Genomic DNA, 56,030 nt, shown 5'->3' on the forward strand with positions numbered 1-56,030 from the left:
GGCTATCGTGCAGCGTATTATCGATAACCACAACGGGATGCTGGAGCTGGATACCAGTGAACGCGGTGGGTTGCTGATACGTGCGTGGCTGCCGGTGCCGGGTGGGCGACCGCCAGCACCAACGAAAGAGAGCTAAAAAAACCGCTGGGGGAAACCCCGGCGGTTTTTGTTTATAGGGTGCGGTGTACCGTCCCGGCGACGCTTCGCTTGGCCGGGCTACTTGTATGGGCGCGCTAAATGGCGATCAACTGCTTAATGATAAATGGGTTGGCCTGAATCAGCAGCAGGAGTTTTCGCGGTGCCCCAGTTGGTTGTCGACGTTTTGTCTCCCAACTTTTTACCAGGTCGTGGCTCACGCCGACGGCGATGGCAAAATCTTGCTGGCGCAGCCCGGTGGCTTCGCGAATGGCTTTCACATCGATCTCGCTGAAGGTATGGATGTGCTCAGGCTTTGGTGTCTCATCGCCTTTTTCAATGCGTACCATTTCTTCTGCACTGGCCAGCAGATCGGCAAATAATTCATCTTTCATGGTTGCCTCATCGCATTGGATAACTGCTTCAAAACACTTTTCTGCTCTTCCGTTAAATCATCCTGTTCATTCTTAGGATAAATCAGCGCCAGATAAATCCTGCCTTTACTCGTTACGTTAAAGTAAATGGCCCGAACTCCACCTCGTTTTCCCATTCCGGGCCGATTCCAGCGTATTTTCCTGAAACCGCCTGTGCCTGAAATGGTTTCTCCTGCTTCCGGGTTCTCAATAAGAATCTCCTGGAAAGCGCGGAACTCATCGTCAGGCAATCAGACCTGACGCCGTTTACTGAATCCTTGTAGCTCGATGAAGGTGAACATTACGCTTCCTGCGTAGTTGATATCTCCATCAAGTATAAGTGTACTCGGTACACTTAAAAAGTGTTTGGATAAAAAAAAGCCCTTATCCCGAAGGGTAAGGGCTCAACTGTATGTCTACCCGTTACAGCTTCGGCCCTGCGCTCACCAGCGCGGCGCCTGCCGGGGTATCGGTGTATTTCTCGAAGTTCTCAATAAACAGCTTCGCCAGCGCTTGCGCTTTTTCCTGCCACTGCTCCGGCGAACCGTAGGTGCTGCGCGGGTCGAGGATGTGGGTGTCTACGCCCGGCAGTTCGGTTGGGATCTGCAGGTCGAACATAGGCAGGGTGAAGGTTTCTGCGTTGTCCAGCGAGCCGTCGAGGATGGCATCGATAATCGCGCGCGTATTCTGGATAGAGATACGTTTGCCGGTGCCGTTCCAGCCGGTGTTGACCAGGTAAGCCTGCGCGCCAGCGACTTGCATGCGTTTTACCAGCACTTCTGCGTACTGCGTCGGGTGCAGCGACAGGAAGGCTGCGCCGAAGCAGGCGGAGAAGGTTGGGGTTGGCTCGGTGACGCCGCGCTCGGTGCCCGCCAGCTTCGCGGTGAAGCCAGAGAGGAAGTGGTACTGCGTCTGATCGGCGGTGAGGCGCGATACCGGTGGCAGAACCCCGAATGCATCGGCGGTCAGGAAGATAACCTTGGTCGCATGGCCCGCTTTTGACACCGGCTTCACGATATTGTCGATGTGGTAAATCGGGTAGGAGACGCGGGTGTTCTCGGTTTTGGAACCGTCGTCGAAGTCGATAGTGCCATCGGCCAGTACGACCACGTTTTCCAGCAGCGCATCGCGGCGAATCGCGTGGTAGATATCAGGCTCAGCGGCTTCGGAGAGCTTGATGGTCTTCGCGTAGCAGCCGCCTTCAAAGTTAAACACGCCATCGTCGTCCCAACCGTGTTCGTCATCGCCAATCAGACGACGTTTCGGGTCGGTGGAGAGGGTGGTTTTACCGGTGCCTGAGAGGCCAAAGAAGACCGCCACGTCACCTTTTTCGCCGACGTTAGCCGAGCAGTGCATGGATGCGATGCCCTGCAGCGGCAGCAGGTAGTTCATGATAGAGAACATCCCTTTTTTCATTTCGCCGCCGTACCAGGTCCCGCCGATCAGCTGGATGCGCTCTGTCAGGTTAAACGCGACAAAGTTTTCCGAGTTGAGACCCTGCTCTTTCCACTGTGGGTTAGTGCATTTTGCGCCGTTCATCACGATAAAGTCTGGCTTGAAGGTCTTCAGCTCTTCATCGGTTGGACGGATAAACATGTTCTTCACGAAGTGCGCCTGCCAGGCGACTTCAGTAATAAAGCGGACGGACAGGCGGGTGTCTTCATTCGCGCCACAGTAGGCATCGATGATGAACAGGCGCTTGCCGGACAGCTGCTGGGAGACCAGGCCTTTAAGATGTTGCCAGATTTCAGGCGACAGCGGTTTGTTGTCATTTTTGCCGTTACCCTTATCAGACCACCATACCGTGTCGCGCGTCGTGTCGTCGCGAACGATATATTTGTCTTTCGGAGAACGGCCGGTAAAGATACCGGTATCGACAGAAATTGCGCCCAGGTTCGTTAAGATACCGCGCTCATAACCTTCCAGGTTAGGATCGAGTTCTTCTTGATACAATGTATCGTAATCGGGGTTGTAGACGATATCCTGTGCGTCGTTAATACCATAAGCCTTGAGGTCCTGCGGGGTTATACCGTTGCGCATTTCACTGCTCCTTAGCCAATATGTACTGCTATAAATTCTATGGGTATTTTAGGGGTGTTGACCGCGACCAGGCTCATAGATTTACGTATCCCGACAAACGTCTTACTTACGAAAACATTGTGACTCCTGTCACGAAGCGACAGGGATTATGACAGGAAAAGCCCCATAATTGGCACGAATGTTCTTAAATGGTTACAAAATGGTTTAATTGACAGCGTAAATGTGAAATTAATCGCATTTATGAAAGAAAATTACGTAATGCTTTCAGAGAAAAAATCGATTCACCACGCTGAGCGTAATTGAGTTTTGAGGCGCTAACCGGGACGCGAAACGCGTTTTTTCTTCACTTCTGGAATGGGAATATCGATATGGATGCTGTGACTCCTCTTTCATCCCCAACCCGCTGGGGTATGGTGCTAACCGGCGTCATACAAGGGATCTTGTGCTATTTACTGACGATGTATCTGATCCCTAAAAACAGCGGCTGGATGTTTTACGCCTTGCCGGGAAGCCTGGCATTATCTTCTGTGCTGCTGTTTACCGTGGTCTCCTTCAAACAGCGCGCGCTATGGTGCTGGCTGGCGGTGGTGCTGGTGGTGGTATTGGGGATGGGGGGCTGGCTTAAGTTCAACCTCAACGAGGAAGATCACTGGCGGCAGTACGATACGCTGTGGACCTACGGCTGGTGCCTACTGCTGATGGCGATGCTGGCGCTGCCATGGCTGCAGTATCGCCTTCAACCTGCACCCGGCGTGGCGCGCTATGCGCACTTTTATGCCCAGCAATGGCAGAACGCACTGACATTGCTGCTGATTGGTGTCGCCAACGGCCTGGTATGGCTGGTTCTGCTGCTCTGGAGCGGACTGTTTGAACTGGCCAATATTACTTTCTTTTCGCATCTGTTCTTCGACACGCAGTGGTTTGTCTTTATCTGCATTGGTCTGGTGACTTCACTGACGGTGATCCTTGCCCGCCAGAATGAACGACTGATTGCCGCCATCCACAAACTGCTGGCGCTGATTGCCACCGGGCTGCTACCGCTGGTATCGCTGCTGGCGCTACTGTTTCTGGCCACGCTGCCATTTGCTGGCGTGACGGCGATTTCCCAACGTTTTTCCGCCGCGGGGCTGCTCTCTGCGCTGGCCTTTGTGCAACTACTGCTGACGGCGATGGTCTGGGTACCGAACCAGGCGCGTCTGGCTTATCCACGGCCGCTGCGCGGTTTGATTCTGGCCGCAGTGATGCTCTCGCCGGTTTACGTTCTGATTGCCGCCTGGGCGCTGTGGGTGCGCATTGGACAGTATGGTTGGACGTCAGACCGTCTACACGGTGTGCTGGTGGTGGTGGTTCTGCTGGTCTGGTCGGTGGGCTATTTGCTGAGCCTGCTACGCCGCCGCGACGATCCCTCCTCTGCACTTGGAAAGGTGAATCTGGCGGTATCGCTGCTGGGTCTGGTGCTGCTGGCGCTGCTGTATACGCCGGTGCTGGACAGCTGGCGTATCAGCGTGAATAGCCATATGGCGCGGTACCACAGCGGGAAAATCAATGCTGATCAGGTCAGCCTGTACATGCTGTCGCACAGCGGTAAGCCGGGGCGTGCGGCGCTGCTTGAGTTACAGAAAGATAAAGAGTTCACCAAAGATGCGAAGCGTCAGCAGCAGCTTAAGCGCCTGTTGAGCGGCGACCTTAGCCCTACGGTAAAACTGACCGCCGCCGTGCTGGCGAAAAACGTGATGGTGTTGCCGGGGAGTACACCACCGGATGATGCGCTATGGACGGCGGTGATTGAACGCCGTTATCTGGTGGAGTCCTGTGGCGATGCCGATAGCTGCGTGCTGGTGAGTCAGGATCTCAACGGTGATGGTAAAGCGGAGCAGGTGCTGTATGCCTTTGGCGATCGTACCGTGCTGGTCTTTGGTCAGAGCGAGAAGGGCTGGGAGTACAAAGCGAGTGCGCCGCTGCCATCCGGCGTGAATAAAGCCAAGTTGCTGCAGGCTACGAAGGATGGGACGTTAGGTTCGAAACCGAAGGCGTGGAAAGATATTACGCTGAGGGATGAGACGGTAGTGCTGGAGTATCGGCGCTGATTTTCCCCGGCGGCGCTGCGCTTGTCCGGGCTACAAACGATCGTAGCCCGGTCGAACGAAGTGACGCCGGGAAAGGCTCAGAACTTAATGAACCTGCGGGTCAGACGGTGCCGCGTTGTTGCGAATTTCTGCAATATCCATCGCGTTGAACACATAGTGGCTACCGCAGTAGTCACAGTGCATATCAATTTCGCCTTCTTCTGCCAGGATGCTGTTCAGTTCTTCATCCGGCAGCGTTTTTAGCGCATCGCCGCAGCGTTCGCGCGAACAGGTGCATTTGAACTCTACGTCCTGCGGATCGTACAGGGTGACTTCTTCTTCGTGGTACAGACGCCACAGCACATCGTTAGCCGGCAGCGTGAACAGCTCTTCGGCTTTGATGGTGTCGGTCAGCGCCGCCAGGTGTTCAAAATCTTCCGGCTGCGCATTCTGTGCAGGCATCACCTGCAGCAGCATCCCGCCCGCCGCTGGCTTACCGTCGGACTCGCCGGTACGAATAATCAGACGGGTTGGTAGCTGCTCAGAGCGCTGGAAGTAATCTTCCAGACAGGCAGCCAGCGTATCGCCTTCCAGACCCACCACGCCCTGATAGCGCTCGCCTTCGGCAGGGGTAATGGTGATCACCAGATAGCCGTTGCCGATAAGCGTTTTCAGGTCGGCGTCTGCCGGAATATCGCCCTGCACGCGCGCGACGCCGCGCAGCTGCTGGTGGTTGTTACCGTTGATCACCGCCAGCGTCATTGGGCCATCGCCCTGCAGCTGCACGGTGATATCGCCATCAAATTTCAGCGTTGCGGTTAGCAGGCTGGTGGCGACCAGCAGCTCTGACAGCACGTTTTTAACCGGCTGCGGATAGTTATGGCCTGCCAGGATCTGTTCGAGCGTTTCGGATACGGTGACCAGTTCGCCACGCACGGCATAGTTTTCAAACAGATAGCGATGTAATTGATCGTGTTGAGTCATAATTTTCTCTCTTGGGGTGGCAGTTATTCACTGTCGCCGTATTTAAATCTCATCAGGTCGCGCCGCTCTTTTTTATCCGGCCGTCTGTCCGGATGCGGCATGGTCAGCGCATTTAACTTGCGCGCCAGGGCGACTTTTTCGCGCTTCTCGATACTTTCCGCCGTCTCTTCATAAAGCGAGACCGCCTCCGTCGCCGGACGCCGCTGCTCCGTGATGCCTTTCACCACCACGGTGCGCTCATCGTTTCCCTGGCGAAGCGTCAGTTGGGCGTTCAGTTCAACCACTTTGCTGGGCTTGCTGCGCTGCCCGTTGTAGTGAACCTTACCGCCTTCAATCATCTCTCGGGCCACGGCGCGCGTTTTATAAAACCGCGCGGCCCAGAGCCACTTATCAAGCCTGACGCCTTCGGTAGACTTCTCTTTCATGGTCGCTCCTTCACTGCAGTGAGGGGATCAGACGACGGTAATCGTTAAGCGCGGGATGACGCAGGTACTGCTTTTCCGCAAGGCCGGAGTCGGGGTTGGTTACTCCGAGGCAATAGCGGATCCCAAAGTGGGTGGCGGCATCCAGGATGGGTTCGCTATCGTCAATAAATAACGTGCGCTCGGCATCCAGACCCGTATGTTCCTCAACTGCCCGCCATAACCGCTGATCCTCTTTCGGATAACCAAATGTATGGGTGGAAAGTAATAAATCAAGGTGCTCACCGAGACCGGTGTGTTCCAGCTTCACCGCCAGGTTGTGCGGATGGGCGTTGGTCAGCAGAATGCGGCGCTTGCCGCTAGCTTTCAGCGCGTTCAGGAACGGAATCGTATCTTCACGCAGCACCGCGCGCGGCCCTTGTTCGCTGGTCATCGAACAGATATCGAGGCCTAAACGATCGCTCCAGTAATCCAGACAGTACCAGTTTAGCGTATGTTGCACCGCATGGTACTCCTGGCGAATGGCTTCCTGCGCCGCTTGCGGCGTGATCCCAAGCTTTGCGCCGTAGGTTTCCGGCACCAGCTTTTGCCAGAAATAGTTATCGAAAGCGAGGTCGAGCAGCGTGCCATCCATGTCCAGAAGAACGGTATCTACCTCGCGCCAGGCGATATCAAAATGCATGGTGGGTCTCCAGACGGAAGAAATGCGCGACAGATTAACATAACCTGTCGCGATGATGACTATGAGGTTTAGTGCGTTGGAAAATCGGACTTGAACTCTTCAGGGGCGGAAAGCAGCACGGGGTTGGTGCAGCTCTCATAATATTTCTGAATGTCAGCCAGACGTTCACGATGGCGATGATAGCGGCGCAGCGCTTGTATGCCGTTGTATACCGCACAAACCATCATTGCGAGCATCAGCAGCGTGGTGGCCAGATAGTGCCACAGCCCGCTGCTATCCGGCATCCGGTGCAGGTTAATGTGCTGCGTGCCGTTGGCGTCGGTATAGAGATTGGTGACGATCCCTTCGGCATGGAATGGCGTATGCATCAGCATGCCCGCCAGCCGCTGAAACTCTCCCCACTGCTCGCTAGCCGGGTAGTCATACAGCATGGTGGTGGGATAGGGCTGGCTGACAAAATCACTGCCTTCATCGCTGGTGATCAGGAAACCGCCCGGTGCCGGGCTATTCAGCGCCTGCGCCGCGCGTGCGGTTTCACGCAGAATAAACGGCGCGGTGGAGGTATCGACCAGGTTGTCCAGCGACTCGGCGCTGACCGGGCGCAGCAGAACGTTGACGCCGTCGAGCTTGCCGGAGTTGGCGCGCTTCACCAGCGCATCCCAGTCGCGGGTGTTGCCGAGGTTAACCAGCGCATTTTTCAGGCGCACGCAGTCATCGGCGGCAGAACAGAGATCTTTGGTTTTCAGCACGATATCGGCGAAGTCGTCCAGCAGCACCATACCGGATTTCTGAATAGCCGAACGCAGCGCGGGGCTAACGCGAGAATCATCATCCGCCGTTGGGTGTAACTGACGGTTGACAGCCTGCACCAGCGCGGTCGCTTTATTGACGGTTTCTGATTCCGGCAGCGGCAGGCGAGGGGCATCGTTCCAGATAATCTGTGAACAGTCGAACGGCAGGAACGGTGAACTCTCCTGTGCCGTCCAGGTTCCCGGCGAATGGATGTTACACATCCCCGTTCCGCTGATGTGCAGCGTATCGCCGACGCGGACGCCCGTCTGCTGCAGCTGGCGAACGTCTTTGGCCTCAATGGTTTGCGCACCTTTAAGCCAGGAAAGGGTAAATTTGAACGGCATGTTCAGCGGCACGCTGACCCACATCATGATGGCCACCAGCAGCGCGCCGCCGCCGATAACGACGCTGCGCAGCCAGTGCTGAAGCGGGAAGTTTTTGACTTCGTCATGCAGAGAAAGAAAACGCCCCTGGCGCACCACGTGTCTATCGAGATAGATATCAATATCCGTTTTCTGCCCCAGATCCTGGGCCACGAATGGCTGCCAATGGCGAGGGTAGATTAAGTCGATAATCCCAAGGGAGATGTTGTTGATCTGCTCCTGATCGTTCTCTCCAAACAGACCCCAGCGCTTTGGCGTACCGCGCAAGCAGTGGATCTCACGCAGCGATGACTTTGTCGGCGGCGCAAACAGCCCCCACAGTCCGGCGCACAGCAGCAGAACGGCGATGCCGAAAATCCACGGCGTAAACACTGCCGGGGCGATCAGCCCACAGTAGAAGAGAATGAAGGCGGCGACGATCAACAGCGCCTCTCGCAGGCCGTCAGGTCGGCTTAGTGCGTGCTCTTCATGGGTTTCCTGGCGAATGTTGAGCAGCTCAATCTGCTCGCTCTCTTCACCGCGGATAGAGGCCTGAGTCGAGGTGGATGACTCCAGGGCAAAGCTTTTATTTTCAGGCGAGTAGGTCTTGAGCGAATGGCCGTTCAGGCCAATAACCAGCGGCACGTCGTCGGTGGCGATAAGCTCAATACTGTTTTCATCGGTAATGTGTTGTTCCCAGAACGGCGGCAGATGCACTTCCACGGAGTCGAGGAAATAGCGCCACTTATTAGGATCATCGGTGGTGATACCGTAGCGGGTAATGGCGCGCGTCAGCGTAAAAACGGTGTTGCTCTGTGGCGTGAGCGTCAGCGCCGCAGGGGCGATAGTCGCACCGGACGCTGGCATCTGCTGAACCTGATTAAGATAGCTGAGGTAGTTTTCAACGCCCTGGCGCTCTTCATCGGTGAGTTTCCGCGTGGTGGCACCCGGAAATTGGTGCAGCCACGGCAGCTGAAGACGTTTCGTCCGTTTACGCAAGAGCCAACCGACCAGCATGGCGCAGATCAGTATCGCTACGGTAAAGATCATCAGTGTGCCCATGCTTTTCCCATCATACTTATTTTAGAGGTCTCTTCGTTGCCTGCTTTTCGTATAAACCATTGGCACGTATTACACATTCACAAAAAGAGTCTATAGACTCTCGCAAAACGTAAGCATAACAAACCCATCGGCTAGCGAGTATCAGTAAATTCTCAATTGTAATTCAAGCTCTTGACATTTATCCATAAATGAGAGATGAGAAGCAATAGGTTGCAACAATGTAAATAAAGCGCGTTTTGCATTGCTGGAACGGCACCGCTATCGCACAATGATAAAAGTCATTACAGCAAAGACCCCGGCCCAATGAGCAAATCATTACAGAAACCTACCATTCTCCATGTTGAAACCGTCGCGCAGTCACGCCTTTTTAACGTGGAAAGCGTTGATTTAGAGTTCAGCAATGGCGTACGTCGCGTTTATGAGCGTATGAAACCGTCCTCGCGCGAAGCGGTGATGATTGTGCCGATTGTCGACGACCACCTGATTTTAATCCGCGAGTACGCGGTAGGCACCGAGTCCTATGAACTCGGTTTCTCGAAAGGGCTTATCGACCCTGGCGAAACGGTGATGGAAGCAGCGAACCGCGAGCTGAAAGAAGAGGTGGGTTTCGGCGCGCATGAGCTGACCTTCCTGAAAAAGCTCGGCATGGCGCCGTCCTATTTCTCCAGCAAGATGAATATCGTCGTGGCGGAAAACCTCTACCCGGAATCGTTACCGGGTGATGAGCCAGAGCCGCTGCCGCAGGTCCGCTGGCCGCTGGCGAACCTGATGGCGCTGCTGGACGAACCTGATTTCAACGAAGCGCGCAACGTGAGCGCGCTGTTTCTGCTGCGCGAGTGGCTAAGAGAACAGGGCCGATTGCCATAAAAAAAGGCGCCATCGGCGCCTTTTTCTTAGAACAACTCGTGGGTTTCCCCGTTATCAATCACCTCGGTTCCCACCTCGTGAACCGCCTGCTGCGTAGGCTGCGTTCCGTCGATGAAGTACTCCTCACGGCTACTGCCCCCGTTGGCTAACTGCCCGGTGCTGCGGTCGATATTGACCGTGACCACGCCCGGCGGTGGGGTGAGCGGCTGCTCAGGAACGCCTGCCAGAACCTGCTTCATAAAGGCATCCCATGCAGGCTGCGCGCTCTTCGCGCCGCCTTCGTAGCCGGAGATCTGATCTTTGATAGCGCCGGATGCCGTCGTGCGTCCCAGGTCGCGACGATGATCGTCAAAACCAATCCACACTGACGTTACCACGCCCGGACCGTAACCGGAGAACCAGGCATCTTTCGAGCTGTTGGTGGTACCGGTTTTACCGCCGATATCACGACGGCCCAGGTCACGCCCAGCACGCCAGCCGGTACCCTGCCAGCCCGGTTCGCCGAAGATATTGGTGTTCAGTGCGCTTTTAATCAGGAACGACAGCGGCGTGTTGATCACGTGCGGTGCGTATTCCTGAGCGCCGGTCTGAGCAACCAACTGCTGATTAGCTTGTTCAAGCGCCGGCATCGGTACGGTGGAATTCTGCGGCATCTGGGAGACAGCGACATCTTCAACGTCGTTGTTTTCCAGCACGTTAGACTTCTGTGTATCGCCATAGATAACCGGGATATTGCAATCAGGGCAGGCAATTTTCGGTTTCGCTTCAAACAACACGCCGCCCTGGTCGTTTTCAATCTTGCTGATGTAGTACGGGTCGACCAGGAAGCCGCCGTTAGCCATTACCGCATAGCCGCGCGCGACCTGCAGCGGGGTAAAGGAGGCAGAACCCAGCGCCAGTGATTCGGTATGCACGATGTTATCCGCCGGGAAGCCGAAACGCTGCAGGTATTCTGCCGCGTAATCAACGCCCATCGCGCGCATTGCACGTACCATTACCACGTTCTTCGACTGCCCCAGACCCTGGCGCAGACGGATTGGACCCGCGTACTCCGCCGGGGAGTTTTTCGGCTGCCAGTCGGAACCCGCGCCGGCATCCCAACGGGAGATAGGCACGTCGTTAAGCATACTGGCGAGGGTTAAACCCTTGTCCATCGCGGCGGTGTAGAGGAACGGCTTAATGTTTGAGCCGACCTGACGCAGCGCCTGGGTGGCACGGTTAAACTTACTCTGGTTGAAATCGAAGCCGCCAACCAGCGCAATAATGGCACCGTTTTGCGGATTGATGGAGACCAGCGCGGAGTTTACGTCCGGCACCTGCGCCAGCCACCAGCTATCGCCGTTCTGACGAACCCAGATTTGCTGACCTGCCTGTACCACATCGGTCACTTTACGCGGCGTCGGGCCCTGCGCGGTGTCTGAACGGTACGGACGCGCCCAGCGCATCCCTTCCATGGCTAATGACACCGAGGTGCCATCAGCCAGTTGAACGGTCGCTTCCTGAGGATTGGCGGCGGTGACAACGGCAGGCACTAACGGGCCATAGGACGGCAGTGGACGCAGCGACGCGCGAATTTTTTGGCTATCCCACGGAGTTTCGCCCGCTTTCCACAGCACGTTTGATGGGCCGCGATAGCCGTGACGCATGTCGTAATCCATCACGTTATTGCGCAGCGCCTGCTGGGCCGCCTGCTGATTCTTGCGGGTGATAGTGGTGTACACGCGATAGCCGTCTTCATAGGCCTGCTCGCCATACTGCTTAACCATATCCTGACGCACCATCTCCGTTAAGTACGGGGCAGAGAAGGCAATCTCCGGGGCGTGATAGTCGGCGTCAATCGCTTCGTTACGCGCCTGGTCGTACTGTGCCTGGGTGATATAGCCTTCGCTCAGCATGCGCGACAGCACCACATTGCGGCGCGCGGTGGCGCGATCCAGCGAGTAGAGCGGGTTAAAGGTGGACGGTGCTTTCGGCAGACCGGCAATCACCGCCATCTCGCTCAGGGTGAGCTGATCGACGGGTTTCCCGAAATAGACCTGAGCGGCGGCACCCACGCCATACGCGCGGTAGCCGAGGTAAATCTTGTTCAGGTACAGCTCAAGAATCTCGTCCTTGCTCAGCATTTGCTCAATACGAATAGCGAGGAACGCTTCCTTCACTTTACGCATCAGCGTCTTTTCAGGGCTGAGGAAGAAATTACGCGCGAGCTGCTGAGTGATGGTACTTGCCCCCTGCGACGCATGGCCGGAGAACATCGCTACGCTTGCCGCACGGAAGATACCGATGGGGTCGATCCCGTGGTGCTCGTAGAAGCGGCTATCTTCAGTCGCAATAAACGCTTTCACCATTTCTGGTGGGATCTGGTTGAGGGTCATAGGAATACGGCGTTTTTCACCGTACTGCGCGATGAGTTCACCGTCCGCGCTATAGACCTGCATTGGCACCTGCAGGCGCACGTCTTTGAGCGTCGCCACGTCGGGCAACTGAGGCTCAATATATTTGTAGAGGCCGTAGATCGAGCCTGCTCCCAGCAGAATGCAACAGACTGCAAGGATGAATAAATACTTTACGAACTTCACCGGAGATTTCCCATTAAGTGTCATTTGGGCAGTTTATAAACAAACGCGCGGTAGTATAAAGGCAAGCCAGATGCATTGATATAGCCGTCACTGTGAGGTGACGTAAGGATGATCGTGAAATGGCTTTCAGATGCTGGCAAATGGGTCTTCATATTCAGCAGGATAACGTCTTTATCGTTGCGCTTCAGCGTACTCGCGGCGGCTGGTCCCTTCGCCGCTGGTGGCAACTGCCGCTATCGCCGTCTGCGCAGCAAGGCGACGACGCGCTGCTGGCGGTACTCAAACCGTGGCGGCAGGAGTTGCCCTGGCAGCACGCGGTATGCCTGGCCTTTCCGGCCAATAGAACGTTACAAAAAAACCTTCCTCTTGCGGCGATGTCGCTGCGCGAAAACGAACAAACGCAGTGGATTGCCAGCGCGATGTCGCAGCAGCTTGAGATGAATGCGGCATCGCTCTGCTTTGACTATCACCTGGCAGAGCCGCAGGGGCACTGGAACGTTACCGCGGCGCAGCAGCACGATATCGCCCGTCTACAGCAACTGGGGCAGGCGCTGCGTTTACAGATTGCGGCGATCACCCCCGATGCCTGCGCGCTCCAGACCTTGGTGCCCCACTTAGATTCGCAGGATGCCATGCTGGTCTGGCGGGATACCCAGCAATGGCTTTGGGCAAGCCGGGAAGGCTGGGGACACTGTGCATTTGACGATGCCCCCTCGCTGACGCAACTCGCCGTCCAACTGGGCGTCAACCCACAGCGCCTGGTGTGCTGTACTGCTCAGCCTGGCGAATATAAAGGCTTCGATCCCTGGAGTGCAGTGGTGCAAAAGTATCCACCGTTGCCTGCCAGAGGCGATGACTTTGCGGTGGCACTGGCGCTGGCTATGAGGGCGGCATCATGAACATCCCACTGGTGAATTTTCTTCCTTGGCGACAGCGTCGCTTGCGGCGATTGCTTCAGCGCTGGCTCGGGTGGACAGGTGTTGTCTGGCTGTTGTGCGGCGTGCTGGCGTTTATCGGGCGCGGGTACTGGCTACCGGTCGCGACGGTCAGCAATCTCCATGCCGAAGCAGAGCGACAACTGGTGCAGCAACTGGCGCAGCGGGAGCAAGCGCTCCAGGCGGGTTTACAGCAGCAGGTTGCCCTTAACAAACGACAGCACACTCGACAGCTAACCGAAGCCTGGTCACCCCGACTGCTGGCGCTGGCCGCGCATTTTCCCGCTTCGGCGTGGCTGAGCGGGCTTAGCTACCGTGACGGCGTGCTGTCGCTATCAGGCGGGTTGACGACGGTTTCCGCGCTGGCTGAGGTTGAGCAAACGCTGCGAGCTATCCCTGGGTTTCGCCTGGGGCAGGCCGGGAAAATTCAGCGCGATAGCGCCGGCCGCTGGCAGTTCCAGTACGCATTACGCGAGGAGGGTGGAAATGCGTTGCCTTGAACGCCTATGGCCGCTCTCTCCCAGGGCGAAGGTGGGGGCGGGAGCGCTACTGTTGATGCTGATAGCGATGTACGGCGGCTACCGGGTCGAACACCAGGCCTATGTTGAGGCGGAAAAAAGCCGCGAGGTATGGCGGAAACAGCACGAGCAGTACCTGGCGCGCTGGCATCGCGTCGCTCACCTCAACGCTGACGCGCGCTCCGCACCATGGCTGGAAGAACAGGATATCCCACCGTTCTCTCCGGTTGATTTTCAGCGGGCTGACGCCCGTCTGGCCCATTGGCAGCCTTCAGAGGCGGGCGGCGAAATCTCGCTGGATACGCTATGGCATGCCGTTCCTGGCACCTTTTTGCGGCTGGCCGAGCTCGGAATGCGGGTTGTGGGCTTTACTCTGGCAACGCACGACGACGTGCTCCGTTTTACCCTGCAACTGGTACGCGACGATGAATCCTGAACGCGTGCTTCTTTTATTACTCACCGTTCCGCTGCTATGCGGAATGCGGGATCCCTTTGCCCCAGTGATAGATGCCTGCCAGACAGCGCAGCTTGCTGACTGGCACTACCGGGGTGGAACGCAATCGGCATCACGGCTGATTGGCATGGCGCAGGAACGGGATGGACGCTGGCGGCGCGTGGAGGTCGGGCAGACGCTGAATGCCGGCTGGCGGGTTATGGCGATCACGCTGGATAGCCTGACCGTGGAAACCGGTGAGGGGTGCGAGCCCAGAATCTGGCAATGGAAAAGAGAAGGAATGCCGAATGATAAAAAGGATAGTGCTGTTGATGCTGGCGCTGGTGTCAGCGCTGGCTCCGGCGAAAAACGTCACGCTGGTGGTGGACGACGTGCCGGTCGCGCAGCTGCTCCAGAGCCTCGCTGACCTGGAGCAGAAGAACATGGTTATCTCCCCAGAAGTGCAGGGAACGCTTTCGCTCCAGCTGCGTAACCTGCCGTGGCAGCAGGCGGTGCAGACGGTAATCAACAGTATGGAACTGGTGCTCACACAGGAAAGGGGCGTCTATTACGTGCACTCGCAGCGCTGGCGCGAAGAGAAGCAGGCGAGAGTGCAGCAGGAAAAAGAGAAACGCCAGCAGACGCTGCCGCTGATGAATCGCAGCCTGGTGCTACACTATGCCGATGCCAGCGAGCTGGCGAAAGCTGGGGATAAATTACTGAGCGCTCGTGGTTCACTCACCGTCGATAAACGAACCAATCGCCTGATGGTGCGCGATGACCGTGAACACCTCCCGGCGCTGGAAGCGTGGGCAAAGGAGATGGATATCCCGGTTGGGCAAGTAGAGCTGGCGGCCCACATTGTCACTATCAACGAAACCAGCCTACGAGAATTAGGGGTGAAGTGGAATCTTGCTGACGCTGCCGGGACAACCGGTTCTGGCAAGATCACTACCTTAAACAGCGATCTCTCGGTTGCGGACGCCACGACGCGCGGCGGGTTTAATATTGGGCGCATCAACGGTCGGCTGCTCGAGCTGGAACTCTCGGCGCTGGAACAAAAGCAGAAGGTCGATATCATCGCGAGCCCACGGCTGCTGGCCTCGCACTTGCAGCCTGCCAGCATCAAACAGGGCAGCGAAATCCCTTATCAGGTCTCCAGCGGTGAGAGTGGCGCGACCTCAGTGGAGTTTAAAGAGGCGGTGCTCGGCATGGAAGTCACACCGACCGTGCTGCAAAACCAGCGTGTTCGCCTGAAACTGCGTATCAGCGAAAACATGCCCGGCCAGGTGCTACAGCAGGCGGACGGCGAAGTGCTGGCGATTGATAAACAGGAGATTGAAACCCAGGTTGAGGTTAAAAGCGGGGAAACGCTGGCGCTGGGCGGCATTTTTTCGCAGAAGAATAAAAATGCCAGCGATAGCGTCCCGTTCCTTGGCGATATCCCCTTGTTGGGCCATCTTTTTCGTCACGATGGTAAGGACAATGAGCGGCGCGAGCTGGTGGTGTTTATCACCCCGCGTATTATTTCTGCGCAGTAGCAACGGGGAAACGTGCTGATTTGGTGAATAAGGTGTTTCCCAAGTTTGACGTGGGGCCGGATTTAGCATACAAGGAGTACCGATTTGAGCGTCAGTGAATAACATTCCTTCCTCCTGAAGTCTGCTGATTTAATCTGTTGCCAAACCAGCCGGAGTATTGAGATAATTTTCAGTCTGACTCTCGCTCTATTGCATAAGAGGTTTCAGTTCATGTCCAGCGACGCGCGAACGACTGCGGCGCGGATTTATCATTAACGAATAGTCTTAGTAGTACCAAAAAAATGGCAGAGAAACGCAATATCTTTCTGGTTGGGCCTATGGGTGCCGGCAAAAGCACCATTGGGCGCCAGCTGGCTCAACAGCTCAATATGGAATTTTACGATTCTGATCAAGAGATTGAGAAACGAACAGGCGCTGACGTGGGCTGGGTCTTTGATGTCGAAGGCGAAGAAGGTTTCCGTGACCGCGAAGAAAAAATCATCAATGAGTTAACGGAAAAGCAGGGTATTGTTCTGGCAACAGGCGGTGGCTCTGTAAAATCACGTGAAACGCGCAATCGTCTCTCCGCTCGTGGTGTCGTCGTCTATCTGGAAACGACCATTGAAAAACAGCTGGCACGTACTCAGCGCGATAAAAAGCGCCCGCTGCTGCAGGTCGAAACTCCACCGCGCGAAGTGCTTGTAGCGCTGGCTGATGAACGTAATCCACTGTACGAAGAGATTGCGGATGTCACCATCCGTACTGACGATCAGAGCGCAAAAGTTGTCGCCAACCAGATTATCCATATGCTGGAAAGCAACTAATACTGGCCCAGAATAGAACGCCAGCGAATAAAAGTAACTAAGGTGGACGTCGCGTTATGGAGAGGCTTACTGTAACTCTCGGGGAACGTAGTTACCCGATAACCATCGCGGCTGGTTTGTTTAACGATCCAGCTTCCTTCTTACCGCTCAAGTCTGGCGATCAGGTTATGCTGGTCACCAACGAAACGCTGGCACCGCTCTATCTGGACCAGGTTCGTTCCGTGCTGGAGCAGGCTGGCGTGAAGGTTGATAGCGTCATTCTGCCGGACGGCGAACAGTATAAAAGCCTGGCCGTCATGGACACCGTCTTTACTGCGCTTTTGCAAAAACCGCACGGTCGCGATACGACTCTCGTTGCTTTAGGCGGCGGCGTTATTGGCGACTTGACCGGTTTTGCCGCGGCGAGCTATCAGCGCGGCGTGCGTTTTATTCAGGTTCCTACCACCTTGTTGTCTCAGGTGGACTCTTCGGTTGGCGGCAAAACTGCGGTCAACCACCCTCTCGGCAAAAACATGATCGGTGCATTCTGGCAGCCAGCCTCTGTGGTTGTTGACCTGAACTGCCTGAAAACGTTGCCGAAACGCGAACTCTCCTCCGGTCTTGCTGAAGTGATCAAATACGGCATCATTCTTGATGCGCCGTTCTTTGACTGGCTGGAAGAGAACATCGATGCGCTGATGGCGCTCGATGAAAAAGCGATGGCGTACTGTATTCGCCGTTGTTGTGAGCTGAAAGCGGATGTTGTGGCAGCCGACGAGCGCGAAACCGGGTTACGTGCTTTACTCAATCTTGGGCATACTTTTGGTCATGCGATCGAAGCCGAGATGGGTTACGGCAACTGGCTGCACGGTGAAGCCGTTGCGGCAGGTATGGTCATGGCCGCGCATACATCAGAACGTCTGGGGCAGTTTGCTGCCGAAGACACGCAGCGCATTATCGCGCTGCTCAAGCGCGCAGGCCTGCCGGTTGCTGGCCCGCAGGAAATGTCGGCAGAGGCGTATCTGCCGCACATGATGCGAGATAAAAAAGTTCTTGCTGGCGAAATGCGGTTAGTGTTGCCGCTGGCCATCGGGAAAAGTGAGGTGCGCGGTGGCGTATCCCACGACGTGGTTCTTGGCGCTATTGCTGATACTCAGCAAGCGCAACTATAAGAAAGGTCAAGCCGCGTTCGCGCGGTGTTTTAACTTCAGGTGATATGCAATTGTCGTGGCATAAGCCTTTTAGTGGGGTGTTAAATGGATGAATTTAAACCAGAAGACGAGCTGAAACCCGATCCCAGCGATCGTCGTACTGGTCGCTCTCGTCAGTCTTCCGATCGTGACAACGAGCCACAGATCAACTTTGATGATGTGGATCTCGATGCTGATGAGCGTCGTCCGTCCCGTAGTCGCAAAACGCGTGAAGAAGATGAGCCGGAAGACGAATACTATGAATCTGATGAGGCCGAAGAGGGCGATGCAGAGGAAGTGGTAGAGCGCCGCCCGCGTAAACGTAAAGCTGCTGCGCCGCGCAAACCGGCCTCCCGCCAGTATGTCATGATGGGGCTTGGCGTTGTCGTGCTGCTGGTGCTGATCGTCGGCATCGGTTCAGCCCTGAAAGCACCATCCTCTAACGACCAGAGCGCCTCTTCTGAGAAGAGCGTGTCGCTTTCTGGCGATACCAATACCGATCAGGCCAATAATTCTGCTCAGCCTGCCGCCCAGGAGAATACTCCGTCGCAGCAGCAGGACGTCTCCCTGCCACCGATTTCCTCTACCCCTACCCAGGGCCAGGAAAACGCGGCACCGGACGGCCAGCAGCGCGTTGAGGTTCAGGGCGACCTGAACAATGCGCTGACGCAGCAGCAGGGTCAGATTGATAATGCGGTAGTGAATTCCACGCTGCCAACTGAACCTGCAACCGTCGCGCCAATTCGCAACGGTGCTCGCCCAGCAGTGACCGCACCGGAAGCGCCTCGCCAGACGGCGACCGCCCCGCGTCCGGAACGCAAGCACACGGTTATCGAAACCAAACCGCAGCCGATGGCAACGGTGAAAACGCCTGCGCCAACCGCGCAGACCAAGCCTGTTGAAACTAAGCCAGCGGTGACTGCGCCGAAGCATACCGAAACCGCAGCGACCGCGGCACCGGTTAAAGCGCCGGTGACGGCAACCGCAGCGGCGAAACCAGCAGCGACCACTACCGCGCCAACCGCAACGGCCGCTACAGCAGCACCTGCTGCGGCGGCAACCGGTAAATCTGCGGGCGATGTGAACGCGCTGAAAACCGCTTCTGGCTCGCACTACACGCTGCAGCTCAGCTCCTCTTCCAATTACGACAACCTGAACGGTTGGGCGAAGAAAGAGAACCTGAAAAACTACGTGGTGTATGAAACCTCCCGTAACGGTCAGCCGTGGTACGTGCTGGTCAGCGGCATCTACGCATCTAAGGATGATGCGAAACATGCTGTCACCACGCTGCCAGCTGACGTCCAGGCGAAAAACCCGTGGGCGAAGCCGCTGCATCAGGTACAGACTGACCTGAAATAATCGTTATTAAGACAACCCTATCCGCACCACCGCGTGCGGATAGGGGAGAAGCGCAGGATGCTGTCGGAGCTTTCTCCACAGCCGGAGAAAGTGTAATTAGTCAGGCCGCATGAAAAAAAATCGCGCTTTTCTGAAATGGGCGGGAGGCAAGTACCCTCTGCTCGACGATATTAGAGATCATCTGCCTGCCGGCGATTGTCTGGTTGAACCCTTCGTTGGTGCTGGATCGGTATTCCTGAATACCGATTTTTCGCGTTATATTCTGGCTGACATTAACAGCGACCTCATCGAGCTCTATAAAATCGTCAAAACTCGCTCCGATGAGTACATCGACCGGGCGCGCACGATGTTTGTGCCTGAGAACAATGACGCCGACCGCTACTATCAGCTGCGCGAAGAGTTTAACCGTAGTACCGACCTGTTCCATCGCGCGGTGCTGTTTTTATACCTCAACCGCCATGGCTATAACGGCCTGTGCCGCTACAACCTGCGCGGTGAGTTTAACGTCCCGTTTGGGCGCTATAAGAAGCCCTATTTCCCGGAAGCCGAACTGCGCCACTTTGCTGAAAAGGCGCAGAATGCCGAGTTCTACTGCGAGTCTTATGAAACCTGCATGACTCGTGCAGACGCGCGCTCCGTGGTGTATTGCGATCCGCCGTATGCTCCGCTGTCGGCCACGGCGAACTTCACGGCGTATCACACCAACAGCTTTAGCCTGGAGCAACAGGCGTTTCTGGCGAATAAGGCCGAAGAGCTAGTGGCGAAGCGAATTCCCGTGCTGATTTCCAACCATCGCACGCCGCTGACGCTGGAGTGGTACAAAAATGCGGCGGAAACGTATACCGTAAAGGTTCGTCGCAGTATTAGCCGCAACGGCGGCACACGTAAAAAGGTGGACGAACTGCTGGCCCTATATCGCCCGCCTGGAAAAAAACAACGTTAAAAGACCCTAATGGATAGGCTCTGAGGAGATGCGGATGAAACAGTACCTGATTGCCCCTTCAATTTTGTCGGCCGATTTTGCCCGTTTAGGCGAAGATACTGCCCGCGCGCTGGCTGCCGGGGCGGATGTGGTTCATTTCGATGTTATGGATAACCATTACGTGCCGAACCTGACCATCGGCCCGATGGTGCTGAAAGCGCTGCGTAATTACGGCATCACCGCGCCAATCGATGTTCACCTGATGGTGAAGCCGGTTGACCGTCTGGTTCCGGATTTTGCCGCCGCAGGCGCCAGCATCATCACTTTCCATCCTGAAGCTTCCGAACACGTAGACCGCACGCTGCAGCTGATTAAAGAGCACGGCTGTAAAGCGGGCCTGGTGTTTAATCCGGCAACCCCGCTGACCTACCTTGACTACGTGATGGATAAGCTTGACGTTATCCTGCTGATGTCGGTTAACCCGGGCTTTGGCGGCCAATCCTTTATCCCTCACACCCTCGATAAACTGCGCGAAGTTCGTCGCCGTATCGATGAGTCCGGTTATGACATTCGTCTGGAAGTGGATGGCGGTGTGAAGGTGAACAATATTAGCGAAATTGCTGCGGCAGGGGCGGACATGTTTGTCGCCGGCTCGGCGATTTTTGACCAACCAGACTACAAAAAAGTCATTGATGAAATGCGCAGTGAACTGGCAAAGGTAAGTCATGGATAAATTGCAGACCATTCGCGGCGTCGCGTTTGACCTCGATGGCACGCTGGTAGACAGCGCGCCGGGGCTGACCGCCGCCGTTGATAGCGCACTTTACGCGCTTGAGCTTCCGGTTGCAGGTGAAGACAGGGTCGTCACCTGGATTGGTAACGGTGCCGATGTTCTGATGGAACGTGCCCTCAACTGGGCCCGCCAGGAACGTGCGAGCCAGCGTGCCGCTCAGGGTAAACCATCGGTGGATAGCCACGATATTCCTCAGGACGAGCAGCTTCGCGTGCTGCGCCGCCTGTTCGATCGCTACTACGCTGAGTTCGCTGAAGAGGGCAGCTTCCTGTTCCCTCACGTGGCAGACACATTGGCTGCACTGCACGCCAACGGCCTGCCGCTGGCGCTAGTGACGAATAAGCCGACGCCGTTTGTGGCCCCGATTCTCGAATCTTTGGGCATTGCTGACTACTTCACCGTAGTGATTGGCGGCGATGACGTGCAGAACAAAAAGCCGCATCCGGAACCGCTGCTGAAAGTGGCGGAGAAGCTGGCGTTAGCGCCGGAAGCGCTGCTGTTTGTCGGTGACTCCCGAAACGATATTCAAGCCGCTAAAGCGGCGGGCTGCGCCTCCGTCGGCCTGACCTACGGCTATAACTATGGCGAAGCCATCGCGCTCAGCGAGCCGGATATTATCTTCGACCACTTTAATGAACTGCTGCCCGCTCTCGGGTTTGCGCACAGTGAACATCAGGAATCAGAACATGACTAAGCCCATCGTATTTAGCGGCGCACAGCCGTCAGGTGAACTGACCATCGGTAACTACATGGGTGCACTGCGTCAGTGGGTCAACATGCAGGACGACTATCACTGCATCTACTGCATCGTCGATCAGCATGCGATTACCGTTCGCCAGGACCCGCAGGCGCTGCGTAAAGCGACGCTCGACACGCTGGCGCTGTATCTGGCCTGTGGCATCGACCCGGAAAAAAGCACCATCTTCGTACAGTCTCACGTGCCGGAACACGCACAGCTGGGCTGGGCGCTGAACTGCTACACCTATTTCGGTGAACTGAGCCGCATGACCCAGTTCAAGGATAAATCCGCCCGCTACGCCGAAAACATCAACGCCGGTCTGTTTGACTACCCGGTGCTGATGGCGGCAGACATTCTGCTGTATCAGACTAACCAGGTACCGGTTGGCGAAGACCAGAAGCAGCACCTTGAGCTGAGCCGCGATATTGCCCAGCGTTTTAACGCCATTTATGGCGACGTGTTCAAAGTGCCTGAGCCGTTTATTCCTAAGTCCGGCGCGCGTGTGATGTCGCTGCTCGAGCCGACGAAGAAGATGTCCAAGTCTGACGACAACCGCAACAACGTGATTGGCCTGCTGGAAGACCCGAAATCCGTGGTCAAGAAGATCAAACGCGCGATGACCGACTCCGAAGAGCCACCTGTTATCCGTTACGATCTGAAAGAGAAAGCGGGCGTCTCTAACCTGCTGGATATCCTTTCCGGCGTTACCGGCCAGAGCATTCCAGAGCTGGAAAAACACTTCGAAGGCAAGATGTATGGCCACCTGAAGGGCGAGGTGGCAGAAGCGGTGTCCGGTATGCTGACCGAACTGCAGGAGCGTTATAACCGCTTCCGTAACGACGAAGCGTTCCTGCAGAAGATCATGAAAGACGGGGCTGATAAAGCCAGCGCGCGTGCTTCACAAACGTTGAAAGCGGTGTACGAAGCAATTGGTTTCGTCGCTAAGACGTAATCGTCATACTGATAAATAAAAAAACCGGGATATTTCCCGGTTTTTTTATTTTTGGAATAAATGTTTTTATTCCGCCTGTGCCGCGTCGCCACAGCCGCCAATAATTTTAGAGATAGAAATGGCCGGGTGTAGCAAATAATCGTATGAGCAATTATCTTTTTTGTTCTGGATTGAACCGGTGCACGCCGTCAGGGTAGACAGTGCCAGCAGGACTGCCGCGGCTTTTAACATGTTTTTCATTTATAATCCTTTTTAATTAAATAATTTTATTTATGCATAATTCCATATGCGTTAAAAAACACGATTGAATTAAGCTCTTAATATATAAACTTAAAGTTAAATATTGAGTCAACTTAGTTAGTGGCTTTACTAATTAAAGGTAAATTAAAATAATCTAATGATTGGAAATAAATGAAATAAAACAACGAGAAGCGCGCTATAAATATTTTATAGCGCGTATAAAAAGTCTGAAATTGGATTAATGATGGGAGAACCAGTTCAGCTTATTTCGTAACCCAACCACACGGCCGACGATAATCAGCGCCGGGCTTGCCATTTGTTCAGCCAGTTCGCCAAGCTGGGACAGCTGTCCGTCCACTACGCGCTGGTTAATCGCGGTACCGTTCTCGACGATAGCCACCGGCATGTCTGCCTGCATACCGTGTTCAATCAGCTTTTGCTGGATGGTAGCGGCCTGATTCAGCCCCATGTAAAACACCAGCGTCTGTTTCTCTGCTGCGAGGTTTTCCCAGTCCAGTTCGCCGCCGGTTTTCAGGTGCCCGGTAACCAGGCGCACGCTCTGGGCGTAATCGCGGTGGGTCAGCGGAATGCCGGAGTAGGCGGAACAGCCAGAGGCGGCGGTAATGCCGGGAACTACGGAGAAGGGAATGCCGGCATGGCACAGGGTTTCCAGCTCTTCACCGCCGCGGCCAAAGATAAACGGGTCGCCGCCTTTCAGACGCACCACGCGTTTGCCTTGCTGGGCTTCACGCAGCAGGATCTGGTTAATCTCTTCCTGCGGTACGCAGTGGTAGCCTGCGCGCTTACCGACGAACACACGGTCCGCGTCACGACGAACCAGATTCATAATATCGTCGGAGACCAGGCGATCGTAAACCACCACGTCTGCCTGTTGGATCTGCTGCAGGCCTTTTAGCGTCAGCAGCCCGGCATCGCCCGGACCGGCACCCACCAGCACCACTTCACCGCGGTGATCCAGCGGTGTGTTCAGCAGTTGTTCGGTGGTGTCATCAATGGCTTGCTGATCCTGATTGGCCAGCGATTGCGCCAGACGGTCATTTTCAAACAGCTTTTCCCAGAAACGACGGCGTTCGCCCATCGTCGCGAACTGCTTCTTCACCCGCGTGCGCAGTTGCCCTGCATAGGCGGCAATCTGTCCCAGATGCTGCGGCAGCAGCGCTTCCAGCTTCTCGCGGAGCAGACGTGCCAGCACCGGTGAGGTACCGCCGGATGAGACGGCGACCATCAGCGGTGAGCGGTCAATAATCGACGGCATGATAAAGCTCGCCGCTTTCGGCGCATCGACCACGTTGCAGAAGATACGTCGTGTTTCCGCGGCGTCGCTGACCTGCTGGTTCACTACGTCATCATCGGTTGCGGCGATCGCCAGCCAGCATGGGTCGAGCAGCGCAGGTTGGAAGTCACCCTGCACCAGCGTCAACATGCCCGCCTCTGCCCAGACGTGGAACTGCGGAACGTAATTCCGTGCGTTTACCGTCAGGCGAGCGCCAGCGTCCAGCAGCAGACGCGCTTTGCGCTCGGCAACATCACCGCCGCCGACCAGCAAACAGTCGCGCTCGCGCAGTTGGCAAAAGATGGGTAAGTGATCCAAGGGGCAACCTCACGGAATAGATAAATGCGGGGGATGAATAATGCGGGTAAGGATAACAGCAGTCATCGTATGGAATATACGATTTTTCCCGCTGTTACCCCTTTGAGGTCATAAGTTTTTAATATTACTTATGCCAAAAACGATCAGGCTTTCAGCTGCACCTGGCCGTCTTTAACGCGAACTTCATAGTGTGGGATGGAGTGGCTTTCATCCTCCATGCACAGGCCGTCACGCAGGCGGAAGCGCTGTTTTTTCAGCGGACTTGCCACCCACAGTTCGCCCTGATGTTCAGCGATCAGGCCGCGCGACAGCACGCTCGACTCAAAGAACGGGTCGATGTTGCTGATGGCAAAGACCTGGTTGTCGGCATACGGACGGAACACGGCAACCTGCTGGTTCCCCAGCAGTGCACAGACGCCTGTTGCTGGCAGAATAGCGTCAATCTTGCAGATATTTACCCACTGGCTCATGCGTTTTCCTCCACCAGAGTTACCGGAATGCGTTCATACGGCGTCGCAGGACGGTGCTGAGCACGCTCGGCCACGACCTGAACGTTCGGGTCACGCTGTTCGCTGTTGATAAAGTGTTTGAAGCGTACCTGAGCAGCCGGGTCGTTTACGGTCTCGGTCCATTCACAGGCAAACGCTTCGCGCAGACGGGCGATCTCTTCTTCCAGGTGCTGATTCAGCCCCAGCTTGTCGTCGATGATCACGGAACGCAGGTAGTCGATACCGCCTTCCAGGTTATCCAGCCACGGCGCGGTACGGGTCAGCTTATCGGCGGTACGGATGTAGAACATCATGAAGCGGTCGAGGTATTTCACCAGCGTATCGCGGTCGAGGTCAGCGGCCAGCAGGTCTGCATGGCGCGGCTTCATCCCGCCGTTACCACAAACGTAGAGGTTCCAGCCTTTCTCGGTAGCGATAATACCTACGTCCTTGCCCTGAGCTTCCGCACACTCACGGGTACAGCCAGAGACACCAAACTTCATCTTGTGCGGCGTACGAATGCCCTTGTAGCGGTTTTCCAGCTCGACGCCGAAGCCTACGCTGTCGCCGACGCCATAACGGCACCAGGTGCTGCCTACGCAGGTTTTCGCCATACGCAATGCTTTGGCATACGCATGACCGGTTTCGAAGCCTGCTTCAATCAGCTGACGCCAGATTTCCGGCAGGTCATCTTTCTGCGCACCGAACAGGCCGATACGCTGGGAACCGGTGATTTTGGTGTACAGGTTGAATTCACGCGCGATACGGCCTACGGCAACCAGACCTTCCGGGGTGATTTCACCGCCCGCAGAACGTGGGATAACGGAGTAGGTACCGTCTTTCTGGATGTTCGCCAGGAAGTTGTCGTTAGTGTCCTGCAGCGGCGTATGTTGCGGCTTCAGGATGTATTCGTTCCAGCAGGAGGCCAGCAGAGAACCGACGGTTGGTTTACAGACTTCGCAGCCGTAACCTTTGCCGTATTTTGCCAGCAGCTCGTCGAAGGTTTTGATACCTTCAACGCGGATCAGGTGATACAGCTCCTGACGGGTAAAGGCGAAGTGTTCGCACAGGCTGTGGTTCACTTCGATGCCCTGTTTCGCCAGCTCGGCGTTCAGCACCTGAGTCACCAGCGGAATACAGCCGCCGCAGCCGGTGCCGGCTTTGGTTTCAGCTTTCAGGGCTGCAACGGTGTGGCAGCCTTTGTTGATGGCGGCGATCAGGTCGCCTTTAGAGACGTCAAAGCAGGAACAAATCTGCGCGCTGTCCGGCAGTTTATCGACGCCGATAGACGGTTTACCGCTGCTGGCGTGCGCTGGCAGGATCAGTGAATCTGGGTTTTCTGGCAGTTCGATAGCGTTCAGCGCCAGCTGCAGCAGGTTGCCGTAATCGCTGGTGTCACCGACCAGTACTGCCCCGAGCAGGGTTTTGTTGTCTTCGCTTACGATCAGGCGTTTGTAGACTTCTTTGCTTTCGTCGAGGTAGACGTAGCTGCGTGCGCCTGGCGTACGGCCGTGGGCATCGCCGATACCGCCAACGTCTACGCCCAGCAGCTTCAGCTTGGCGCTCATGTCCGCGCCCTGGAAGGCGTTTGGCGTACCGAGGATATGGTCAACGGCGACCTGCGCCATTTTGTAACCCGGTGCGACCAGGCCGTAGACGCGGTTTTTCCAGCTGGCGCATTCGCCGATAGCGTAGATATCCGGGTCAGAGGTCTGGCAGCTGTCGTTAATCAGGATACCGCCGCGCTGGCCGACTTCCAGGCCGCACTGGGTGGCCAGTTTGTCGCGTGGACGAATACCGGTAGAGAAGACGATGAAGTCGATTTCCAGCTGGCTGCCGTCGGCAAAGCGCATGGTCTTACGGCCGTTTTCGCCTTCCTGGACAATCTCTTTGGTGTTTTTGCTGGTGTGAACTTTCACACCCATGCTTTCGATTTTACGCTTGAGCTGTTCGCCGCCCATCTGATCGAGCTGTTCAGCCATCAGCATTGGGGCGAACTCAATCACGTGGGTTTCCACGCCGAGGTTTTTCAGTGCGCCGGCTGCTTCGAGGCCGAGCAGGCCGCCGCCGACCACCGCACCGCGTTTGCTACGGCGGGCACAGGCTTCAATGGCGTTCAGATCTTCAATCGTACGGTAGACGAAGCAGTCCTGAGTTTCAGACCCTTTGATTGGCGGGATCCACGGATAGGAGCCGGTCGCCATAATCAGCTTGTCATAAAAGACGGTACGGCCTGCGCTGGAGTGAATCACCTTCTCTTTGCGGTTGATGGTGATAGCGCGTTCGCCGACCAGTACCTTCACGCCGTGCTTCTCATAGAAGCCTTCGCGCACCAGCGACAGCTCTTCTGCCGTGTGGTGTGAGAAGTAGGAGGAGAGGTGTACGCGGTCGTAGGCGATGCGCGGCTCTTCACAGAAGACGGTGATATCGAACTGGCTTGCGTCGGACTTATCGAGAAGATCCTCGATAAAGCGGTGGCCGACCATGCCGTTACCGATAATTGCGAGTCTGACTTTGCTCATTTTTGCCTCGATTTCTATTCTAATACTGCCTACCTTAACGATTCAGCTATTGGGATTATTGATACAAATCAATTTAGCCTTTACCTACCCCTTAATGAGTAGCGTTATGATTTTTAAGTGGTTTTGTAAGTTGCGGAAAATACTCAACTTTATTCATTGTTCGTTTTTTGAGCGAAAAGAGTGAAAAATCGGCGGGGAGAGGGGAACGTGAGGAGACGTAATGTTTATGAGTGTTGAGAGGGGTTCGTTCACTTCACGTCATGTTCAACAGAACGTAAAGTGAACGGAATTTCTTGTCGGGCTGACCGGGATTAGTGAGAAGCGCTCGCCGCGTGCTGGCGGTGGCGGCTCACAAAGCCCAGAACAAGACACATCACGAACACCACGGCGTACAGACCGTTTGCCGTCGTCAGCGCCGCCAGCGGGCCGCTATGGGCAACGATAGGGCCGGTGACAACGAAGGTCAGCATGGTACCGATGGTGCCGCAGGTCAGGACAAAGTTAACCAGTTTTGGTGAGGCGATTTTGGTCTGCAGCGAACCCAGCGTAATGATAGAGGTATAGATAGCGCTGGAGAAGAAGCCGAGAGTCAGAATGAACCAGACCAGGTGCTGCGGCTCGCCGTGGTTGAACAGGTACATCATCACGGTGGCGATACCGGCCAGAACGGTCAGGATACGCTGCAGGTCGAAGAAGCGCAGAATGAAGCTGAAGGCCCACATCCCGAACATATAGGACATCCAGAAATCACTGACCAACTGGCCCGCGTCGTTCAGGCTCATGCCCAGACCTTTGGCGTATTCCGGTACCCAGGAGATGAAGCCCAGCTGGCCAAGGATGTAGCACAGTGCAGCGATGGACAGGAACAGCACGCCGATGCCCCATTTCTCTTTCACTACCGGCTGGTCGCTGGTTTGCGCTTTTTTACCCAGAACCGGGAATTCACAGCCCAGGGTCAGCACGAAGATGGCAACATAGATGAGGCCGATGCAGGCGTAAACCCAGTACCACTCGATGGTGCGCGCCAGCAGCCAGGCGGCGAGCATCGGGAAGATCATCCCGGCCATGCTGAAGAAGGAGTCGGTAAACAGCAGACGTGCACCGCGCTGACGGCCTTCATACATATGGGTGATCAGGAAGGTACCAATCGACATGGTGATCCCGCTGACCAGGCCAAGCACGAACATTGCCGCAGAGAACAGCGCCAGGCTATGGCTGGTCATCAGCCCGATAACCGCCAGCACCATCAAAATAAAGCCGAAGCGCAGCTGGGTTTTCAGCGGCACAATTTCCATCAGCCAGGCATTGAGGAAGATAGAGATCAGGATCCCTGCGTTCAGGAAGGTAAAGGTGTTACTCATGCTGGAAACGGGCAGATTAAAGTAATCGGCGATATTTCCCATCACCATCCCGGTGACAATTACCAACGCGCCGGTAAGGGCGTAGGAGAAAAAGCTGATCCATGTGAGCTTGGTACGGTTGCTGTTAGTCATGACTGGCCTGTGAATAGTTGTGTAAAGCGCGTTGACTCTGCGCTGAGCGAGCAGATTTTAGTCATTGACGTGATGCATTCATAGTTTTATTACGCAAAACTTTCTTTATTACATTTTTCAATGTGATCGTGATCACATAATGAATTGCGTGTTTTATTAGCCTGATTATTATTAACCGTTTCAGACACGTAAACTTTAGTAAAGCACTGGCCTGAGGGGCTATCCCTCTTTAGAATCAAGCCACTTGCTTTCTCTACTGCACCGTTAAAGGAATTCTCATGCTCAAATCCACTCTGGCGGCCATGGCGGCTGTGTTTGCACTCTCTGCGGTTGCGCCTGCGGCGTTAGCGGCGAAAAACGATCCGCACGTGCTGCTGACCACTTCTGCTGGCAACATCGAGCTGCAGCTCGATAGTCAGAAGGCGCCGGTCTCCGTTGAAAACTTCCTGAAATACGTTAATAGCGGCTTTTATAACAACACCACGTTCCACCGCGTGATCCCGGGCTTTATGGTTCAGGGCGGCGGTTTTAACGAACAGATGCAGCAGAAGCAGCCGAATCCTCCGATTAAAAACGAAGCCGATAACGGCCTGCGTAACACCCGCGGCACCATCGCGATGGCGCGTACCGCAGACAAAGACAGCGCAACCAGCCAGTTCTTTATCAACGTAGCGGATAACGCCTTCCTGGATCATGGCCAGCGTGACTTTGGCTATGCGGTATTTGGTAAGGTCGTGAAAGGGATGGATGTGGCAGACAAAATTGCCCAGGTGCCGACCCACAACGTAGGGCCGTACCAGAATGTGCCGTCCAAGCCGATTGTTATCCTCTCTGCGAAAGTCCTGCCGTAATTGCACGGGGCGGCATCTGGCATGAGGCTGCCGCCCAGTCGCTAAAGTGGTAAGCACCCGGTAGAATGGCGGCTGATTGAAAGACCGGAGCCGCCATGATTCTGCTGATTGATAACTACGATTCCTTTACCTGGAACCTCTACCAGTACTTCTGTGAGTTAGGGGCCAGCGTGACGGTCAAACGTAATGATGACATCACCCTCGATGACATCGATACGCTTGCTCCGGACAAAATTGTTATCTCGCCCGGTCCCTGCACGCCGGATGACGCCGGTATCTCTCTCGATGTTATTCGCCGCTACGCCGGTAAAACGCCGCTGCTTGGCGTCTGCTTAGGCCATCAGGCCATTGCTCAGGCATTCGGTGCGCGAATTGTTCGTGCCGAAAAAGTGATGCACGGCAAAACCTCCCCGATTACCCATCAGCAGCAGGGCGTGTTCCGCGGCCTGAATAATCCGCTCACCGTGACGCGCTACCACTCGTTGCTGATCGATCCTGCGACGCTGCCCGACTGCTTTGAGGTGACGGCCCGCAGTGAAACGGGGGAAATTATGGGTATCCGCCATCGTGAATGGGATCTGGAAGGCGTGCAGTTCCACCCGGAAAGCATTCTCAGCGAGCAGGGCCACGCGCTACTGGCAAACTTCCTCACGCGATAGTAGTTGCCATGACGTGATTTTTTATGCATATTTTGTGGATAAATTCTCACAATCATTGCTTCATCGTTTGCAGAAGGGCATGACATGGAAACCAAACAACCTGCTATTACCCGCGCGACCTTCGATCAGGTCATTTTGCCAATCTATGCACCGGCTGAATTTATTCCGGTGAAAGGTAAAGGGAGCCGCGTGTGGGATCAGCAAGGCAAAGAGTACGTTGATTTCGCGGGCGGTATCGCGGTAACCGCGCTGGGCCACTGTCATCCGGCACTGGTTGAGGCGCTAAAAACCCAGGGCGAAACGCTGTGGCACACCAGTAACGTTTTCACCAACGAGCCAGCGCTGCGTCTGGGCCAGAAGCTGGTGGACGCGACCTTCGCCGAGCGCGTGGTGTTTATGAACTCCGGGACGGAAGCGAACGAAACCGCCTTTAAGCTGGCACGCTACTACGCCTCTACCCGTCATAGCCCGTACAAAACAAAAATCATCGCTTTCCATAATGCCTTCCACGGCCGTTCGCTGTTTACCGTTTCCGTTGGCGGGCAACCGAAGTATTCCGATGGCTTTGGCCCGAAACCTGCCGATATCGTCCACGTGCCGTTTAACGACCTGCATGCGGTGGAAGCGGTGATCGATGACCATACCTGCGCCATCGTGGTTGAGCCTATTCAGGGCGAAGGCGGCGTGCTGGCGGCGACCCCAGAGTTCTTACAGGGCCTGCGCGCACTGTGCGATAAGCATCAGGCGCTGCTGGTGTTTGATGAAGTACAAAGCGGCATGGGGCGTACCGGCTCGCTGTTTGCCTATATGCACTATGGTGTAACGCCAGATATCCTCACCAGCGCCAAAGCGCTAGGCGGCGGCTTCCCGGTGAGTGCGATGCTGACCACCAATGACATTGCCAGCGCGTTCCACGTCGGCTCACACGGCTCCACCTACGGCGGTAACCCGCTGGCCTGTGCGGTAGCGGGTGCGGCATTCGATATTATCAATACCCCGGAAGTGCTTAACGGCGTGAACGCCAAACGCGAGCGCTTTGTGCAGCATCTGCAGCACATCAACGCGAAGTACGATGTCTTTAGCGACGTGCGTGGTATGGGTCTGCTGATTGGTGCAGCGCTGAACGAGAAATACAAAGGCCGTGCGCGTGATTTCCTCTACGCGGCGGCGGATGTCGGCGTGATGGTGCTGAACGCAGGGCCGGATGTGATGCGCTTTGCACCATCGCTGGTAGTGGAAGAGGTGGATATTGACGAAGGGATGCAGCGCTTCGCTCAGGCGGTCGCTAAAATCGTTAGCTAGCCCGTCGTTTTAACCAGCCTCCCTGACGGGGGCGCTGTCGCCAGGCCACCGATGAGATGGTGTGCATGGTGCTCAGATGCCCCAGAATACGCTGAAGATGCTGTTCCATGGTGCTTAGCGGCCCGTGGGACAGCGCATCCGGCGACTCCATAATATTCACTTCACCGCTACTTCCCGCCTCATCGTATTCCAGACGCTGCTGACAGCGCTGAAGGGCAACCTCACAGGATTCCAGATACTGCTGCGCCAGATCCGGCGTCAGCATGTTGTGCTCGCGCGCCAGTGTGGTCATAGCGTTGATATGCTCGACGATAAACTGGCTATGGGTGACCCACAGCTTCATATCTTCCAGATAGCGTGAATTAAAGCCCGGCTCCTGCATGGCCTGATTCAGCGTGTTGAAGAGTGTGTTGTGTGCCTGGTTGACGCGCATCCGCTGGTAGGCAAGCTTCGGTGCCTGTGGGTCGGGGCTTAGGATGAGGCGAATGGCCTCCTGGTCAGCCTCCAGCGCCGCCTGGGCATTTTGCCGCAGCTGGCCGCTTTGCCACTGTGGCCACAGCCAGATCATCCCGCCAAAGGCAATCAGGCAGCCGATGATGGTGTCGATAAAGCGGGCGACGATGAACTGCTCGCCGTTCAGCGTCAGAATCTGCAGGGTATACACGGCAGTGATGGTAAAGCCGACGGTGGCCCAGCCGTAGTGGCGACGGATAATCAGGTAGCTCCCCAGCGTGACAATAAGCATGCCTGCCAGCGCCAGCCCTTCTGACGTGTGGAAGTGCAGGACAATGGCGGCAATCACCAGCCCCGCCAGCGTGCCCGCTGCACGGTGGAAAATACGTACCCGGGTCGCGCCGTAGCCGTTCTGCGTGACCAGCAGCACCGTCATCAGGATCCAGTAAGGCTTCGGTAAATGCAGCGCGGCGCCCATCAGGCTGGCGATGCTGAGCATCACGCTGAGCCGGGCGGCGTTGCGCAGGGCCGGAGATTTTAGCGACAGGTAATTTTTAAGCGCTGCGAACAACGGCAGGCGGCGCTGTTTATCGGCCATCAGGTCACGCGGATAGAGCGGGCGCTGAGAGCGTAGCACGCGGGCGATACGGCTGAAGTGCCAGGCGCAGAACTGACCGACTGGGTTATCCGGATGCTGGTCGGCAATTTTTTCCAGCGCGCCGATCTGCTTATCCATATTGAAGCGGGTGGGGTAGCGGTGATAGAGAATATCGTCTGCCAGTACCCTCAGGCGTGCCGCGACGGTCTGGGCGTTCCAGCGGATCACCGCTTCGGCGTGGCTGCGTTCAACCAGCTTTTGCACCTCTTCCGGCTGGTGCAGGCTGACGGAGATATGTTCCTGTAAATCGAGCCCCACCTGGAAAGCACGCAGCAGGCGCTTGTAATCGTTATGCTGGTTAGCCGCAAGCATGTGCAGCTGCTGGTAGCATTGGGAAATCAGATCCACCACTTTCTGCTGGCGAGTGAGCAGCGGCGGCAGCGCGGTGCTCGGATCGGTGTGCTGGGTCAGCAGGCTATATTTAGCCTCGCAGTATTCGGCAAGCTGGCGATAGAGCAGGCTCAGCGATTCCCGCAGCGGCTGTTCGCGCCACATCCAGAACCACCACCAGTTAAACAGCCCGTACCACAGCGTGCCCAGCGCGTAGAGCAGCAACGGCTCCCATATAGGCATGTTTCCCGCCAGGCTTAGGGTAAAGATGGAAGCAATCAACGAGGCAGGCAGCAGCCGCCCGTGCAGCGCGCTGATTTCCGCCGTGACGCCCAGCAGCAGCGCCAGCCCAGTGAGAATCAACGGTAGGGGAATGTCGTGTTCCAGCAACAGCTGTACGGCAAGGCTACAGCCAGCAAACAGGCAGCCGCCAATAATCAGGCGCTTAAAAAAGCGTTTATGCGGGGTGTCGAGGCCAGCGATATTGCAGCAGGCGGGTACTAAGGAGAACAGCAGACCTTGCTGGAGGTGGCCAAGAAGCAGCCCGATGGCAACCGGCAGGCATAACACCAGCGTTTGCCGCAGTGCATAGTTGACTTCCGGGTGGTAAATCAGCCTGCGCCACATAAGGGGAAAACAAAAATGGCGTATTGCTTTCACAATACGCCATTTTGGGCCGGATTAGCGGGTACCGTAAACGACAATAGTTTTGCCGTGTGCGGAGATCAGATTCTGATCTTCCAGCATTTTCAGAATACGGCCCACGGTTTCGCGGGAGCAACCAACGATCTGACCGATTTCCTGACGGGTGATTTTGATCTGCATACCGTCTGGGTGGGTCATAGCATCAGGCTGTTTTGCCAGGTTCAGCAGAGTCTGTGCGATACGACCGGTAACGTCCAGGAAGGCCAGGTTACCGACTTTTTCGGAAGTGACCTGCAGACGACGCGCCATCTGAGAAGAGAGACGCATCAGAATGTCCGGGTTAACCTGGATCAGCTGACGGAATTTTTTATAAGAGATTTCAGCAACTTCACAAGCGGTTTTTGCTCGTACCCATGCGCTGCGTTCCTGGCCTTCTTCGAACAGACCCAGCTCGCCGATAAAATCGCCCTGGTTGAGGTAAGAGAGGATCATCTCTTTGCCTTCTTCGTCCTTGATGAGTACAGCCACGGAGCCTTTTACGATGTAATACAGCGTCTCTGCTTTTTCACCCTGGTGAATCAGCGTGCTCTTCGATGGGTACTTATGAATATGGCAATGAGACAAGAACCATTCGAGAGTAGGGTCTGTTTGCGGTTTGCCAAGCACCATGCGCGGTTATCCTCTGTTATAAGCTCTTCCCAGCGGCAAAAACATTGCAGCCACTGGTTGCAATAGTATCCTTCCCGTTACCTGGGAAGTCGGCTGTCGAATAGGGTCGCAGCCTGTAATGTGATGTCCTCTGCATACATGCAGTACGTTTATGTATTACCGTAGCATCCTGACTGTTTTAGCATAGCTTTTGCCGTGTGTCTCCTGGTGTCTCGCTTCAGCATGACGTCGATCGCCTTCCATTGCGAGAATTGTTATGTGCGCGTAATCTGAGAAGAAAATTGCAACCTGGGAGTTAAATATTATGCAAGCGCGTGTGAAATGGGTTGAGGGGTTAACCTTCCTCGGTGAGTCAGCTTCAGGCCACCAAATTTTGATGGACGGTAACTCTGGCGATAAAGCGCCAAGCCCGATGGAAGTGGTGCTGATGGCCGCCGGCGGTTGCAGCGCGATTGACGTTGTCTCCATCCTGCAAAAAGGTCGCAATAACGTGACCGACTGCGAAGTGAAGCTCACCTCCGAGCGTCGTGAAGAAGCTCCGCGTCTGTTTACGCACATCAACCTGCACTTTATCGTCACCGGTAAAGAGTTGAAGGATGCGGCGGTATCGCGCGCGGTCGATCTCTCTGCTGAGAAATACTGCTCGGTTGCGCTGATGCTCGAAAAAGCGGTGAACATCACCCACTCTTACGAAGTGATCGAAGGCTGATTACATGCCAGACGTAGCCCGGCCGAACGCAGTGACGCCGGGCCATTCCCGGCGTCGATGCTCGCGCACCGCCTAGTTCCTGCCTTCCATCAGCCGCTGTACCAGCGGCGTCATGATTAATTCCATTGCCAGCCCCATCTTCCCACCGGGGACGACCAGCGTATTCATATGTGAGATAAATGAACCCTGCAACATGGCCAATAGCCACGGGTAGTCGATGTGGTCGAGATTACGGAAGTGAATCACCACGAAGCTCTCGTCCAGCGACGGAATACTTTTTGCCGCAAACGGGTTAGAGGTATCGACCGTCGGCACGCGCTGGAAGTTGATATGGGTGCGGGAGAACTGTGGGGTAATGAAGTTGATGTAGTCTTCCATCGACCGCACCACCGAATCCATCACCGCCTCACGAGAGTGACCGCGCTCGCTGGTGTCACGGATCATCTTCTGGATCCACTCCAGGTTAACAATCGGTACGACGCCGACCAACAGATCGACATGGCGAGCCACGTCGTGCTGCGGGGTGACGACGCCGCCGTGTAGCCCTTCATAGAACAGCACATCGGTCGGTTCCGGCAGCGGCTGCCACGGCGTAAATGTACCGGGCACCTGGTTCCACGGCACCGCTTCGTCGTAGGTATGCAGGTATTTGCGCGATTTTCCTTGCCCGTTCAGGCCGTAGTCGCGAAAGGTCTGTTCCAGCAGGCTAAAGTCGTTGGCGTCCGGGCCGAAGTAGCTGATATGGCGGCCAAGGTCGCGGGCCTTGCGAATAGCCATATCCATCTCAGGGCGGGTATAGCGGTGAAAGCTGTCGCCTTCGACTTCCGCCGCGCGCAGGTTGAGCTGAGCAAAGATTTTACGAAACGCGAGGCTGGTGGTGGTGGTACCCGCTCCACTGGAGCCGGTAACGGCAATGACCGGATGTTTGGCAGACATGCGAATAACTCCCTGAACAGACGACAACGGAAGCGGGTAAAACGCTCCCTATCGTTAGAGTATAGTTAACCGCGAAATTGGTTACGGGGCATGATGTTGACGGTCTCGTGAAGCTCAGACCAGACCAGCACCGCTTCGCCTGTTTGTAGCTGGTGTTTGACGTCGGCGACCTTTTGCGCAAGTGAACGTTCATATTCACCATAATCAGTGCCTTCGCGCAAGACAAAGCTTTCAATCAGATTATCCAGCGTCTCCGGGTCGATATCCTGCCAGGGAATCATCATGCTTTTGCTCCTAGCCACGGCATCAGCCAGGCGGGAATACGTTTTTCCAGCCACATTTCCGGGTGACGCAGGGTGCCGCCGATAAACCCGACGTGGCCGCCGTACTCGGTAAGCTGGTAGACGACGTTATCCGGTAACTCCTCCTGAGCAGGAATGGAGTGGTGATCCATAAACGGATCGTCTTTTGAGTGGATGATCAGCGTCGGTTTGGTGATTTTGCTTAAGATCGGCATCGCACTGCATTGACGGTAGTAATCGATCGCGTCGGCGAAACCGTGGATCTTCGAGGTGATCGAATCGTCAAACTCGCGGATACGGCGCATGCTTTTCAGCTGACGCAAGTCCACCGGCAACGAGCCGGGATAGGCTTTGAGCTTACGGGCGGCGTTGCCTTTCAGCAGGTTTAGCAGATAGCGCTGATAGACCCGCGAAAAGCCTTTATCCATATGGTAGCTGCAGGCTTCCAGCATAAACGGCGCAGAGACAATCACCGCCGCGTCTATTGGCACGTCATCACCCTCTTTGGCCAGCAGGCAGGCCAGCATATTGCCGCCAAGCGAGTAACCAACCGCCGCCGTTGGCGCTTTACCGTATTCGCGCTGCAGCCAGTTCAGGAACCAGGTGCCGTCTTCCGTTTCACCTGAGTGATAAATACGGTTCAGACGGTTCGGCTCTCCGCTACAGCCGCGAAAATGCATGACCACGCCCAGCCAGCCTTGCGCTTTCGCCGCGTTAATCAGGCCATGCGCGTACGGGCTGTGTAAGCTGCCCTCCAGACCATGAAACACCACCAGACGCGGCTTATGCAGCGCACCCGCCGGGTCTTCACTCCACGCTAAATCGACGAAGTCGCCGTCCGGCAGCTCAAGACGTTGCCAGTGCGGTGTGAATTGCAGTTTGCGACGCAGCAGGCGTGGCAGCATGGTCTGAAGATGACGGTTGCTGATACCGCGCATGGGGACGAATTCCGCGCTGCTGGAGGTGTCGATACTGAGATCGTGGTGGGTTGTTTCAGTCATAACTCGGCGATGTTTACCTGGAATCTGCGCCTACTATACCGTCACTTTGCCATCGTGTTTATGAAAATGAGGCATCTGTAGTCGTTTTTATCCCGTCCGGATCTGATCTTAATCACAAATTGTTACTTCAATTATTACTCTCAGGCTAATGATTCTTTCCTACGCTTAATTGATGACTTTCTCGCCAGAGTGCACAATCTTTTCAGTGTTAAGCAATCAAAATGATTAGCTGAATCAGGAGGTTAATAATGTTATCTGGGCAAACACCAGCACGCGTCTGGAACACACGTCGCACCGAAAAACAGCGACGTCTGGCTTCCGTACCGGTGCAGGGTAAGGTTCTGCCGACCGCAGACCTGACCGCAATGCTGGAAAAACTGATCGCGCCGGGTGACCGCGTGGTATTAGAAGGGAATAACCAAAAGCAGGCAGACTTCTTGTCCCGCATGCTGGCCGAGGTTAACCCGCAGATTGTGCACGACCTGCACATGATCATGCCGAGCGTCGGCCGCAGCGAGCATCTGGATATCTTCGAAAAAGGGATCGCCCGCAAGCTGGACTTCTCCTTCTCCGGTACCCAAAGCCTGCGCATTTCGCAGCTGCTGGAAGATGGTCTGCTGGAAATTGGCGCCATCCATACCTACATCGAACTCTATTCCCGTCTGTACGTTGACCTGTCGCCGAACGTGGCGCTGATTGCCGGCTTCAAAGCTGACCGCAAAGGCAACCTCTATACCGGGGCGAGCACCGAAGATACCCCTGCGTTAGTTGAAGCCGCTGCGTTCCACGACGGCATCGTTATCGCACAGGTGAATGAGCTGGTGGACGACGAATGCGACCTGCCGCGTGTGGACATCCCGGGCTCCTGGGTTGACTTCGTGGTCGTGGCTGACAAACCGTTCTTTATCGAACCGCTGTTTACCCGTGACCCGCGCCTGATCAAACAGGAACACATCCTGATGGCGATGATGGCGATTAAAGGCATCTACGCGGAACACCAGGTACAGTCGCTGAACCACGGTATCGGCTTTAACACCGCCGCTATCGAACTGCTGCTGCCAACCTACGGCGAACAGCTCGGCCTGAAAGGCAAAATCTGTAAACACTGGACGCTGAACCCACATCCGACGTTGATTCCAGCGATTGAGAGCGGCTGGGTAGAAAGCGTGCACTGCTTCGGTGGTGAGCTGGGGATGGAAGAGTACATCCGCGCCCGTCCTGACATCTTCTTTACCGGTTCCGACGGCTCGATGCGTTCTAACCGCGCCTTCTGCCAGCTGGCAGGTCAGTACGCGGTGGATATGTTCATCGGCTCCACCCTGCAGGTTGATGGCTACGCCAACTCCTCTACCGTGACACGTGGTCGTCTCTCCGGCTTCGGCGGCGCGCCGAACATGGGCCATGACCCGCACGGTCGTCGTCATGCGACGCCAGCCTGGCTGAACATGATCACTGAACCAGACCCAATGCAGCGCGGTAAAAAACTGGTGGTGCAGATGGTCGAAACCTTCCAGGCGGGCGTGAAGCCAACCTTCGTCGAAAAACTCGATGCTGTGGAAGTGGCTAAATCCTCTGGAATGCCGCTGGCTCCGGTCATGATCTACGGCGACGACGTGACCCACGTGCTGACCGAAGAAGGTATCGCCTACCTCTATCGCGCCAAAGATCTTGAAGAGCGCCGTGCAATGGTCGCTGCGGTTGCGGGTATCACCGATATCGGCCTGGGCGTTGACGCTAAGCGCGTTGCCGAACTGCGTCAGAGCGGCAAGGTGGTTTATCCGGAAGATATGGGCATTCGTCGTACCGATGCCACCCGTTCGCTGCTGGCGGCCGGTAGCGTTGCTGACCTGGTGGAATGGTCCGGCGGTCTTTACAACCCACCTGCGAAATTCCGGAGCTGGTAATGAAACTTCTGCCCCAGATTCAGGTTGAAGGCGGTGCCGAATGGCTGGCGCGAACCGCCACGCAGTGTCTGATTGACGAAGCACGATTAAGCCCGAAGCCCGGTCTGGTGGACAGTCGGGGGAACGGCGCGCACCACGATTTATCGTTGGCGCTGATGGAGCGCTCTGCGCACAGCCTGACCTCCACGTTTCAGGCGCTGGCGCAACAAAGCTGGCAGCGTCCAGCGGATATTGCGCTCAGACAAACCATAGGGCGACTCGGCCGTGAAGGCGAGCAACAGATGATGGCCGCGACCAACGGCGTGAATACCCACCGTGGCGCGATTTGGGCGCTGGGGTTGCTGGTGAGCGCCGTGGCGATGCACGGCGGTACCGGTGGCGCACAGCAGATAGCCGCCACCGCTGCGGAACTGGCGAAGCTGCCGGATGACGCCGCGCCGAAGGTCTTCAGCAAAGGGCTTCGCGCGACGCATCGTTATCGCGTACCGGGCGCTCGCGAAGAAGCTCAGCAGGCGTTTCCGCATGTGATGCAGCGTGCGCTGCCGCAGCTGCGTTTAAGCCGTTTGCACGGTAGTAGCGAGACGCACGCGAGGCTGGATGCGCTGATGGCGATCATGACCTCGCTGACCGATACCTGCGTGCTGTCCCGCGCAGGGCTGGAGGGGCTTGATGCCATGCAGAACGGCGCCCGTGCGGTGCTGAATGCGGGCGGTAGCGCTCATCCAGCAGGTCAGGCGGCTTTAGCGGAGCTCGATAGCCAGATGCTGGCGCTGAATGCCTCGCCGGGCGGCGCGGCCGACCTGCTGGCCGCCACGCTGTTTCTCGATCGCGTCGAAATTACGTCGAATCGCCTTATTTAAAGCATTAAGAGGATGTTATGGAACACATTACGTTAACCGTACCGGCCAGCCGCACCTTAAGCGGCAAAGCGCTGGCAGGCGTTGTGGGCTCCGGGGATATGGAGGTGTTATTCACCGCCGACCAGAGCCAGACGTTAACCATTGATATCACCACTTCTGTCGATAACAGCACCCGTCGCTGGGAAGCGCTGTTCAACCGTCTGCAAACGGTCAGCAGCCTGCCGGCAGGCAAACTGACTATTCACGACTTCGGCGCGACGCCGGGCGTGGCGCGCATCCGTATCGAACAGGTTTTTGAAGAGGTGAGCTATGCGTGATGATCGCAGTTTTATCGAATTAAAAGCGCGCCAGCGTGCGCATGCGCTGCTGGACGAAGGCAGCTACCGTGAACTGCTCGACCCGTTTGAAGGCGTGATGTCGCCATGGCTGGGTGCGCAGGGCATTGTTCCACAGGCTGACGACGGCATGGTGGTAGCCAAAGGCACCATCAACGGCAAACCGGCCGTTGTGGTGGCGATTGAAGGCGCATTCCAGGGCGGCAGCATGGGCGAAGTGTCCGGTGCCAAAATGGCGGCAGCGCTGGAGCTGGCGGCGGAAGATAACCGTAACGGCATTCCTACCCAGGCGGTACTGAGCCTGGAAACCGGCGGCGTTCGTCTGCAGGAAGCGAACCTCGGTCTGGCGGCGATTGCCGACATTCACGCGGCGATTGTTGATTTGCGTCGTTATACCCCGGTGGTCGGCATTGTGGCCGGTACCGTAGGCTGCTTCGGCGGGATGTCCATCGCGGCGGCACTGTGTAGCTATCTGATTGTGACCCGTGAAGCGCGTCTTGGCCTGAACGGCCCTCAGGTTATCGAACAGGAAGCCGGGATTGAAGAGTACGACTCCCGCGACCGTCCGTTTATCTGGAGCATGACCGGTGGTGAAGTTCGCTACCAAAGCGGGCTGGTAGAAGCGCTGGTTAACGACGGTGTGAACGCGGTGAAAGCCGCCATGAGCGAGGCGCTGGCGAAAGGCGTTCCGGCAAAACATCGCACCGATAACTACGACTGGTATCTCGATCGCCTGAGCCATTTCGACACCCGCAAACAGGCCGATTCAGAACAGATTAAAGCGCTCTTCGCCCGGGAGGTGAAATGATGAGTAACGTAATTAGCCGTGGCGAACTATGGCTGGAAACGCTGGTTCCAGGTGCCAAACGTATTGCAGGGCTGTGCCCGTCCGTGCAGGCCGCTGATGGCGAGCTGAACGGTGAAACGGTGCGTTTTATCGCCGTCGTGCCTGATGCTCACAACCACTACCCGCGCGCCACCAAAGGCGAAGTGGGTCTGCTGGAAGGCTGGACGCTGGCAAAAGTGGTGAGCGAAACCGTCGCCGCCGATGCCAACAGCGTCGTTAAGCGCCCGATTGTGGCGGTGATTGACGTCGCCAGCCAGGCCTATGGTCGTCGTGAAGAAGGTTTTGGTATTCACCAGGCACTGGCCGGTGCCGCAGCGGCGTATGCCAATGCGCGTCTGGCAGGTCACCCGGTGATTGGCCTTATCGTCGGTAAAGCGATGTCCGGTGCGTTTCTGGCGCACGGCTACCAGGCAAACCGTCTGATCGCTTTTAATGACAAAGGCGTACTGATCCACGCGATGGGCAAAGAGTCTGCGGCGCGCATTACCCTGCGTACCGTTGAAGCGCTGGAAAAACTGGCGGCAACCATTCCGCCAATGGCGTATGACATCAGTAACTATGCCACCCTGGGTCTGCTGGAAAACCTGCTGGATATCAGCAACCCGGATGCTCCATCTGCACAAGACCTGGCGCTGGTGAAAAACACCCTGCAACAGGCCATCAACGACGCTCGTCAGGACCCGACGCTGAAAAGCCGTCTGGGTGCTGACAATCGCCGCAGCTCTGCCCTCGTACGCGAACGCATGCGAGCAAGCTGGTAAGTAAAAAAAAGAGACCTGCCGGATGTACGGCTCCGCGGGTGCAGTGTCTGCACCCGCGCGGGTTGATGCATCTGAAAAATAATAATCATCGCGCCAGTGCTAACTTTTTTTCATTACAGGTGAAATATGACTTACGTAATTGTTCATGCTCTTGCTCCGATTTTCGTCATCATGCTGCTGGGATTCTGGGCCGGGAAGGCCAAAATGGTAGATAACAAAAATGTCTCCCTGCTCAATATCTTCGTGATGGACTTTGCCTTGCCAGCCGCGCTGTTCAGCGCCACGGTACAAACGCCGTGGGCGGGTATCGTAGCCCAGTCACCGCTGATTCTGGTGCTGACTCTGGCGATGTGGATTACCTATGCCGCTATCTACTTTATGGCGACCAAAGTCTTTAAAAAATCCCCACAGGATGCCGCCGTGCTGACCCTGACCGTGGCGCTGCCAAACTACGCCGCGCTGGGTCTGCCAATTCTGGGCAGTGTGCTGGGTGAGGCGTCTTCGACTTCGCTGTCCGTTGCCGTTTCCATTGCCTGTGGTTCCGTGCTGATGACGCCGTTCTGCCTGCTGATCCTCGAACGCGAAAAAGCGCGCGCTGAAGGCGGTAATTCCGGTTCTACGCTCTCTATGCTGCCGGTACTGATGTGGCGTTCGATTAAAAAACCTATCGTGATGGGTCCACTGCTGGGGGTTATCCTCTCCGCGATTGGCATCAAAATGCCGGAACTGGTGCTGGCGGCGATCAAACCGCTGGGTCTGTCTGCTACCGCAGCGGCGCTGTTCCTGACCGGTGTGATCCTCTCTGCGCGTAAACTGCAGATCAATACCGTGGTGATTACCTCAACCATCGCCAAACTGCTGATTCAACCGGCTATTGCCTGGGGTATCGTACTGATTTTCGGTCTGCATGGTTCCGTGGCTATCACCGCTATCCTGATGATTGCGCTGTCCGCAGGTTTCTTCGGCGTGGTGTTCGGTAACCGCTTTGGCGTGCAGTCGCCGGATGCAGAAGCCGTGCTGCTGTTGAGCTCCGTACTGTGTATCCTGTCGCTGCCGCTGTTTATCTCGCTGACTTCAGGAATCTAAATCATGAGCACAACATTACGTCCCCACGACCTTATCTGGCTGAATGCGCGCGACGCGCTCGAAGATGTCACGGAATCCTGGGTGGATACCGTCTGGCATAGCGGCCTGCCGGTGGTGGTACGGCGTGATGTTGATGCACAGGGGCGCATTCCCGTGGGCGTCCGCGGGATGAAGCGCGACCAGCGTGCCGCCGGTTGGGTGAAAGCGGAGGCGGTCGTCCGCGTCTGCTCGCCTGAATCGCTGGTGGACCCGCTGTCGCTGCTGCGTTCGCCCTTTATCTCTCAGCCACCGCTTCAGGTGGCTTTGTTATTGGCGCAGCAGGCGTGGCCGTGGACGTGGGGCATTACCGGGAGTACCGGCTATGCGCTGGCAACCGGGATCCCGGTGATCCACGCGGCAAGCGATCTGGATCTACTGATCCGTGCGCCGCAGCCGCTCTCCCAAGAAGCGCTGGAGAAGTGGCAGCAGCAGCTGGCGGGCGGGCTGTGTCGGGCGGATACCCAGGTGGATACCCTGCATGGCGGGTTTGCCCTCAATGAATGGCTGCGCGATGGAAAAGCGCTGTTAAAAACCTCACAGGGGCCGCAACTGGTTCGCGATCCGTGGGGCAGGGAGGAGTCATGAAAATTCTGTTTACCTTCCCGGGACAGGGGACGCAGCACGAAGGTATGCTGCAAAACCTTCCGGGGACGGAGCTGGCCCAGGCACGTGACGTGCTGGGCGCTGAGGTTGATTCGCTGGATAGCCCTGAAGCGCTGAAACATACCCGAGCCGTTCAGCTGTCTCTGCTGATTGCTGGCGTGGCGTGGGCACGTGAGCTGGAGCGTCGAGGCGTGGCACCCGATATCGTCAGCGGGCTCTCCATTGGCGCCTACCCGGCGGCGGTGGTTGCCGGTGCGCTTGATTTTGCCGATGCGTTGACGCTGGTGGCGCTGCGCGGTGACTTAATGGAGCAGGCCTATCCGCACGGCTACGGTCTGACGGCAATTATGGGGCTGACGCTCGCTCAGGTGGAAAGCCTGGTGGCGGGCAGCGGCACCTATATCGCTAACCTGAATGCCGAAACGCAGATTGTGATTGCCGGCCCTGATGACGCGATGGCAGATGTGGCAAAGCGTGCGATGGCTAAAGGGGCCAGTAAGGCTCCTCGTCTGGCCGTGAGCGTGCCGTCGCACTGTGAGTTGCTCGCCGGGCCTGCGCTAAAGTTGGTTGAGGCGTTCAGCCATGTGACGCTTTCCCGCCCCCGCCACGCCTATCTGAGCGGCAGTACCGGTCGCGTGCTGTGGCAGCCGGAACGGATTGCTGACGATCTGGCAATGAATATGGCACGCACGGTGCGCTGGCAGGAAGCGGTTATCTCCGCTAACGAACGCGAGGCGCGACTGGCGATTGAAATGCCGCCGGGTGGCATACTGACCTGCTTAACGCGCCAGGCGGCGTGGGAAGGGGAGTCTATTTCTCTGGAGCGCAGCGGCGTGGATGTGGCCGTGCATCTGGCGAAGCGCCTGAGGGCGTAACAAGAATGGCCCGATGGCGCTGCGCTTATCGGGCCTACGGTTCGTGCGCGCTGTGGTTTGTAGGCCGGATAAGACGCGTAGCGTCGCCATCCGGCAATCAGGCGTTCTGGTTCAGCGTCCGGGCGTACATGCGCCCTTCGGCGGCCAGCGCCAGCAGGCTTGGGTCGCGCTCGCGGTTACGGGCAAAGACAATCGCGATAAGCTGCTGCATCTGATAGGGCTCGGCGAGCTTTTGCAGCTTCACGGTATTCTCATACATCTTCTTCATTCGCCCCGGCATCAAACAGAACCCAACCCCTGCCTGCACCAGACTGAGCATCGAGAAAATGTCGTTGACGCGGGTCACGATTTCCGGCTCAAACCCGGCAATATGAAACGCCTCCTGGAAACCAGCGTAGGTGGCAAACCCTTCTGCCAGCGACACAAACTTCTCATTGCGATAGTGACGTAGGTCCGCCTTCATGGTGGTGTCCAGGGTCGCGGACATCGGTGCGGCGAGGTAGATATCGTCGTGGAATAGAGGGAGAACTTCGAGGCTGTTGCGGTCGATTTCGCTTTCGGAAATGGAGATGAGGATGGCGTCCAGCACGCCGTCCTCCAGCATCTTCAGCAGCGCTTCGTTGGAACCCATAGTGAGGTCGAGTTCCAGGTCCGGGCGGCGCAGCTTCATGCCCATAATCAGGTGCGGCACCGTCTCCAGCGTCAGTGAGTAAAGCGTACCGACGCGTAAACGCCCCTGGCCAACGCCTGCCGTTTTGCGCGTTTCTTCCAGACCGCGCTCCATCAACTGGGTGACTTCCTGGCAGTACTCCAGCAGCGTCCACGCCGCGGGCTGGGCGATAAGATTACGCCCTTTGTGCACGAACAGTGGACAACGAACGTTCTCTTCCAGCGTGTGCAGCGCCCGGTGCACGCTAACGCCGCTGATGTTCAGCGCCTCGGCGGTACGGGCGATGTTACCCTTCTCCATAAAGGTCATGAAGATGGTCAGCTTGCGGAAGGTAATATCGTCGGTGATTGACAGGTTCATCGTCCGCCTCAGGCAATCAGTCGTTTTGCATCATCTGCTCAAGCTGCTCCTGCGCTTCGAGCCATGCCATTTCACACTCTTCCAGCCCGGACTTCGCGCTGGCCTGCAGCTGCAGACATTCGGTCATTTCAGCTTTACGGCCTGGTTCATACAGACTGCTGTCGCCGAGCTTCTCTTCTGCCTTCGCCAGCTGCGCGTTGAGCTTCTCCATCTCTTTTTCCAGACGGGTAATCTCTTTGCGCAGCGGCTGGGTCAGGGTGCGTAGTTCAGCTTCGCGGCGCTTCTGATCTTTACGCGACTGCGCGCTGTTGGCGTTGTTTTCTTTCGGCGTATCGTCGGCCTGGTTTTCCAGCTTCTGCACGTCGCTCAGCCACTGCTGATAATCTTCCAGGTCGCCGTCGAACGGTTCAACCTTCTTATCATGCACCAGATAGAGATCGTCGGTGGTGGAGCGAATCAGGTGACGGTCGTGCGAGACCACTACCAGCGCACCTTCGAAGTCGATTAATGCTTCGGTCAGCGCCTGACGCATGTCGAGGTCAAGGTGGTTAGTCGGTTCATCGAGCAGCAGCAGATTCGGGCGCTGCCAGACGATCAGCGCCAGCACCAGACGGGCTTTCTCGCCGCCGGAGAAACGGGCGGTTTGTTCGGTGACCTTATCGCCCTGAAAGCCGAAGCCGCCGAGGTAGTCACGCAGCTTCTGCTCCAGCTCCTGCGGTGCCATGCGGGCCAGATGCTGCAGCGGGGATTCGTCCGCGCGCAGGAACTCCAGCTGATGCTGAGCGAAGTAGCCTAGCTTGATGCCTTTGGCGAGGCCGATTTCACCGTGCAGCGGTTCCAGCTCGCCTGCCAGCAGCTTAATCAGCGTCGACTTACCCGCGCCATTACGGCCCAGCAGGCCGATACGCGAGCCCGGTACCAGGTTCAGCTTGATCGATTCCAGAATGGTGCGGTCACCGTAGCCGGCGCTCACCTTTTCCATCTTCAGTAACGGGTTCGGCAGACTTTCCGGCGCGCGGAAGCTGAAGTGGAACGGGTTATCGACGTGAGCCGGGGCAATCAGCTCCATGCGTTCAAGCATCTTGATACGGCTTTGCGCCTGCTTGGCTTTGGTGGCCTTGGCGCGGAAACGGTCGATATAGCTTTGCAGATGCGCCACGCGCTCCTGCTGGCTTTCGTACATCGCCTGCTGCTGAGCCAGGCGGGTGGCGCGCTGCACCTCAAACGAGCTGTAGTTGCCGGTGTACTCGAACATCGTTTCCTGTTCGATATGAATAATTTTGTCGATGACCGGATCGAGGAAGTCGCGGTCGTGGGAAATCAGAATCAGCGTGCCCTGATAGCTTTTGAGCCATCTTTCCAGCCAGATAACCGCATCGAGGTCCAGGTGGTTGGTCGGTTCATCGAGCAGCAGCAGGTCGGAGCGACAAATCAGCGCCTGTGCCAGGTTGAGGCGCATACGCCAGCCGCCCGAGAAGTCGCTGACCGGACGGTCGAGCTGTTCGTTGCTGAAGCCGAGGCCGTGCAGCAGGCTGGAGGCGCGAGAGCGGATGGTCCACGCATCAATCGCGTCCAGTTTGCCGTGAACGGTGGCAATGGCGTGGCCATCATCGCGTTCGTTGGCGTCGTTCAGTTGGGCTTCGAGCTGGCGGTATTCGCGGTCACCGTCAATGACATAGTCCAGAGCAGGCTGCGGTAGCGCAGGCGTTTCCTGGTTTACCCACGCCAGCTGCCAGCTGCTCGGATAGGTAAAGTTGCCGCCGTCGGCGCTTATCTCGTTTTTCAGCAGCGCCAGCAGCGTGGATTTGCCGCAGCCGTTTTTCCCCACCAGGCCGACTTTCTGCCCTGGGTTGATGGTGGCCGATGCGTTATCCAGCAGGACGCGCACGCCGCGACGAATTTGTAACGAGGAGAAAACAATCATAAGGCGCCGTATGTTCTGAATATGTTAAATTGTCATTGTGGTAATGTAATGTGGTAAGCGAATCGCTAGACCGGGCCGCAATGGTAGCCCAAAACGATGACTATACACAAAATCATTCCGGTTGCGTTCAGCTACCAGAAAGAGGATGTGATTGACGCCCGGGAGGGGAATGATGTCACAGACGGCGAAAGTCCTGCTTGTCTATGCCCATCCGGAATCACAGGACTCGGTCGCTAACCGGGTTTTGCTTAAACCGGCTTCGCAGTTAAGCAACGTAACCGTGCACGATCTTTACGCGCACTATCCTGATTTTTTTATCGATATCCCTCGTGAGCAGGCGCTGTTGCGCGAGCATGATGTCATCGTGTTTCAGCATCCGCTTTATACCTACAGCTGCCCGTCGCTCTTGAAAGAGTGGCTGGACCGCGTGTTGAGCCGTGGTTTTGCCAGCGGCATCGGGGGAAACCAGCTGGAAGGAAAGTACTGGCGTAATGTGATTACTACTGGGGAGCCGGAAAGTGCCTACCGCCATGACGGGCTCAATCGCTACCCGATGAGCGACATCCTGCGTCCGTTCGAACTGACGGCCGCCATGTGCCATATGCACTGGCTGAGCCCAATCATCATCTACTGGGCGCGACGTCAGCCGCCCGATGAGCTGGCAAACCATGCGAAAGCCTATGCCGACTGGCTAGCAGCGCCGATAACGGCAGGGGGACGATGATGGAAGGTTCTGATTTATTACTGGCCGGAGTGCTGTTTCTCTTCGCGGCGGTGGCCGCGGTGCCACTGGCAGCGCGGCTGGGTATCGGTGCGGTATTAGGTTATCTGCTGGCGGGTATCGCCATCGGCCCGTGGGGGCTCGGCTTTATCAGCGACGTGGATGAAATTCTACACTTCTCCGAGCTGGGCGTGGTGTTCCTGATGTTTATCATCGGACTGGAACTGAACCCGTCCAAGCTATGGCAGCTACGACGCCCTATTTTTGGCATCGGTGCGGCGCAGGTGATTTTCAGCGCGGCGATCCTCGGTGGGCTGTTGATGCTCACTCACTTCTCCTGGCAGGCGGCGGTGATTGGCGGCATTGGCCTTGCGATGTCGTCGACCGCGATGGCGCTGCAGCTGATGCGCGAGAAGGGAATGAACCGCAGTGAATCCGGGCAACTTGGCTTCTCGGTGCTGTTGTTCCAGGACCTGGCGGTTATCCCCGCGCTGGCGTTGGTGCCGCTGCTGGCTGGTGCCGGTGACGAACATTTTGACTGGCAGACTGTGGGCTTAAAAGTACTGGCCTTCGGTGGCATGCTGATTGGCGGGCGCTACCTGCTGCGCCCGGTATTTCGTTTTATTGCCAGCTCTGGGGTACGCGAAGTCTTTACCGCCGCCACGCTGCTTCTGGTGCTGGGGTCCGCGCTGTTCATGGACGCGCTGGGCCTCTCGATGGCGCTGGGCACCTTTATCGCTGGCGTCCTGCTGGCGGAAAGTGAATACCGCCACGAGCTGGAAATTGCCATCGAGCCGTTTAAAGGGCTATTGCTAGGGCTGTTCTTTATCTCGGTCGGGATGTCGCTCAATCTCGGTGTGCTCTACACCCATCTGCTGGTGGTGATTGGCTGCGTGGCATTGCTGGTGGCGGTGAAAACGCTGGTGCTGTATCTGCTGGCGCATCTGCACGGTATGCGTAGCTCGGAGCGGATGCAGTTTGCCGGCGTGCTGAGTCAGGGCGGTGAGTTCGCCTTTGTACTTTTCTCCGCTGCTTCATCATTTAAAGTCTTTAAAGGCGACCAGATGTCGCTGCTGCTGGTGGTGGTGACGCTGTCGATGATGACCACCCCGCTGCTGATGAAGCTCGTCGATCTCACGCTGTCGCGCCGCTTTAACGGACCGGAAGAAGAAGATGAAGCGCCGTGGGTGGATGATGATAAGCCGCAGGTGATTGTGGTGGGCTTTGGTCGCTTTGGCCAGGTGATTGGTCGCTTATTGATGGCTAACAAACTGCGGATCACCGTACTGGAGCGCGACATCAGCGCGGTTAACCTGATGCGCAAATACGGCTATAAGGTTTACTACGGCGATGCAACTCAGGTTGAATTGCTGCGTTCGGCAGGCGCTGAGCAGGCGCAGTCGATAGTTATCACCTGCAACGAGCCGGAAGATACCATGAAGCTGGTGGAGATCTGCCAGCAGCACTTCCCGCATCTGAAGATTATGGCCCGTGCGCGAGGACGTGTGGAGGCGCACGAACTGCTACAGGCGGGCGTGGTACAGTTTTCCCGTGAGACCTTTTCCAGTGCGCTGGAACTGGGGCGCAAGGCGCTTATCTCCACCGGTATGCATCCGCATCAGGCGCAGCGCGCGCAGCTGCACTTCAAGCGGCTGGATATGCGCATGCTGCGTGAGCTGATGCCGGTACACAGCGATACCCAACAAATTTCTCGCGTGCGGGAAGCGCGACGAGAGCTGGAGGAGATCTTCCAGCGCGAAATGCAACAAGAGCGGCGGCAGCTGGACGGCTGGGACGAATTTGAATAGAAGGTGAGTATGGCGGTACGTAAACGTTTTATCGCGGGCGCGAAGTGCCCGTCGTGTCAGGCCCAGGATTCAATGGCGATGTGGCGCGAGAATAATATCGATGTGGTTGAGTGCGTTAAGTGCGGACACCAGATGCGGGAGGCGGATAAAGAAGCCCGCGAACACGTTCGCAAAGAGGAACAAGTGATCGGTATTTTTCATCCGGAGTAGCGATCCGTGCTGTCTTTTTTTAAGCTTATGGGTACACGGGTGTAGAATTCCGCTACAATCTGCGCCACTAAAATATTCCCATGCTCAGGAGATATCATGAAAGTAGCAAAAGACCTGGTGGTCAGCCTGGCCTATCAGGTACGTACAGAAGACGGTGTATTGGTTGATGAGTCTCCGGTAAGTGCACCGCTTGACTACCTGCATGGTCACGGTTCCCTGATCTCCGGCCTGGAAAACGCGCTGGATGGTCACGAAGTTGGTGATAAATTCGACGTTGCTGTTCAAGCTAACGACGCTTACGGTCAGTACGACGAAAACCTGGTGCAGCGCGTTCCTAAAGACGTCTTCATGGGCGTTGACGAACTGCAGGTTGGCATGCGTTTCCTGGCTGAAACTGACCAGGGTCCAGTACCGGTTGAAATCACCGAAGTTGAAGACGACCACGTTGTGGTTGACGGCAACCACATGCTGGCTGGCCAGAACCTGAAGTTCAACGTTGAAGTTGTTGCTATCCGCGAAGCGACCGAAGAAGAACTGGCTCACGGCCACGTTCACGGTGCGAACGGTCACGACCACGATCATGACCACGACCACGACGGTTGCTGCGGCGGTCACGGCCATGACCACGGTCACGACCACGGCGGCGAAGGCTGCTGCGGCGGTGGCGGTAAAGGCCACGGCGGCTGCGGTTGCCACTAATCCCTCTCGTTTTGTAGAACGATGGATACAAAAAAAGCGGGGAATACCCGCTTTTTTTACGCCTCAATAATGAGGGGGAGGCGTCTCTTCAGACTGTGACGCCATGTTTGACGGCTGGCTGGCCTTGAGCTTTTCGGTCAGCAGGCGCAGATGTTCGCGCAGTTTCGCCATCTCCATCTCGTGCGCTGTGACCGTCATGTTAAGGTCATCAATGGTGATCTCCTGAAAGGCCAGACGGCTTTCAAGCTCAGCCAGACGCGCTTCGATAGTCGTTTCCTGCATGATGTCCTCTCTACTGTTATCACCGCAATCGCGGCGGATTCTACGCAACTTTGCCCGGCCGTGCAGCCTCTGTTTGTGGCGCTGGAAACTAATTTAAACAAAAAGAGTCTGAAAAGAGTCGATATGAGAAGCGTTCATATGTAGATTTCCTCTACAACGTTCTATAGTACGCTTCTCATTTAGTTAACATTGGGGCGAGAGGCCCCGGCCCTGGAGAGATGGATGAAATCACTGTTTAAAGTAACGCTTCTGGCAACCACAATGGCCGTTGCACTGAATGCACCTCTGACCTTTGCAGCTGACGCTGCTGCTAAAGCTGCACCAGCTGCGGACGCGAAAGCGGCTCCGGCAGCAGACAGCAAAGCTGCATTCAAAAATGACGACCAGAAATCTGCCTATGCACTGGGCGCATCGCTGGGTCGTTACATGGAAAACTCTCTGAAAGAACAGGAAAAACTGGGCATCAAACTGGACAAGGACCAGCTGATCGCCGGGGTTCAGGACGCATTTGCTGATAAGAGCAAACTCTCCGATCAAGAGATCGAACAAACTCTGCAGGCGTTTGAAACTCGCGTGAAGACCTCCGCTCAGGCGAAGATGGAAAAAGACGCCGCTGACAACGAAGCAAAAGGTAAGGCTTTCCGTGACAAGTTCGCCAAAGAGAAAGGCGTGAAAACCGCGAAATCTGGCCTGCTGTACAAAGTAGAGAAAGAAGGTACCGGTGACGCGCCGAAAGACAGCGACACCGTTGTGGTTAACTACAAAGGTACGCTGACCGACGGTAAAGAGTTCGATAACTCTTACACTCGCGGTGAGCCTCTCTCCTTCCGTCTGGACGGCGTTATCCCTGGCTGGACCGAAGGTCTGAAAAACATCAAGAAGGGCGGTAAAATCCAGCTGGTTATCCCACCGGATCTGGCTTACGGCAAAACCGGCGTTCCGGGTATCCCGGCTAACTCCACCCTGGTCTTCGATGTTGAACTGTTAGACATCAAACCGGCACCGAAAGCCGATGCGCAGCCAGACGCTGCACCGGCTGACAAAGCGGCCGAAGCCAGCAAAAAATAAGATTGCGAAAGCCGCCGCCCAATGGGCGGCGGCTTTTTATTATCTACAGGATATAATTAATGCTGGAAAGCGCCTTATGCGCTGTATTACTTTAGATGCCCCTAATAGTGATGAGCCTGCCCTGACAACATAACGACAGGCTCCTGAAAAGGAGTGCTTTTTTTCATGTCCAGGTCGCTTTTAACCAACGAAACCAGTGAACTTGATTTACTGGATCAACGTCCTTTCGATCAAACTGACTTCGATATTCTAAAATCCTACGAAGCGGTTGTGGACGGGTTGGCGATGCTCATTGGTTCCCACTGCGAAATCGTGTTGCATTCACTTCAGGATCTAAAATGCTCGGCAATACGCATCGCGAACGGCGAACATACCGGGCGTAAAATCGGTTCTCCGATTACCGATCTCGCGCTGCGCATGCTGCATGATATGACCGGGGCAGATAGCAGCGTTTCCAAATGCTATTTTACTCGCGCCAAAAGCGGCGTACTGATGAAGTCCGTTACCATCGCCATCCGTAACCGTGACCACCGGGTTATCGGCTTACTGTGCATCAACATGAACCTCGATGTTCCGTTCTCGCAGATTATGAACACCTTTATTCCGCCGGAAACGCCGGAAGTGGGCTCTGCGGTTAACTTCGCTTCCTCCGTTGAGGACCTGGTCACCCAGACGCTGGAGTTCACTATCGAAGAGGTGAATGCCGATCGCAACGTTTCCAATAACGCCAAGAATCGCCAGATCGTGCTCAATCTTTATGAGAAAGGCATCTTTGACATCAAGGATGCGATTAACCAGGTCGCCGATCGTCTGAACATCTCCAAACACACCGTTTATCTCTATATCCGTCAGTTCAAGAGCGGTGATTTCCTGGGGCAAGATAAGTAATGCGTTTTGCCCTGATGGTGACCGGCCCCGCGTATGGCACTCAGCAGGCCAGCAGCGCGCTGCAGTTTGCGAAGGCTGCGCTGGCGGAAGGTCACGAGATAGCCTGCGTATTTTTCTATCGGGAAGGGGTCTATAACGCCAATCAGCTGACCTCACCCGCCAGCGATGAATTCGATTTGGTCCGCGCATGGCAGTTACTGCATGACGAAAATGGTGTAGCGCTTCACATCTGTGTGGCCGCCGCGCTGCGTCGTGGCATTACCGATGAAACCGAGGCCCGGCAGCTTGGTCTGGCAACGTTTAATCTCCAGCCCGGCTTTTCGCTGAGCGGATTAGGCTCATTGGCTGAAGCCGCGCTGACCTGCGATCGAATGGTACAGTTCTGATGAAACGAGTTGCGTTTGTTTTTTCCTCCGCCCCGCACGGCAGCAGTGCCGGCAGGGAAGGGCTGGATGCATTACTGGCGACATCAGCCCTGAGCGAAGACCTCGGCGTGTTTTTTGTGGGCGACGGCGTGTTTCAGCTACTCAGCCAGCAGCAGCCGGGTGTTATTCTTGCTCGCGACTACATTGCCACCTTCAAGCTGCTCTCGCTCTACGATATCGAAAATTGCTGGATTTGCGCGGCATCCCTGCGCGAACGTGGGCTGACGACAGAGACGACGTTTGTCACCGACGTCGAGCCGCTGGAAGCGGATGCGCTGCGCCAGCGCCTTAACGACTACGATGTGATCCTGCGCTTCTGAGGCCCTCATGCTGCATACGCTACGCACCTCTCCCTGGCATACCGACATCAGCGGGATCACCCGCCTGATGGACGACGGTGATGACCTGCTATTGATCGCCGATGGCGTGCTGGCAGCGGTTGAAAACGGCCGCTTCCTTGAAATTCTCCGCGCGGCCCCCATATCCATCTACGTGTTGAATGAAGATGTGCAAGCGCGCGGTCTTTGTGCTCAAATTTCGAGCGATGTCATCATGGTCAGCTATACTGACTTCGTCAGGTTAACGGTAAAACACGCCGCTCAGATTGCCTGGTAGCATCTTTGCCGTTGTATATTTCTTGACACCCTTTCGGCATGGCCCTAAAATTTCGCGTCCTCATATTATATGAGGCGATTTATTACGTGTTTACGAAGCAAAAGCTAAAACCAGGAGCTATTTAATGGCAACAGTTAACCAGCTGGTTCGCAAACCACGTGCTCGCAAAGTTGCAAAAAGCAACGTGCCAGCGCTGGAAGCCTGCCCGCAGAAACGTGGTGTATGTACCCGTGTATATACCACCACTCCTAAGAAACCAAACTCCGCACTGCGTAAAGTATGCCGTGTGCGTTTGACTAACGGTTTTGAAGTTACCTCCTACATCGGTGGTGAAGGTCACAACCTGCAGGAACACTCCGTGATCCTGATCCGTGGCGGTCGTGTAAAAGACCTTCCGGGTGTTCGTTACCACACCGTTCGTGGTGCGCTTGACTGCTCCGGCGTTAAAGACCGTAAGCAAGCTCGCTCCAAGTATGGCGTGAAGCGTCCTAAGGCTTAATGGTTCTCCGTTAAGTAAGGCCAAACGTTTTATATTAATGTCAAACTCTTTGAGTTTTGGACAATCCTGAATTAACAACGGAGTATTTCCATGCCACGTCGTCGCGTCATTGGTCAGCGTAAAATCCTGCCAGATCCTAAGTTCGGATCAGAACTGCTGGCTAAATTTGTTAACATCCTGATGGTAGATGGTAAAAAATCTACTGCAGAATCAATCGTATACAGCGCGCTGGAGACCCTGGCTCAGCGTTCTGGTAAAAATGAACTGGAAGCATTCGAAGTTGCGCTCGAAAACGTGCGCCCAACTGTCGAAGTTAAGTCCCGCCGCGTAGGTGGTTCTACTTATCAGGTTCCAGTTGAAGTTCGTCCGGTCCGTCGTAATGCTCTGGCAATGCGTTGGATCGTTGAAGCTGCTCGTAAACGCGGTGATAAATCCATGGCTCTGCGCCTGGCGAACGAACTTTCTGACGCTGCAGACAACAAAGGTACTGCAGTTAAGAAACGTGAAGACGTTCACCGTATGGCAGAAGCCAACAAGGCGTTCGCACACTACCGTTGGTAATCCCTTCGGAGTATTAGTCACCAGGCGGGCGCTTCAGCGAAGCTGCCCGCTTTGGGTTACTTAACTGAACGCCTAAAAAGATAAACGAGGAATCAAATGGCTCGTACAACACCCATCGCACGCTACCGTAACATCGGTATCAGTGCGCACATCGACGCCGGTAAAACCACTACTACCGAACGTATTCTGTTCTACACCGGTGTAAACCACAAAATCGGTGAAGTTCACGACGGCGCCGCTACCATGGACTGGATGGAGCAGGAGCAGGAACGTGGTATTACCATCACTTCCGCAGCGACTACTGCATTCTGGTCTGGTATGGCTAAGCAGTATGAACCGCACCGCGTAAACATCATCGACACCCCAGGGCACGTTGACTTCACCATCGAAGTAGAACGTTCCATGCGTGTTCTTGACGGTGCGGTAATGGTTTACTGCGCAGTTGGTGGTGTTCAGCCACAGTCTGAAACCGTATGGCGTCAGGCTAACAAATACAAAGTTCCACGTATCGCGTTCGTTAACAAAATGGACCGTATGGGTGCGAACTTCCTG

General features: G+C 56.0%; 60 protein-coding genes (2 of these 60 only partly in view). 39 read left to right on the top strand and 21 right to left on the bottom strand.

The features are described from left to right. Positions 1-136: the final stretch of a two-component system sensor histidine kinase EnvZ gene (gene envZ / locus V6940_RS08615; protein ID WP_333495571.1), read on the top strand. The gene continues 1,217 nt to the left of window position 1, outside the view; the window shows 136 of its 1,353 coding nt (coding positions 1,218-1,353); the start codon falls outside the window, past its left edge; it ends in the stop codon at positions 134-136. A 97-nt stretch (positions 137-233) separates the two neighbouring features. Here the strand turns inward: envZ and nadS are convergent, their stop codons facing one another. The 3 genes from nadS to pckA form a co-directional block, all read right to left on the bottom strand. Further along, entirely contained in the window at positions 234-530 is a 297-nt protein-coding gene (gene nadS, locus V6940_RS08620; RefSeq protein WP_333495572.1) for a NadS family protein, read from the bottom strand. Next, entirely contained in the window at positions 527-799 is a 273-nt protein-coding gene (locus tag V6940_RS08625) for a type II toxin-antitoxin system RelE/ParE family toxin (protein ID WP_333495573.1), read from the bottom strand. The genes nadS and V6940_RS08625 overlap by 4 nt, the downstream gene beginning before the upstream one ends. Before the next feature lie 172 nt (positions 800-971). Further along, the gene (gene pckA, locus V6940_RS08630) at positions 972-2,588 is read right to left on the bottom strand and encodes a phosphoenolpyruvate carboxykinase (ATP) (RefSeq protein WP_333495574.1); all 1,617 of its coding nucleotides are present in this window, start codon (positions 2,586-2,588) and stop codon (positions 972-974) included. 368 nt (positions 2,589-2,956) lie between these two features. Here pckA and V6940_RS08635 point away from each other — a divergent pair, with 368 nt between their 5' ends. Then, complete coding sequence (locus V6940_RS08635; protein WP_333495575.1) at positions 2,957-4,675, top strand: DUF4153 domain-containing protein; 1,719 nt, start codon at positions 2,957-2,959, stop codon at positions 4,673-4,675. Between the two features lie 84 nt (positions 4,676-4,759). Here V6940_RS08635 and hslO read toward each other — a convergent pair whose 3' ends face one another. From hslO to V6940_RS08655, 4 genes are all read right to left on the bottom strand, one after another. Continuing rightward, positions 4,760-5,638 (bottom strand): Hsp33 family molecular chaperone HslO, encoded by an 879-nt coding sequence (hslO, locus tag V6940_RS08640; protein WP_333495576.1) that lies wholly within the window; start codon positions 5,636-5,638, stop codon positions 4,760-4,762. Positions 5,639-5,661: 23 nt separating this feature from the next. Beyond that, positions 5,662-6,063 carry a ribosome-associated heat shock protein Hsp15 gene (hslR, locus tag V6940_RS08645; protein ID WP_185668992.1) on the bottom strand — a complete coding sequence of 134 codons (402 nt, stop codon included), beginning with the start codon at positions 6,061-6,063 and terminating at the stop codon, positions 5,662-5,664. 10 nt (positions 6,064-6,073) lie between these two features. Further along, positions 6,074-6,742, bottom strand: coding sequence for a GMP/IMP nucleotidase (yrfG, locus tag V6940_RS08650; protein ID WP_333495577.1), 669 nt, complete (start codon positions 6,740-6,742; stop codon positions 6,074-6,076). 68 nt (positions 6,743-6,810) lie between these two features. After that, positions 6,811-8,958, bottom strand: a complete 2,148-nt coding sequence (locus V6940_RS08655) for an intracellular growth attenuator family protein (protein ID WP_333495578.1) — start codon at positions 8,956-8,958, stop codon at positions 6,811-6,813. Between the two features lie 303 nt (positions 8,959-9,261). On the opposite strand from V6940_RS08655, the gene nudE reads away from it, so the two are divergent. Beyond that, complete coding sequence (nudE, locus tag V6940_RS08660; protein ID WP_333495579.1) at positions 9,262-9,825, top strand: ADP compounds hydrolase NudE; 564 nt, start codon at positions 9,262-9,264, stop codon at positions 9,823-9,825. Positions 9,826-9,851: 26 nt separating this feature from the next. Here nudE and mrcA read toward each other — a convergent pair whose 3' ends face one another. Beyond that, positions 9,852-12,404, bottom strand: coding sequence for a peptidoglycan glycosyltransferase/peptidoglycan DD-transpeptidase MrcA (gene mrcA / locus V6940_RS08665; protein ID WP_185668988.1), 2,553 nt, complete (start codon positions 12,402-12,404; stop codon positions 9,852-9,854). Positions 12,405-12,523: 119 nt separating this feature from the next. Between mrcA and V6940_RS08670 the strand changes: the two genes are divergently transcribed. The 12 genes from V6940_RS08670 (at position 12,524) to trpS (ending at position 22,568) form a co-directional block, all read left to right on the top strand. Continuing rightward, on the top strand, positions 12,524-13,303 hold the full coding sequence (locus V6940_RS08670) for a pilus assembly protein (RefSeq protein ID WP_333495580.1): 780 nt from the start codon (positions 12,524-12,526) through the stop codon (positions 13,301-13,303). Further along, positions 13,300-13,839, top strand: coding sequence for a PilN domain-containing protein (locus V6940_RS08675; protein ID WP_333495581.1), 540 nt, complete (start codon positions 13,300-13,302; stop codon positions 13,837-13,839). The genes V6940_RS08670 and V6940_RS08675 overlap by 4 nt, the downstream gene beginning before the upstream one ends. Continuing rightward, positions 13,826-14,293 (top strand): HofO family protein, encoded by a 468-nt coding sequence (locus V6940_RS08680; protein WP_333495582.1) that lies wholly within the window; start codon positions 13,826-13,828, stop codon positions 14,291-14,293. Before V6940_RS08675 ends, V6940_RS08680 begins: the two co-directional genes overlap by 14 nt. A gap of 4 nt (positions 14,294-14,297) precedes the next feature. Beyond that, entirely contained in the window at positions 14,298-14,717 is a 420-nt protein-coding gene (locus tag V6940_RS08685; protein WP_333495583.1) for a HofP DNA utilization family protein, read from the top strand. Next, positions 14,599-15,831 carry a DNA uptake porin HofQ gene (gene hofQ / locus V6940_RS08690; RefSeq protein ID WP_333495584.1) on the top strand — a complete coding sequence of 411 codons (1,233 nt, stop codon included), beginning with the start codon at positions 14,599-14,601 and terminating at the stop codon, positions 15,829-15,831. The genes V6940_RS08685 and hofQ overlap by 119 nt, the downstream gene beginning before the upstream one ends. Before the next feature lie 281 nt (positions 15,832-16,112). Beyond that, complete coding sequence (aroK, locus tag V6940_RS08695) at positions 16,113-16,634, top strand: shikimate kinase AroK (protein WP_185668982.1); 522 nt, start codon at positions 16,113-16,115, stop codon at positions 16,632-16,634. Between the two features lie 56 nt (positions 16,635-16,690). Then, on the top strand, positions 16,691-17,785 hold the full coding sequence (aroB, locus tag V6940_RS08700; RefSeq protein ID WP_220440252.1) for a 3-dehydroquinate synthase: 1,095 nt from the start codon (positions 16,691-16,693) through the stop codon (positions 17,783-17,785). 84 nt (positions 17,786-17,869) lie between these two features. Further along, entirely contained in the window at positions 17,870-19,162 is a 1,293-nt protein-coding gene (damX, locus tag V6940_RS08705; protein WP_333495585.1) for a cell division protein DamX, read from the top strand. A 109-nt stretch (positions 19,163-19,271) separates the two neighbouring features. Further along, positions 19,272-20,105 carry an adenine-specific DNA-methyltransferase gene (gene dam / locus V6940_RS08710; protein ID WP_185668979.1) on the top strand — a complete coding sequence of 278 codons (834 nt, stop codon included), beginning with the start codon at positions 19,272-19,274 and terminating at the stop codon, positions 20,103-20,105. Positions 20,106-20,139: 34 nt separating this feature from the next. Continuing rightward, on the top strand, positions 20,140-20,817 hold the full coding sequence (gene rpe, locus V6940_RS08715; protein WP_185668978.1) for a ribulose-phosphate 3-epimerase: 678 nt from the start codon (positions 20,140-20,142) through the stop codon (positions 20,815-20,817). Next, positions 20,810-21,571, top strand: a complete 762-nt coding sequence (gph, locus tag V6940_RS08720; protein WP_333495586.1) for a phosphoglycolate phosphatase — start codon at positions 20,810-20,812, stop codon at positions 21,569-21,571. Before rpe ends, gph begins: the two co-directional genes overlap by 8 nt. Then, positions 21,564-22,568, top strand: a complete 1,005-nt coding sequence (gene trpS, locus V6940_RS08725; protein WP_333495587.1) for a tryptophan--tRNA ligase — start codon at positions 21,564-21,566, stop codon at positions 22,566-22,568. Before gph ends, trpS begins: the two co-directional genes overlap by 8 nt. 66 nt (positions 22,569-22,634) lie before the next feature. Here the strand turns inward: trpS and V6940_RS08730 are convergent, their stop codons facing one another. The 5 genes from V6940_RS08730 to tsgA form a co-directional block, all read right to left on the bottom strand. Then, positions 22,635-22,808 (bottom strand): DUF4223 family protein, encoded by a 174-nt coding sequence (locus V6940_RS08730; RefSeq protein WP_333495588.1) that lies wholly within the window; start codon positions 22,806-22,808, stop codon positions 22,635-22,637. A 238-nt stretch (positions 22,809-23,046) separates the two neighbouring features. Continuing rightward, positions 23,047-24,420, bottom strand: coding sequence for a siroheme synthase CysG (cysG, locus tag V6940_RS08735; RefSeq protein WP_333495589.1), 1,374 nt, complete (start codon positions 24,418-24,420; stop codon positions 23,047-23,049). Between the two features lie 143 nt (positions 24,421-24,563). Then, the gene (nirD, locus tag V6940_RS08740; RefSeq protein WP_035894394.1) at positions 24,564-24,890 is read right to left on the bottom strand and encodes a nitrite reductase small subunit NirD; all 327 of its coding nucleotides are present in this window, start codon (positions 24,888-24,890) and stop codon (positions 24,564-24,566) included. Then, a complete protein-coding gene (nirB, locus tag V6940_RS08745; protein WP_333495590.1) occupies positions 24,887-27,430 on the bottom strand; it encodes a nitrite reductase large subunit NirB in 2,544 nt (847 codons plus the stop codon). The genes nirD and nirB overlap by 4 nt, the downstream gene beginning before the upstream one ends. A 311-nt stretch (positions 27,431-27,741) precedes the next feature. Beyond that, positions 27,742-28,923: an MFS transporter TsgA gene (tsgA, locus tag V6940_RS08750; protein WP_185668973.1), complete on the bottom strand. Its 1,182-nt coding sequence runs from the start codon at positions 28,921-28,923 to the stop codon at positions 27,742-27,744. A 278-nt stretch (positions 28,924-29,201) separates the two neighbouring features. Here tsgA and ppiA point away from each other — a divergent pair, with 278 nt between their 5' ends. From ppiA to argD, 3 genes are all read left to right on the top strand, one after another. Further along, positions 29,202-29,774, top strand: a complete 573-nt coding sequence (ppiA, locus tag V6940_RS08755) for a peptidylprolyl isomerase A (RefSeq protein ID WP_185668972.1) — start codon at positions 29,202-29,204, stop codon at positions 29,772-29,774. Positions 29,775-29,869: 95 nt separating this feature from the next. Beyond that, positions 29,870-30,433 (top strand): aminodeoxychorismate synthase component 2, encoded by a 564-nt coding sequence (pabA, locus tag V6940_RS08760; RefSeq protein WP_185668971.1) that lies wholly within the window; start codon positions 29,870-29,872, stop codon positions 30,431-30,433. An 84-nt stretch (positions 30,434-30,517) separates the two neighbouring features. Beyond that, positions 30,518-31,735: a bifunctional acetylornithine/succinyldiaminopimelate transaminase gene (gene argD, locus V6940_RS08765; RefSeq protein WP_123650851.1), complete on the top strand. Its 1,218-nt coding sequence runs from the start codon at positions 30,518-30,520 to the stop codon at positions 31,733-31,735. Here the strand turns inward: argD and V6940_RS08770 are convergent. Continuing rightward, entirely contained in the window at positions 31,728-33,803 is a 2,076-nt protein-coding gene (locus tag V6940_RS08770) for a YccS/YhfK family putative transporter (RefSeq protein ID WP_333495591.1), read from the bottom strand. The genes argD and V6940_RS08770 overlap by 8 nt on opposite strands. Positions 33,804-33,857: 54 nt before the next feature. Further along, on the bottom strand, positions 33,858-34,490 hold the full coding sequence (gene crp, locus V6940_RS08775) for a cAMP-activated global transcriptional regulator CRP (RefSeq protein ID WP_000242758.1): 633 nt from the start codon (positions 34,488-34,490) through the stop codon (positions 33,858-33,860). 304 nt (positions 34,491-34,794) lie between these two features. On the opposite strand from crp, the gene V6940_RS08780 reads away from it, so the two are divergent. Continuing rightward, positions 34,795-35,199 (top strand): OsmC family protein, encoded by a 405-nt coding sequence (locus V6940_RS08780; RefSeq protein WP_333495592.1) that lies wholly within the window; start codon positions 34,795-34,797, stop codon positions 35,197-35,199. Between the two features lie 72 nt (positions 35,200-35,271). Here the strand turns inward: V6940_RS08780 and V6940_RS08785 are convergent, their stop codons facing one another. The 3 genes from V6940_RS08785 to V6940_RS08795 all read right to left on the bottom strand — a co-directional run bounded on the left by V6940_RS08785 (position 35,272) and on the right by V6940_RS08795 (position 37,438). Further along, a complete protein-coding gene (locus tag V6940_RS08785; RefSeq protein ID WP_333495593.1) occupies positions 35,272-36,135 on the bottom strand; it encodes a phosphoribulokinase in 864 nt (287 codons plus the stop codon). A gap of 65 nt (positions 36,136-36,200) precedes the next feature. Then, positions 36,201-36,419 (bottom strand): YheU family protein, encoded by a 219-nt coding sequence (locus V6940_RS08790; protein ID WP_185668968.1) that lies wholly within the window; start codon positions 36,417-36,419, stop codon positions 36,201-36,203. Continuing rightward, the gene (locus V6940_RS08795; protein ID WP_333495594.1) at positions 36,416-37,438 is read right to left on the bottom strand and encodes a hydrolase; all 1,023 of its coding nucleotides are present in this window, start codon (positions 37,436-37,438) and stop codon (positions 36,416-36,418) included. The genes V6940_RS08790 and V6940_RS08795 overlap by 4 nt, the downstream gene beginning before the upstream one ends. A gap of 248 nt (positions 37,439-37,686) precedes the next feature. Here V6940_RS08795 and mdcA point away from each other — a divergent pair, with 248 nt between their 5' ends. The 8 genes from mdcA to mdcH all read left to right on the top strand — a co-directional run bounded on the left by mdcA (position 37,687) and on the right by mdcH (position 44,748). Next, the gene (gene mdcA, locus V6940_RS08800; RefSeq protein ID WP_185668966.1) at positions 37,687-39,342 is read left to right on the top strand and encodes a malonate decarboxylase subunit alpha; all 1,656 of its coding nucleotides are present in this window, start codon (positions 37,687-37,689) and stop codon (positions 39,340-39,342) included. Next, complete coding sequence (locus V6940_RS08805; RefSeq protein WP_333495595.1) at positions 39,342-40,202, top strand: triphosphoribosyl-dephospho-CoA synthase; 861 nt, start codon at positions 39,342-39,344, stop codon at positions 40,200-40,202. Before mdcA ends, V6940_RS08805 begins: the two co-directional genes overlap by 1 nt. A 17-nt stretch (positions 40,203-40,219) precedes the next feature. Beyond that, a complete protein-coding gene (mdcC, locus tag V6940_RS08810) occupies positions 40,220-40,519 on the top strand; it encodes a malonate decarboxylase acyl carrier protein (protein ID WP_103769608.1) in 300 nt (99 codons plus the stop codon). Further along, positions 40,512-41,345 (top strand): biotin-independent malonate decarboxylase subunit beta, encoded by an 834-nt coding sequence (locus tag V6940_RS08815; protein ID WP_333495596.1) that lies wholly within the window; start codon positions 40,512-40,514, stop codon positions 41,343-41,345. Before mdcC ends, V6940_RS08815 begins: the two co-directional genes overlap by 8 nt. After that, a complete protein-coding gene (mdcE, locus tag V6940_RS08820) occupies positions 41,345-42,145 on the top strand; it encodes a biotin-independent malonate decarboxylase subunit gamma (RefSeq protein WP_333495624.1) in 801 nt (266 codons plus the stop codon). The genes V6940_RS08815 and mdcE overlap by 1 nt, the downstream gene beginning before the upstream one ends. Positions 42,146-42,271: 126 nt before the next feature. After that, the gene (locus V6940_RS08825) at positions 42,272-43,231 is read left to right on the top strand and encodes an AEC family transporter (protein WP_333495597.1); all 960 of its coding nucleotides are present in this window, start codon (positions 42,272-42,274) and stop codon (positions 43,229-43,231) included. A gap of 3 nt (positions 43,232-43,234) precedes the next feature. Further along, positions 43,235-43,855 carry a malonate decarboxylase holo-ACP synthase gene (locus V6940_RS08830; protein WP_333495598.1) on the top strand — a complete coding sequence of 207 codons (621 nt, stop codon included), beginning with the start codon at positions 43,235-43,237 and terminating at the stop codon, positions 43,853-43,855. Further along, entirely contained in the window at positions 43,852-44,748 is an 897-nt protein-coding gene (gene mdcH / locus V6940_RS08835) for a malonate decarboxylase subunit epsilon (RefSeq protein ID WP_333495599.1), read from the top strand. The genes V6940_RS08830 and mdcH overlap by 4 nt, the downstream gene beginning before the upstream one ends. Positions 44,749-44,845: 97 nt before the next feature. Here the strand turns inward: mdcH and V6940_RS08840 are convergent, their stop codons facing one another. Beyond that, complete coding sequence (locus V6940_RS08840; protein ID WP_333495600.1) at positions 44,846-45,778, bottom strand: LysR family transcriptional regulator; 933 nt, start codon at positions 45,776-45,778, stop codon at positions 44,846-44,848. Positions 45,779-45,794: 16 nt separating this feature from the next. Further along, complete coding sequence (locus V6940_RS08845) at positions 45,795-47,702, bottom strand: ABC transporter ATP-binding protein (RefSeq protein WP_270503187.1); 1,908 nt, start codon at positions 47,700-47,702, stop codon at positions 45,795-45,797. A gap of 172 nt (positions 47,703-47,874) precedes the next feature. Here V6940_RS08845 and kefG point away from each other — a divergent pair, with 172 nt between their 5' ends. The 4 genes from kefG to slyD all read left to right on the top strand — a co-directional run bounded on the left by kefG (position 47,875) and on the right by slyD (position 51,140). Next, on the top strand, positions 47,875-48,426 hold the full coding sequence (gene kefG / locus V6940_RS08850) for a glutathione-regulated potassium-efflux system ancillary protein KefG (protein WP_333495625.1): 552 nt from the start codon (positions 47,875-47,877) through the stop codon (positions 48,424-48,426). Beyond that, positions 48,426-50,231, top strand: coding sequence for a glutathione-regulated potassium-efflux system protein KefB (gene kefB, locus V6940_RS08855; protein WP_333495626.1), 1,806 nt, complete (start codon positions 48,426-48,428; stop codon positions 50,229-50,231). Before kefG ends, kefB begins: the two co-directional genes overlap by 1 nt. A gap of 9 nt (positions 50,232-50,240) precedes the next feature. After that, positions 50,241-50,441 (top strand): YheV family putative zinc ribbon protein, encoded by a 201-nt coding sequence (locus V6940_RS08860; RefSeq protein ID WP_035894371.1) that lies wholly within the window; start codon positions 50,241-50,243, stop codon positions 50,439-50,441. Between the two features lie 96 nt (positions 50,442-50,537). Then, a complete protein-coding gene (gene slyD, locus V6940_RS08865; RefSeq protein ID WP_035894370.1) occupies positions 50,538-51,140 on the top strand; it encodes a peptidylprolyl isomerase in 603 nt (200 codons plus the stop codon). 63 nt (positions 51,141-51,203) lie between these two features. On the opposite strand, the gene V6940_RS08870 is transcribed toward slyD, so the two are convergent. Continuing rightward, the gene (locus V6940_RS08870; protein WP_035894369.1) at positions 51,204-51,422 is read right to left on the bottom strand and encodes a protein SlyX; all 219 of its coding nucleotides are present in this window, start codon (positions 51,420-51,422) and stop codon (positions 51,204-51,206) included. Between the two features lie 222 nt (positions 51,423-51,644). Between V6940_RS08870 and fkpA the strand changes: the two genes are divergently transcribed. The 8 genes from fkpA to fusA all read left to right on the top strand — a co-directional run. Beyond that, entirely contained in the window at positions 51,645-52,490 is an 846-nt protein-coding gene (gene fkpA / locus V6940_RS08875) for an FKBP-type peptidyl-prolyl cis-trans isomerase (RefSeq protein ID WP_333495601.1), read from the top strand. Between the two features lie 165 nt (positions 52,491-52,655). Further along, on the top strand, positions 52,656-53,378 hold the full coding sequence (locus tag V6940_RS08880) for a helix-turn-helix transcriptional regulator (RefSeq protein ID WP_035894367.1): 723 nt from the start codon (positions 52,656-52,658) through the stop codon (positions 53,376-53,378). Beyond that, positions 53,378-53,764 (top strand): sulfurtransferase complex subunit TusD, encoded by a 387-nt coding sequence (tusD, locus tag V6940_RS08885; protein ID WP_333495602.1) that lies wholly within the window; start codon positions 53,378-53,380, stop codon positions 53,762-53,764. The genes V6940_RS08880 and tusD overlap by 1 nt, the downstream gene beginning before the upstream one ends. Continuing rightward, on the top strand, positions 53,764-54,123 hold the full coding sequence (gene tusC, locus V6940_RS08890) for a sulfurtransferase complex subunit TusC (protein WP_333495603.1): 360 nt from the start codon (positions 53,764-53,766) through the stop codon (positions 54,121-54,123). The genes tusD and tusC overlap by 1 nt, the downstream gene beginning before the upstream one ends. A 7-nt stretch (positions 54,124-54,130) precedes the next feature. Further along, entirely contained in the window at positions 54,131-54,418 is a 288-nt protein-coding gene (gene tusB, locus V6940_RS08895; RefSeq protein WP_333495604.1) for a sulfurtransferase complex subunit TusB, read from the top strand. A 124-nt stretch (positions 54,419-54,542) separates the two neighbouring features. After that, positions 54,543-54,917, top strand: coding sequence for a 30S ribosomal protein S12 (gene rpsL, locus V6940_RS08900; RefSeq protein WP_000246815.1), 375 nt, complete (start codon positions 54,543-54,545; stop codon positions 54,915-54,917). A 90-nt stretch (positions 54,918-55,007) separates the two neighbouring features. Then, positions 55,008-55,478 carry a 30S ribosomal protein S7 gene (gene rpsG, locus V6940_RS08905; protein WP_035894363.1) on the top strand — a complete coding sequence of 157 codons (471 nt, stop codon included), beginning with the start codon at positions 55,008-55,010 and terminating at the stop codon, positions 55,476-55,478. A gap of 96 nt (positions 55,479-55,574) precedes the next feature. After that, positions 55,575-56,030, top strand: partial view of an elongation factor G gene (gene fusA, locus V6940_RS08910; RefSeq protein ID WP_333495605.1) — the 5' portion only. The gene runs 1,659 nt beyond the window's last position; only the first 456 of its 2,115 coding nucleotides appear in the window; it begins with the start codon at positions 55,575-55,577; its stop codon lies beyond the right edge, outside the window.

This window comes from Kluyvera sp. CHPC 1.251 (assembly GCF_036759945.1).
Lineage (GTDB): Bacteria > Pseudomonadota > Gammaproteobacteria > Enterobacterales > Enterobacteriaceae > Kluyvera > Kluyvera sichuanensis.

Excerpts from the sequence above, each read along its gene's own strand:
- nadS (WP_333495572.1), bottom strand. The coding sequence starts at position 530 with ATGAAAGATGAATTATTTGCCGATCTGCTGGCCAGTGCAGAAGAAATG.
- pckA (WP_333495574.1), bottom strand. The coding sequence starts at position 2,588 with ATGCGCAACGGTATAACCCCGCAGGACCTCAAGGCTTATGGTATTAAC.
- V6940_RS08635 (WP_333495575.1), top strand. The coding sequence starts at position 2,957 with ATGGATGCTGTGACTCCTCTTTCATCCCCAACCCGCTGGGGTATGGTG.
- hslO (WP_333495576.1), bottom strand. The coding sequence starts at position 5,638 with ATGACTCAACACGATCAATTACATCGCTATCTGTTTGAAAACTATGCC.
- hslR (WP_185668992.1), bottom strand. The coding sequence starts at position 6,063 with ATGAAAGAGAAGTCTACCGAAGGCGTCAGGCTTGATAAGTGGCTCTGG.
- yrfG (WP_333495577.1), bottom strand. The coding sequence starts at position 6,742 with ATGCATTTTGATATCGCCTGGCGCGAGGTAGATACCGTTCTTCTGGAC.
- V6940_RS08655 (WP_333495578.1), bottom strand. The coding sequence starts at position 8,958 with ATGGGCACACTGATGATCTTTACCGTAGCGATACTGATCTGCGCCATG.
- nudE (WP_333495579.1), top strand. The coding sequence starts at position 9,262 with ATGAGCAAATCATTACAGAAACCTACCATTCTCCATGTTGAAACCGTC.
- V6940_RS08670 (WP_333495580.1), top strand. The coding sequence starts at position 12,524 with ATGGCTTTCAGATGCTGGCAAATGGGTCTTCATATTCAGCAGGATAAC.
- V6940_RS08675 (WP_333495581.1), top strand. The coding sequence starts at position 13,300 with ATGAACATCCCACTGGTGAATTTTCTTCCTTGGCGACAGCGTCGCTTG.
- V6940_RS08680 (WP_333495582.1), top strand. The coding sequence starts at position 13,826 with ATGCGTTGCCTTGAACGCCTATGGCCGCTCTCTCCCAGGGCGAAGGTG.
- hofQ (WP_333495584.1), top strand. The coding sequence starts at position 14,599 with ATGATAAAAAGGATAGTGCTGTTGATGCTGGCGCTGGTGTCAGCGCTG.
- aroK (WP_185668982.1), top strand. The coding sequence starts at position 16,113 with ATGGCAGAGAAACGCAATATCTTTCTGGTTGGGCCTATGGGTGCCGGC.
- aroB (WP_220440252.1), top strand. The coding sequence starts at position 16,691 with ATGGAGAGGCTTACTGTAACTCTCGGGGAACGTAGTTACCCGATAACC.
- damX (WP_333495585.1), top strand. The coding sequence starts at position 17,870 with ATGGATGAATTTAAACCAGAAGACGAGCTGAAACCCGATCCCAGCGAT.
- dam (WP_185668979.1), top strand. The coding sequence starts at position 19,272 with ATGAAAAAAAATCGCGCTTTTCTGAAATGGGCGGGAGGCAAGTACCCT.
- rpe (WP_185668978.1), top strand. The coding sequence starts at position 20,140 with ATGAAACAGTACCTGATTGCCCCTTCAATTTTGTCGGCCGATTTTGCC.
- gph (WP_333495586.1), top strand. The coding sequence starts at position 20,810 with ATGGATAAATTGCAGACCATTCGCGGCGTCGCGTTTGACCTCGATGGC.
- trpS (WP_333495587.1), top strand. The coding sequence starts at position 21,564 with ATGACTAAGCCCATCGTATTTAGCGGCGCACAGCCGTCAGGTGAACTG.
- V6940_RS08730 (WP_333495588.1), bottom strand. The coding sequence starts at position 22,808 with ATGAAAAACATGTTAAAAGCCGCGGCAGTCCTGCTGGCACTGTCTACC.
- nirD (WP_035894394.1), bottom strand. The coding sequence starts at position 24,890 with ATGAGCCAGTGGGTAAATATCTGCAAGATTGACGCTATTCTGCCAGCA.
- nirB (WP_333495590.1), bottom strand. The coding sequence starts at position 27,430 with ATGAGCAAAGTCAGACTCGCAATTATCGGTAACGGCATGGTCGGCCAC.
- tsgA (WP_185668973.1), bottom strand. The coding sequence starts at position 28,923 with ATGACTAACAGCAACCGTACCAAGCTCACATGGATCAGCTTTTTCTCC.
- ppiA (WP_185668972.1), top strand. The coding sequence starts at position 29,202 with ATGCTCAAATCCACTCTGGCGGCCATGGCGGCTGTGTTTGCACTCTCT.
- pabA (WP_185668971.1), top strand. The coding sequence starts at position 29,870 with ATGATTCTGCTGATTGATAACTACGATTCCTTTACCTGGAACCTCTAC.
- argD (WP_123650851.1), top strand. The coding sequence starts at position 30,518 with ATGGAAACCAAACAACCTGCTATTACCCGCGCGACCTTCGATCAGGTC.
- V6940_RS08770 (WP_333495591.1), bottom strand. The coding sequence starts at position 33,803 with ATGTGGCGCAGGCTGATTTACCACCCGGAAGTCAACTATGCACTGCGG.
- crp (WP_000242758.1), bottom strand. The coding sequence starts at position 34,490 with ATGGTGCTTGGCAAACCGCAAACAGACCCTACTCTCGAATGGTTCTTG.
- V6940_RS08780 (WP_333495592.1), top strand. The coding sequence starts at position 34,795 with ATGCAAGCGCGTGTGAAATGGGTTGAGGGGTTAACCTTCCTCGGTGAG.
- V6940_RS08785 (WP_333495593.1), bottom strand. The coding sequence starts at position 36,135 with ATGTCTGCCAAACATCCGGTCATTGCCGTTACCGGCTCCAGTGGAGCG.
- V6940_RS08790 (WP_185668968.1), bottom strand. The coding sequence starts at position 36,419 with ATGATGATTCCCTGGCAGGATATCGACCCGGAGACGCTGGATAATCTG.
- V6940_RS08795 (WP_333495594.1), bottom strand. The coding sequence starts at position 37,438 with ATGACTGAAACAACCCACCACGATCTCAGTATCGACACCTCCAGCAGC.
- mdcA (WP_185668966.1), top strand. The coding sequence starts at position 37,687 with ATGTTATCTGGGCAAACACCAGCACGCGTCTGGAACACACGTCGCACC.
- V6940_RS08805 (WP_333495595.1), top strand. The coding sequence starts at position 39,342 with ATGAAACTTCTGCCCCAGATTCAGGTTGAAGGCGGTGCCGAATGGCTG.
- mdcC (WP_103769608.1), top strand. The coding sequence starts at position 40,220 with ATGGAACACATTACGTTAACCGTACCGGCCAGCCGCACCTTAAGCGGC.
- V6940_RS08815 (WP_333495596.1), top strand. The coding sequence starts at position 40,512 with ATGCGTGATGATCGCAGTTTTATCGAATTAAAAGCGCGCCAGCGTGCG.
- mdcE (WP_333495624.1), top strand. The coding sequence starts at position 41,345 with ATGAGTAACGTAATTAGCCGTGGCGAACTATGGCTGGAAACGCTGGTT.
- V6940_RS08825 (WP_333495597.1), top strand. The coding sequence starts at position 42,272 with ATGACTTACGTAATTGTTCATGCTCTTGCTCCGATTTTCGTCATCATG.
- V6940_RS08830 (WP_333495598.1), top strand. The coding sequence starts at position 43,235 with ATGAGCACAACATTACGTCCCCACGACCTTATCTGGCTGAATGCGCGC.
- mdcH (WP_333495599.1), top strand. The coding sequence starts at position 43,852 with ATGAAAATTCTGTTTACCTTCCCGGGACAGGGGACGCAGCACGAAGGT.
- V6940_RS08840 (WP_333495600.1), bottom strand. The coding sequence starts at position 45,778 with ATGAACCTGTCAATCACCGACGATATTACCTTCCGCAAGCTGACCATC.
- V6940_RS08845 (WP_270503187.1), bottom strand. The coding sequence starts at position 47,702 with ATGATTGTTTTCTCCTCGTTACAAATTCGTCGCGGCGTGCGCGTCCTG.
- kefG (WP_333495625.1), top strand. The coding sequence starts at position 47,875 with ATGTCACAGACGGCGAAAGTCCTGCTTGTCTATGCCCATCCGGAATCA.
- kefB (WP_333495626.1), top strand. The coding sequence starts at position 48,426 with ATGGAAGGTTCTGATTTATTACTGGCCGGAGTGCTGTTTCTCTTCGCG.
- V6940_RS08860 (WP_035894371.1), top strand. The coding sequence starts at position 50,241 with ATGGCGGTACGTAAACGTTTTATCGCGGGCGCGAAGTGCCCGTCGTGT.
- slyD (WP_035894370.1), top strand. The coding sequence starts at position 50,538 with ATGAAAGTAGCAAAAGACCTGGTGGTCAGCCTGGCCTATCAGGTACGT.
- V6940_RS08870 (WP_035894369.1), bottom strand. The coding sequence starts at position 51,422 with ATGCAGGAAACGACTATCGAAGCGCGTCTGGCTGAGCTTGAAAGCCGT.
- fkpA (WP_333495601.1), top strand. The coding sequence starts at position 51,645 with ATGAAATCACTGTTTAAAGTAACGCTTCTGGCAACCACAATGGCCGTT.
- V6940_RS08880 (WP_035894367.1), top strand. The coding sequence starts at position 52,656 with ATGTCCAGGTCGCTTTTAACCAACGAAACCAGTGAACTTGATTTACTG.
- tusD (WP_333495602.1), top strand. The coding sequence starts at position 53,378 with ATGCGTTTTGCCCTGATGGTGACCGGCCCCGCGTATGGCACTCAGCAG.
- tusC (WP_333495603.1), top strand. The coding sequence starts at position 53,764 with ATGAAACGAGTTGCGTTTGTTTTTTCCTCCGCCCCGCACGGCAGCAGT.
- tusB (WP_333495604.1), top strand. The coding sequence starts at position 54,131 with ATGCTGCATACGCTACGCACCTCTCCCTGGCATACCGACATCAGCGGG.
- rpsL (WP_000246815.1), top strand. The coding sequence starts at position 54,543 with ATGGCAACAGTTAACCAGCTGGTTCGCAAACCACGTGCTCGCAAAGTT.
- rpsG (WP_035894363.1), top strand. The coding sequence starts at position 55,008 with ATGCCACGTCGTCGCGTCATTGGTCAGCGTAAAATCCTGCCAGATCCT.